This is a genomic window from Blastopirellula marina, assembly GCF_002967715.1.
GTDB classification, from domain to species: Bacteria; Planctomycetota; Planctomycetia; order Pirellulales; family Pirellulaceae; genus Bremerella; species Bremerella marina_B.
Genome location: NZ_PUIA01000068.1, coordinates 57,672 through 115,342, shown reverse-complemented (window position 1 = coordinate 115,342; position 57,671 = coordinate 57,672). Strand labels below are relative to the sequence as shown.

36 protein-coding genes, 1 tRNA gene and 1 pseudogene (2 of these 38 cut by a window edge) are annotated in these 57,671 nt (G+C 53.7%); 23 read left to right on the top strand and 15 right to left on the bottom strand.

Translation table 11 applies throughout. The features are described from left to right. On the top strand, positions 1-143 hold the 3' portion of the coding sequence (locus C5Y96_RS20435; RefSeq protein ID WP_105357208.1) for a YqaE/Pmp3 family membrane protein. The gene continues 46 nt to the left of window position 1, outside the view; 143 of the gene's 189 nt are visible here — the last part of the coding sequence; the start codon falls outside the window, past its left edge; it ends in the stop codon at positions 141-143. A gap of 88 nt (positions 144-231) precedes the next feature. Here the strand turns inward: C5Y96_RS20435 and C5Y96_RS20430 are convergent, their stop codons facing one another. Then, a complete protein-coding gene (locus C5Y96_RS20430) occupies positions 232-2,349 on the bottom strand; it encodes a prenyltransferase/squalene oxidase repeat-containing protein (RefSeq protein ID WP_105357205.1) in 2,118 nt (705 codons plus the stop codon). Positions 2,350-2,643: 294 nt separating this feature from the next. On the opposite strand from C5Y96_RS20430, the gene C5Y96_RS20425 reads away from it, so the two are divergent. Continuing rightward, positions 2,644-2,717 (top strand) — tRNA-Met (locus tag C5Y96_RS20425). A gap of 517 nt (positions 2,718-3,234) precedes the next feature. Here the strand turns inward: C5Y96_RS20425 and C5Y96_RS20420 are convergent. Continuing rightward, entirely contained in the window at positions 3,235-4,122 is an 888-nt protein-coding gene (locus C5Y96_RS20420) for a hypothetical protein (RefSeq protein ID WP_146115750.1), read from the bottom strand. A gap of 66 nt (positions 4,123-4,188) precedes the next feature. Beyond that, the gene (locus C5Y96_RS20415) at positions 4,189-4,716 is read right to left on the bottom strand and encodes a hypothetical protein (protein WP_105357201.1); all 528 of its coding nucleotides are present in this window, start codon (positions 4,714-4,716) and stop codon (positions 4,189-4,191) included. A 322-nt stretch (positions 4,717-5,038) separates the two neighbouring features. On the opposite strand from C5Y96_RS20415, the gene C5Y96_RS20410 reads away from it, so the two are divergent. Beyond that, a complete protein-coding gene (locus tag C5Y96_RS20410; protein WP_105357199.1) occupies positions 5,039-5,596 on the top strand; it encodes an ECF-type sigma factor in 558 nt (185 codons plus the stop codon). Continuing rightward, positions 5,580-7,988 (top strand): serine/threonine protein kinase, encoded by a 2,409-nt coding sequence (locus C5Y96_RS20405; RefSeq protein WP_105357197.1) that lies wholly within the window; start codon positions 5,580-5,582, stop codon positions 7,986-7,988. Before C5Y96_RS20410 ends, C5Y96_RS20405 begins: the two co-directional genes overlap by 17 nt. Before the next feature lie 389 nt (positions 7,989-8,377). Here C5Y96_RS20405 and C5Y96_RS20400 read toward each other — a convergent pair whose 3' ends face one another. Next, positions 8,378-10,678, bottom strand: a complete 2,301-nt coding sequence (locus C5Y96_RS20400; RefSeq protein ID WP_105357195.1) for a peroxiredoxin family protein — start codon at positions 10,676-10,678, stop codon at positions 8,378-8,380. Between the two features lie 725 nt (positions 10,679-11,403). On the opposite strand from C5Y96_RS20400, the gene C5Y96_RS20395 reads away from it, so the two are divergent. The 4 genes from C5Y96_RS20395 (at position 11,404) to C5Y96_RS28020 (ending at position 20,246) form a co-directional block, all read left to right on the top strand. Continuing rightward, entirely contained in the window at positions 11,404-13,083 is a 1,680-nt protein-coding gene (locus tag C5Y96_RS20395) for a hypothetical protein (RefSeq protein ID WP_105357192.1), read from the top strand. Beyond that, positions 13,080-18,920, top strand: a complete 5,841-nt coding sequence (locus C5Y96_RS20390) for a PDZ domain-containing protein (protein ID WP_105357189.1) — start codon at positions 13,080-13,082, stop codon at positions 18,918-18,920. Before C5Y96_RS20395 ends, C5Y96_RS20390 begins: the two co-directional genes overlap by 4 nt. Positions 18,921-19,225: 305 nt before the next feature. Beyond that, complete coding sequence (locus C5Y96_RS20385; protein WP_158261340.1) at positions 19,226-19,915, top strand: LamG-like jellyroll fold domain-containing protein; 690 nt, start codon at positions 19,226-19,228, stop codon at positions 19,913-19,915. A 199-nt stretch (positions 19,916-20,114) separates the two neighbouring features. Then, the gene (locus tag C5Y96_RS28020; protein WP_261341403.1) at positions 20,115-20,246 is read left to right on the top strand and encodes a hypothetical protein; all 132 of its coding nucleotides are present in this window, start codon (positions 20,115-20,117) and stop codon (positions 20,244-20,246) included. Positions 20,247-20,523: 277 nt separating this feature from the next. Here the strand turns inward: C5Y96_RS28020 and C5Y96_RS20375 are convergent, their stop codons facing one another. Continuing rightward, entirely contained in the window at positions 20,524-21,621 is a 1,098-nt protein-coding gene (locus C5Y96_RS20375; protein WP_233199038.1) for a transporter, read from the bottom strand. A gap of 1,378 nt (positions 21,622-22,999) precedes the next feature. Beyond that, positions 23,000-23,878 (bottom strand): twin-arginine translocation signal domain-containing protein, encoded by an 879-nt coding sequence (locus C5Y96_RS20370; RefSeq protein WP_105357181.1) that lies wholly within the window; start codon positions 23,876-23,878, stop codon positions 23,000-23,002. 296 nt (positions 23,879-24,174) lie between these two features. On the opposite strand from C5Y96_RS20370, the gene C5Y96_RS20365 reads away from it, so the two are divergent. From C5Y96_RS20365 to C5Y96_RS28210, 4 genes and pseudogenes are all read left to right on the top strand, one after another. Further along, a complete protein-coding gene (locus C5Y96_RS20365) occupies positions 24,175-25,602 on the top strand; it encodes a c-type cytochrome (RefSeq protein ID WP_158261339.1) in 1,428 nt (475 codons plus the stop codon). Between the two features lie 34 nt (positions 25,603-25,636). Continuing rightward, positions 25,637-27,469, top strand: a complete 1,833-nt coding sequence (locus tag C5Y96_RS20360) for a c-type cytochrome (protein ID WP_105357177.1) — start codon at positions 25,637-25,639, stop codon at positions 27,467-27,469. Positions 27,470-27,553: 84 nt separating this feature from the next. Further along, a complete protein-coding gene (locus tag C5Y96_RS20355; RefSeq protein ID WP_105357174.1) occupies positions 27,554-28,249 on the top strand; it encodes a superoxide dismutase in 696 nt (231 codons plus the stop codon). Between the two features lie 121 nt (positions 28,250-28,370). Continuing rightward, positions 28,371-28,484, top strand: a pseudogene (locus C5Y96_RS28210) (prepilin-type N-terminal cleavage/methylation domain-containing protein); the annotation flags it as partial. Positions 28,485-28,618: 134 nt separating this feature from the next. On the opposite strand, the gene fes reads toward C5Y96_RS28210, so the two are convergent. Continuing rightward, positions 28,619-30,241 (bottom strand): enterochelin esterase, encoded by a 1,623-nt coding sequence (gene fes, locus C5Y96_RS20345; RefSeq protein ID WP_105357172.1) that lies wholly within the window; start codon positions 30,239-30,241, stop codon positions 28,619-28,621. 453 nt (positions 30,242-30,694) lie between these two features. Here fes and C5Y96_RS20340 point away from each other — a divergent pair, with 453 nt between their 5' ends. Then, positions 30,695-31,618, top strand: coding sequence for an alpha/beta hydrolase (locus tag C5Y96_RS20340; protein ID WP_158261338.1), 924 nt, complete (start codon positions 30,695-30,697; stop codon positions 31,616-31,618). Positions 31,619-31,723: 105 nt separating this feature from the next. Here the strand turns inward: C5Y96_RS20340 and C5Y96_RS20335 are convergent, their stop codons facing one another. The 4 genes from C5Y96_RS20335 to C5Y96_RS20320 form a co-directional block, all read right to left on the bottom strand. Then, positions 31,724-32,530 (bottom strand): DUF4198 domain-containing protein, encoded by an 807-nt coding sequence (locus tag C5Y96_RS20335; protein ID WP_105357167.1) that lies wholly within the window; start codon positions 32,528-32,530, stop codon positions 31,724-31,726. Positions 32,531-32,609: 79 nt separating this feature from the next. Further along, positions 32,610-33,140, bottom strand: a complete 531-nt coding sequence (locus C5Y96_RS20330) for a DUF2271 domain-containing protein (RefSeq protein WP_105357165.1) — start codon at positions 33,138-33,140, stop codon at positions 32,610-32,612. A 34-nt stretch (positions 33,141-33,174) separates the two neighbouring features. After that, positions 33,175-33,762 carry a PepSY-associated TM helix domain-containing protein gene (locus C5Y96_RS20325; RefSeq protein ID WP_233199037.1) on the bottom strand — a complete coding sequence of 196 codons (588 nt, stop codon included), beginning with the start codon at positions 33,760-33,762 and terminating at the stop codon, positions 33,175-33,177. 165 nt (positions 33,763-33,927) lie between these two features. Then, positions 33,928-34,953 carry a DUF1559 domain-containing protein gene (locus C5Y96_RS20320; protein WP_105357253.1) on the bottom strand — a complete coding sequence of 342 codons (1,026 nt, stop codon included), beginning with the start codon at positions 34,951-34,953 and terminating at the stop codon, positions 33,928-33,930. A gap of 680 nt (positions 34,954-35,633) precedes the next feature. Between C5Y96_RS20320 and C5Y96_RS20315 the strand changes: the two genes are divergently transcribed. The 7 genes from C5Y96_RS20315 (at position 35,634) to C5Y96_RS20285 (ending at position 50,006) form a co-directional block, all read left to right on the top strand. After that, positions 35,634-36,428, top strand: a complete 795-nt coding sequence (locus tag C5Y96_RS20315; protein ID WP_315850661.1) for an ABC transporter ATP-binding protein — start codon at positions 35,634-35,636, stop codon at positions 36,426-36,428. Next, positions 36,425-39,430 (top strand): FtsX-like permease family protein, encoded by a 3,006-nt coding sequence (locus C5Y96_RS20310; RefSeq protein ID WP_105357163.1) that lies wholly within the window; start codon positions 36,425-36,427, stop codon positions 39,428-39,430. Before C5Y96_RS20315 ends, C5Y96_RS20310 begins: the two co-directional genes overlap by 4 nt. A gap of 112 nt (positions 39,431-39,542) precedes the next feature. Next, on the top strand, positions 39,543-40,346 hold the full coding sequence (locus C5Y96_RS20305; protein WP_233199036.1) for an ABC transporter ATP-binding protein: 804 nt from the start codon (positions 39,543-39,545) through the stop codon (positions 40,344-40,346). Beyond that, on the top strand, positions 40,343-43,126 hold the full coding sequence (locus C5Y96_RS20300) for an ABC transporter permease (protein WP_105357161.1): 2,784 nt from the start codon (positions 40,343-40,345) through the stop codon (positions 43,124-43,126). The genes C5Y96_RS20305 and C5Y96_RS20300 overlap by 4 nt, the downstream gene beginning before the upstream one ends. Positions 43,127-43,158: 32 nt before the next feature. Next, positions 43,159-43,923: an ABC transporter ATP-binding protein gene (locus tag C5Y96_RS20295; RefSeq protein WP_105357159.1), complete on the top strand. Its 765-nt coding sequence runs from the start codon at positions 43,159-43,161 to the stop codon at positions 43,921-43,923. Beyond that, entirely contained in the window at positions 43,923-46,739 is a 2,817-nt protein-coding gene (locus C5Y96_RS20290) for an ABC transporter permease (protein WP_105357157.1), read from the top strand. Before C5Y96_RS20295 ends, C5Y96_RS20290 begins: the two co-directional genes overlap by 1 nt. A gap of 1,035 nt (positions 46,740-47,774) precedes the next feature. Further along, a complete protein-coding gene (locus tag C5Y96_RS20285) occupies positions 47,775-50,006 on the top strand; it encodes a sodium:solute symporter (protein WP_105357155.1) in 2,232 nt (743 codons plus the stop codon). An 81-nt stretch (positions 50,007-50,087) separates the two neighbouring features. Here the strand turns inward: C5Y96_RS20285 and C5Y96_RS20280 are convergent, their stop codons facing one another. The 4 genes from C5Y96_RS20280 to C5Y96_RS20265 are packed head-to-tail and all read right to left on the bottom strand — an operon-like array spanning position 50,088 to position 54,305. Further along, the gene (locus C5Y96_RS20280; RefSeq protein WP_105357153.1) at positions 50,088-51,539 is read right to left on the bottom strand and encodes a sodium:solute symporter family protein; all 1,452 of its coding nucleotides are present in this window, start codon (positions 51,537-51,539) and stop codon (positions 50,088-50,090) included. Next, entirely contained in the window at positions 51,536-51,925 is a 390-nt protein-coding gene (locus C5Y96_RS20275; protein ID WP_105357151.1) for a RidA family protein, read from the bottom strand. The genes C5Y96_RS20280 and C5Y96_RS20275 overlap by 4 nt, the downstream gene beginning before the upstream one ends. A gap of 35 nt (positions 51,926-51,960) precedes the next feature. Further along, positions 51,961-53,406 (bottom strand): N-acyl-D-amino-acid deacylase family protein, encoded by a 1,446-nt coding sequence (locus C5Y96_RS20270; protein ID WP_105357149.1) that lies wholly within the window; start codon positions 53,404-53,406, stop codon positions 51,961-51,963. A 2-nt stretch (positions 53,407-53,408) separates the two neighbouring features. Next, the gene (locus C5Y96_RS20265; protein WP_105357147.1) at positions 53,409-54,305 is read right to left on the bottom strand and encodes a MurR/RpiR family transcriptional regulator; all 897 of its coding nucleotides are present in this window, start codon (positions 54,303-54,305) and stop codon (positions 53,409-53,411) included. A gap of 676 nt (positions 54,306-54,981) precedes the next feature. Here C5Y96_RS20265 and C5Y96_RS20260 point away from each other — a divergent pair. The 3 genes from C5Y96_RS20260 to C5Y96_RS20250 form a co-directional block, all read left to right on the top strand. Next, the gene (locus C5Y96_RS20260) at positions 54,982-55,296 is read left to right on the top strand and encodes a hypothetical protein (RefSeq protein ID WP_146115749.1); all 315 of its coding nucleotides are present in this window, start codon (positions 54,982-54,984) and stop codon (positions 55,294-55,296) included. Then, positions 55,293-56,030, top strand: coding sequence for a family 16 glycoside hydrolase (locus tag C5Y96_RS20255; protein ID WP_199188750.1), 738 nt, complete (start codon positions 55,293-55,295; stop codon positions 56,028-56,030). Before C5Y96_RS20260 ends, C5Y96_RS20255 begins: the two co-directional genes overlap by 4 nt. 361 nt (positions 56,031-56,391) lie before the next feature. Next, positions 56,392-57,671, top strand: the 5' portion of a protein-coding gene (locus C5Y96_RS20250) for a sulfatase (RefSeq protein ID WP_105357144.1). The gene runs 679 nt beyond the window's last position; only the first 1,280 of its 1,959 coding nucleotides appear in the window; it begins with the start codon at positions 56,392-56,394; its stop codon lies off the right edge, out of view.

Here is a 57,671-nt window from a genome sequence, read left to right as displayed (position 1 = left end):
TTCTGTTGGCCATCATTCTTCCACCGGTGGGTGTGTTTTTTGAAGTGGGGCTGGGGCTTCACTTCTGGCTGAACATTTTACTGACGCTGTTTGGTTATATCCCCGGTATCATCCACGCTGTCTGGGTGATCTTACGTAAGTAACCGCACTGAAAGAGCCCCCGGACGCCCATGTTTTCGCGCAGCTGCCCGAGTGAAAGCATGGGCGTTCTTAATTTCTTGCGGTGTAAGATCAGCCGCCGGTGAAGTAATGCTTGCTGTAGATCGGCAGGTGTCGGTAGTAGACTTCCAGCATGTAGGTACACAAGCAGGTCATGAAGAGCCGGCCAGCTTTCACGCCGTTCTCGTCGCGTGCCGGATCCCAGCTTCCTTTCTCGCGACCACGTTTTTCCTGGTTTTCAGGTATGATCTGCCGCATGTCCTTGTTCCAGTTTCGCCAGGCATCTCCTTCCAGGTGATGGGCGACCTGGGTGGCGTAGTACCAGTAGTAAACATCTGGCTCTTCCCACTGGATGGGGTTGTCCAGCAGATAGTCCATTCCTTCGACCAGCCGTGGATCTTCCTGGTTCCAGCCGCGGTACTGTCGGCAAAGGAGACCTTCGGCGGTCATCGTGGGCGTTGGCTTTTCTGCCCGGGAAACGCGGTACTGATAACGGCTACCCAATTCAAACTTTTGCCCGTCCTTCGGTTCCGACGCGACCGTTTCCAAGAACCTATCCACATTCACCAGGGCCTCTTCCGGCACGTCCAGCTTCCCCATCCGGGCACTTTGCAGCGCCATGAGAAACCAACCACTGACCGATAGATCGGACTCAACCCTCTCTGTGTACCGCCAGCCCCCTTCGGGTGCTTGCCACTCGAGACAGTAGTTGATCGCGGATTGGGCCTTGGCCTTCAGTTCGGGATCGCCGGTCATCGCGTACAGTTCGCACAGAGCAATCGTGGCCTGGGCTTGCGTGTAAGGGCGATGCTGATTGATGATTCCGCCTGAATGGACAAAGTTTCCGTCAGCATCAAGCTGCCGGAGCAGGTACTTCCAACCTTTTTCCACGGTGGCGGCATGGGTGCCGGCTCGATCGGTGTGCCCGGCACCTTGGAAAGCGAGCAGGGCCATGGCGGTAGCGGAGACTTTGTTCTCGATGCTCGATCCGTCGGCGTAGTTGCCTTTCAAGCTCCACGAACCGTCTTTCATCTGGTTGCGTTTGAGCCAATCGAGTGCGTCGGCAACGGCCTGTTCGGTGGTGGCGTTACCGCCGTAGGCCTTGAGCAGCACCCGCCGCGTGGCTCCATCGCCGCGCGCTTTCAAGTCGACGCCAGGTGTATCTTGGTTGTCCAACTTGGCCGCCTCGGTGCCGATCAGGTCGACATTCATCAGCGACTTGGGCATGGGCATCTCGTTGGAATCGATCAACGTTTCAAGCGCCCCTGAATTGGCATCGACTTCAAACTCTTCGGTATCAAGGACGAGGATCTCGTGTTCGAGTTGTTCGCCGAGTTGTTCGGAATAGGTGGCCTCGACCGTGTGTACATCCTGGTGATAGGTGGCCACGGTGAAGAGAGCCAGCAAAATGACGATGGCGAAGTGGATGACGAGACTGACCGCCCAGGCTGGGGTCTCGTGAATGGCGAGCCCGCGTATCTTCTCGACCAGCGGCTGGTCCTCGGTCGATTCGGTCTCGACGAGTGACGGAGCTGGCTTAGGCTTCTCAACGACAGGAATTACCGGATGCCAGCGACGCTTCTTGGGATGCGTTTGGGCAGAAGTCGTTTCTTGGGTTGGCTGCGGGGTTTCGCGCTTTGGCTTCGGCTTTTCTGGTGGCTTGGCCGGAGCTTGGTCGTGGACTGGCTGAGTGGTCGCTGAGGCCGCAACTGCTTCCTTCTCGACTGCGGGGGACTTGGGCTTCGGCTTTGCCGCTGGCTTAGGGGCAGGCTGCTGTTCCGCTTTCGCAATGGGCTTCTTTGCCTGGGAAGCAGCCGGCTTGCTGTCGGCCGGTTTGGCTTTCGCTGCTGGCGGAGCCTCGGCGGAAGGCGCAACGGGCTTCGGTTTCGCTTCAGGCTTCGGAGCAGGGGAGGGAGGAGCCTGTGGTGAGGGAGTTTGCGGCGACGGCGCTTCAGGAGAGAGGGGTGCCTTGTTGGTCTTCTTCGCGGCAGGCGTCTTCAGCGGCTGAGCTGTCGGATTGCTGAGCGGAGCGGGAGAAGTGGGAACGACGTTCCAAGCATCAGCGCTCGCTGGGGCAGCACCGAACGAAATCGGAGCCTTTTTGGGGCCTTGGCCGCCTGAACTCTTCTCTTCACCAGGGTTGCCGGTGTCTGGCGAGTTTTTCGGTGAAGTATTGTCGTCTCCGGACACGTAATCGTGAGCTCCGTGTTAAATGCCGCAATCCCTTGCAATGTTAGCGCTTAGGAGAATTTAGGTGCCAATTATCGTCGCGCCAAAGCAATGATATCCCTTTCCCGAATTTAGGACACAGTCGAAGTCGGCGAATATAACGATTGTGCCAGGAATTCCGAGGAAAATTGACGCGAGATTCATCTACCACAGCAAATCGTCCAGAAAAGCACGCAGGCCCCCTGGACAAAGAATGATCGATACCTAAAATTCAACATCTCACAAACGACATGAAACGCCGTTTGTACTCATTGACGCGGGGTGGAGCAGCTAGGTAGCTCGCGAGGCTCATAACCTCGAGGTCGTCGGTTCAAATCCGGCCCCCGCCACTTAAACCCTGGTTTAGCAAATAGAGCTGAACCAGGGTTTTTTCGTGTCTGCTCTGATGCTGGGCTAGAAGTGCTTCGGTTTATCCCATAAACACAGAACGAGTTGCGCAGACGCGTTTTCTATTCCCGATTGTCTCTGTCTAAGTGAGACATAACCCGACCTATCTCAGCTAGAGCCCTCTGACGCTCAATTTGGCGTTTGTCTCACCGATTTTGTAGAGACACCACCGCCGGGTTAATAGGGTGTTGGGTTCGGTAGAGTGAGGCAGACGCGAACTGGTGTCATTAGCGGGATACAAGATGCGATTGTCTGGAAGCGTTTTCTGTCTCTATCCTAGCGCTGGTTGCCAATAAGAAGTTCCAGCGAACTGTCTAAACGCTGTCGAACCTCCGGACGAGGATTGGAAAGCAATTTCCAGGTCATTCACACCCGCCATGTCTCAATCGCCCGACATTAGCTCAGTCAAGCGATTCCTAGCCGAGACGGCATACTCAGCCGATCAATATAGTATCGAGCCTAGTTGTCCAGCTTGAGCTCTTTCATAAGTTCGGTCAATAGACGCGACTTACTACCTTGCAGCAGCCCCTTTTGTGTCTTGGGATGTTTACGCTGCCGATCTGCGGCTTCAAGAAGTACCTCTTTTCCAGTTTTCTTGATTAATTCGTTCAGCTTGGATGTTGCCTCATCGGTTGTCATTCCGTCGCCATCGGTGAGCAGAACGAACAGGGCGTATGATTCAGGCGTCGGATAGAAATCTTCCTGCCGTCCGGCGGCGAGATACTCAGCCCAGTCACGCATGGTTTCGTATTGCTTTGCGAAGTGATCTGTCGCCTCCGCGGCCGCTGCAAGACGTTTGAGGTCGCTCGCTTTCGCGTCCTCTATTCCCTGGTACTTTACGCCTTCACGTATACCCAGATGCTTACGAATGGCCTTTACCCAACGATTGAAAGCTGGCAGGGCCGCGTCAGGAACACCTCCATCCGTAGCATTCATGGTAATCTTTGCGAACACCTTATTGGGATTATTGGGACTGGTGGTGGCTGCCGCATGCAGCAATTGGATGTCCTTTTCGACTAGAACTTCGGCAAATTGCTTTCGCAGTGCATCGTAGTCTGCTTCGCCCGGTTTCGTCTTCCAGAACTTCCTTCGGATTTCCTCGATCTGAGTGAAGTTGACGTCTTCGTTTTGTACGGCGGCAACAATTTGCTGACGTTGAAAGCCACTTCCGGTTCCAATGCGATTGAGTTTCGGATTGAACGTTCTGCCAGGCTTGGGCGAAGGTTCTCTATTTCCACCGCCAAACGATTCCGCCGCACATCCAGCTGCGGTTAGTACCAACATGGTCATTGACAAAACACCAACAATGTACGAGTTGCCTCGCCAAAGCATCTGAGACTTTCTCACGTTAACTTCCCCTTTGAGAAAATTTGTGGAATTCATACACGCATTCAAATTGCGAATCATGAGTAACTAGCGAATGAGATAGACAAAAAGCCAAAGTAGTCCAAGAATCGTGGCTCCAATGGCCATGACTGCGACGGCAAAAAAGGCCATAAACAAAACCGATAGCGTCAGGTGAAGTGAGATGATTGCTGTCCACTTGATCGCCTTGGGGACGAACCATCCCGCGATGGCGAATCCCAACAGGCTAAGGCCGCCAGTAAGATCCAACTGAACCGCCAAAACCAGCATTACGAAGACCCCGGTGAACTTGAAGACTAGCCCGACCCAACCAGGAACCCAGGCAAACCAGTCCTCGAGCAGTTCACAAACGAATTCGGTCCACTCTTCACCGAATTCTCGGGCCGCGTCGAATATCGTTTCACCACTTGCACCAACACTTTTAGCGCTACCGTCAAAGAAAGTCGGCCCAGTGTACGGTTGTCTGCCTTGCCAGTTGTCGTACGTCTGTCCGCCGAGCATGCTCATCGGGCTGGCAACGTTTCTTGAACCATCGATTTGTGCAGTCCAGTAGTCGTGAAGATCGTTTTCGTTCAAAACGCTCCCCTTTTCGTCGAATTCTTGGCCAGTCTGCCCTCATCATGGTTGGCGTGGTTTATTCCGATTTCGTGCAGCCGTAGTGAAGAAAAAGTTTCTGGGGTCAGAGAGACCACGAGCAAACATCGCCAAATTTGGTTAGGAAGAAACCTATCAGTTTGGCAAACAGATCGAGATTGTAGGTTTCGCCTGCGACCGATTAGTTGCACCGCGCGTGCTCTTGGGCGACAATCAGCCATCGGCCAAATCGTGGGGATTCATGGGGAAATTCAACGTGTGGACGATAGGTGCTCGCACGAATACTTGGGTAGGAAAGTCACGAATGAGCGACCCACTGGATCCAGACGAGAAAAGGTGGGATCAGCCTCTGTACGACGAATTGCATCGGCTTGCACAGCGAGCGTTAGCCAAGGAGACGCCTGGACATTCGCTACAACCGACTCTTCTCGTTCACGATGCGTATCTACGTCTGCAAAAGCAGCAGAATCTGAACGAAGACGATCGATCTATGATGCTCGCGGCCGGAGCAAATATTATTCGACGCCTGTTGGTCGACTACGCACGACAACGAAAATCCCAGAAGCGCGGTGGCAAAACGGGACGTGGAATTCCGTTGCACATTTCCGTTGCGGAAGACGCCAATAGGATAGATGTCCTTGAATTGAACGATGCCCTTGAGGCGTTTTCCAAGGTCATGCCACGCGCCGCTGAAGTCGTCGAGTTAAAATTCTTTGGCGGAATGACTGGAGACGAGATTGCCAACAAGTTGGGGATTTCACTTCGCTCAGTCAATAACGATTGGAAATTCGCGAAAGCATGGCTGTACCGTGAGTTAGGTAGCTTTTCCGAGAGTGAAAACGAAGATGACGATCGATCCTAACCTGGAACGACTACAGCAAGCATTTCTGGCCGCGCTGGAGGTACCAGAGGACCAACGCGATGATTGGTTGGAAAGGGAGTGTGGTTCGGACGCGGCGTTACTTCAAAATGTTCGATCCTTGCTGGGCCATGCCAATCCAAACAATGATCTACTCGAGCAATCTCCGGATAAGGCAATTGCGGATTTCACGCTGACCGACCCTGACGCTCCCATTCATCTTTCATTGAGTGAGGGCGACGATGTTTCGGTCGACTGTGAGCACTTCCTATCAAAGCTTTCCGAGGTAGGAATTCTAAGCCAAGCCGAACTAGATTCGGTTTGTGAACATCGACCAGAGCAGTCCGAAATGCCTGATCCGCGTACGCTCGCCGCTCAACTGGTTCAGGAAGGGAAACTGACTCAATACCAGGCAACAGCACTCTTACGCGGCGAACCTGAGTTGCTTATCGACAAATACCTGATTGTTGATTTGATCGACGTCGGTGGTATGGGAATGGTATTCAAGGCCATTCATCGCGGCATGGATCGTGTGGTCGCCGTCAAAATCATTTCGCCCAAGATGTTGGGTTCATCGGACCATGTGAAACGTTTCCGGCGAGAGGTTCGTGTTGCTGCCACGCTGGAGCATCCTAACGTGGTTCGTTCTTACGACGCGGACGAATCGCGTGGTATTAATTTTCTCGTCATGGAGTATGTGCGCGGAAAGAATCTCAGGCAAATCGTCCGGGAGTCTGGGCCCATGTCGCTCGATCAAGCTGTAGACTCGATTCGCCAGGCGGCGGTGGGCTTGGATTATGCTCACCAGCACGGAGTCATTCACCGCGATATTAAGCCGGGCAACCTGTTGCTGAATAACCAGGGCACGCTCAAGATCCTCGATTTGGGCCTGGCACATGTGGATGAGTCGCTGAGGCAATTGGACACCAATGGCGTACAAAGCCGAGACGCATCAGTTATTGAAAGTGAAATAACGTCCGCCGGAATGATTCTAGGTACTGCATCGTTCATGGCACCGGAGCAATCTCTGAATTCGCATCTTGTCGATGCGAGAACTGATATCTATAGCCTCGGATGCACGCTCTTCTACTTGCTCACAGGGGATCCTGTTTATCAAGGCGATACGGTTTTCCAAGTGTTAGTACGGCATCGAGAAAGTGAAATCCCGAGTATCTGTGAGATGCGAGCCGATGTACCAGAGTCGTTGAATACCGTGTTCCAGCGAATGGTCGCGAAAAGTCCGGACGATCGCTTCCAGTCGATGCATGAGGTTGTCGAGGAAATTGATGCTTGCAAAATTGCCCCGCCTAAGCCAGCACCACGACACCAATCCAGGCGCGAAGTGAAGAAGGTCGACGAAAGTGTTGATCCATCGGCAGACAAGAGTTCAGAACCCGAAAGTAGAAGCCAAGCCAGGCTTTACGGCACAGTCTCGGTACTTGCCGGGACGATTGTCGCTGCATTTGTACTTACCTCGCAGTGGTTACCTCTGTGGCAAGGAAAGACCACCGATATAGAACCTTCGTCTGTCAAAACAATATCAGCCGCGGACCTTTTGGCTACGGGTAACTGGTCCTGGCAAGTCCAAGAGAATTTAGGACCAGTGATTAACTCGCGAGAATTTGAAATTGCTGCCGATATGACCAATGACGGATGTACGATCGTATTCACTTCGGGGCGTGAATCTGCCAAACGAGGTAACCGTGATCTCTGGATCGCTACGCGTAACTCCATCGATGAAGAGTGGGAGGAGCCTAGTCGTTTGCCGTCAGAAATAAATTCACCTGACCAGCTAGAAAACGTTCCACGGATAAGTGGCGACGGATTAACTCTGCGATTTCATAGAGGAAGTACCCTCATGATCACGACACGTTCGTCAGCGCACGACCCGTGGTCTGAACCAACTGTTGATCCTCTCGCGACGCTTTTCAACGGCAACTACCAAGTTACTAAGGATGAACTTACTCAGTTTAGTTATGTGTTTTCACACATAGATACGGACCAACAACGGCGTTATCTCCTTAGGTATCGTCGTCGCCCCTCAATCAATGAATCCTTTGATGAATTCACGGACGATCTCTTGCCGGCCACAATGAAGTTGAATGGCCAGATGACTTTAAGCAACGATGGACGGCTTCTTATCTATTCTGCTAACACAACTCCGATGGAGGCGAAACCCGTCTTTCGATTGTTTTTCATTACTCGTAGTGATTGGGGTAGGCCTTGGTCAAGCCCGCAACTCTTGCTTCCCGATTTGCCAAGACCAAGCGCCGCTCCCGCCTTTGTCATGGATGATAAGACTTTGCTACTGGTAAACTCAGACGGTGACGGGCAAGGGGCTGGTGATATTTGGATCGCTCGGCTTAAAAGAAATGACGACGATCGCCAGCGCTGAGCACGTAACCACTTCCATTCGGCAAGTTAGGTCTTCATGTTTCAGCCGTTCGTGAATCTGAATGAGATTCAGAATGAATTCCTGATCGTAAGATAAGCGACTGATGAGGCTTCAGAGTGTGTAGTTTTACACACATTCACTCCGGAGCTTGATTGCGAACGCATGTTGTGATGTGTTCCGGAGTTGAATGCGCGTTCTCGCGAGAGTGTATACCGATTTGCCTCGAAGGTCATCGGTTCGTTCACGTGTACATTCTTAACTCAACTGTCCGAGAGTTTCATCTCATTAGGTAGCCCAGGACGGTTCGTCCGGGGGCACATGCATGGATTGTTCGCTAAGATTCCAGACAAAGGCCCGAGTTCAGCACGGGAAGAGCGAAGAACAGGATGTTAATTCGCCCTTGGATCAGCATCTTGCGATAGAAGTCGTTTCGCTTCCGCCAGCACGAAACCAGGATCCATGAATGGTTGGTAGCTTATGTCCTGCCAACGCACCTTTCCATTGCCGTCAATTAAAAAGGTCCCATGGAGAGGTTGAGCTTCAAAGTCGTCGTAAACCCGAAACGCTTTGAACACATTTAATGGCTCATCAGAAACAAGTGGAATTGGGAGCCCCACTTCATCGTAATTCTCGATCGATTGCTTCAACGTTTTCGGATCGTCGGTACTGATCGCTAGCATGCCGAGACCTGCTTCTTCGAATTCAGTGACCCGCGGCGCAAAGGCTTGCAACTGCTCAGCACAATGAAGACATCCGGAGCCAAGGTAGAAGATGACTACATAGGGCTTCCCCTGAAAATCAGTTGATGCATGCTGTTTACCTTGAACATCGTTTAATGCCCAGTTGGGAGCCTGAGACGGATACCAGCGGAATGGACCTAGGGAATCAAGAGATGGTCGTTCTCCGACGTCATCTGCAACTTGCCATCGAATCCGCCAATCGTCCATAAAGCCGAGTTCTTTAGAAATGGGAGTCAGGCGAGCGAATTGCGGAATATCAAGATCAATCTGGGCGGAGAGCTGTCGCAATTGGTCGAACGCTGACTTGCATTCGACCTCCTTTCCGGACAACCACAAAATCTCGACGAGTGCAGCAAGTGGATAAACTTCGTTCTTGCTGGAGTCCACAATCTTTCGAAGGGCTTTTGTCGCAGCGTCATGATCTCCGGACTGCCATTGAACTTTTGCAAGGTAGACCGAATCGACGTCACTGGCACCTTTGAGAAGTTCATATCCCTTCTGAAAATCCTGATTCGCGATCGCCTCGTGCCCTTTCAGAGCTTTGATGGCTGTTTCGAGATTCTTGGTTTTCGACTGAAGTTCCTTGCGAGCCTTTTCTGCTAATTTCTTGCCTTCTTCCTTATCGGTGTCTTCACTTGGGCTTTCCGTGAGGGAATCTGCCTCGGCCTTTAGCGTTTCCAAGCGGCGCTCGAGCTCCGCGATTTGAGCCTTGCCGGCTTCCGTGTTTCCTGTTTGAAAATACGCCAAGCCGAGATAGCGAAGACGTTTAATTTGTTCACTCTCGTCATCGGTTGGCTCAAGGTAGGTTGAATTTGCCAAGTCGATCAGAACATCCCATTGCTCATAGGTTCGGAGAACTTGAAACAATCGTTGTCTGCCGAAAGTTGTGCTTCCGTTCTTGGCAAGGGTGTTGTAGCGAGGATGGCGTGGAAGTTCGATCATGTTCTTGGCCAAATCAATCGCATCGTGAACCCGTCCAATATGAATCAAGTTACGAATGAGCCACTCGTTGTTATGGGCAAAATTGTGAATCTCATCCGGCATGACCTGATCGTGAATCATGTGGGCATGGTCGACCCTCGCCGAAGCCTCTTGCTGCCAAGCTGCATCGTGATATCGATGTAACCGGGAATAGATGTGCCCAGGCATGTGCCACATGTGAGCGATGCTTGGTGAGGACTGACCACAAAGGGCTGCAGAACCAAGAGCCATCTCAGGTTGCCGCCTGTCCCAGAAATGGATACGGAAGTGATGCGCAGAGTGCATGGGCTCGACTTCAAAGATGTCCTCGAGCAGCGCATTGGCGGCGAAATAACTCGTACTCGACGACTTCGCTTCATACAAGTGCAACGCCAACAGGGCCTTCGCCTCGAGATCATCTGGGTACTTCAGGAGAATGTTCTCGAGCGACTTGGTGTAGGAATCATTTCTCTTCTCCTTTTCTTTGCTGTCGAATTTGACGTAGGCGTTGAGGGCGTCGATATACATCCTTTCGCGCTCATCAGCGTTGTCTTTACGCGCGACCGCTTCTTCTAGGAAGCCTTTCGCACGATCCAAGTTTTTGAGGTTGGCCATCGCGGCTCCCCAGTATGCCATTGCGCAGTCTGGATCAAGTGATGCCGCGTGTCGAAAGGAACGTTCAGCTTCGAGATACCAGAACCCGTAAAACTGACCTAGGCCTTGGTCGAAGAACTTTTGCACCACGGGATCGGCCGTGCTAATCGGAAATTGAACCTGCCCCGTCCCACCCATGAGATAAGCCTTCTGGCGAGGCCCCTCATTGAACACGTCACCGTGGAATGAGTGTCCCTCTAGAATCTTGTCGACTTTGTCCGTTGGCTCGTCACGGTTGTCTTCGGGGACATTCGCTTGCTCCGCGGCCAGGGGACAAGCCAATAGAATGAACAGAAATGGCCATACGGAATCTCGAATGAAGTTAGAACGCAGCATAAATTCCACGGTCACTGAGAACCGGAACGCACATTCATCAAACAATGAAGGTCCGTACCGATCGAGGGGGATTAGAAGGAGGTATTCGGTATAAAGCTTAGCAAACACAGATGCGTTGTTTCAAGCTGCAACAGCCGCAGTTGCTGGGTTCATAGGGTGTTGGGCTTGTTAGAGTGAGGCAGACGCGAACTGGTGCTTAGGTGAAATAGAGTGCCCCCTTTCGGGGGCAGCATGTATCATTGACAGTCGGTCCAGAGCAAGAAACCCAACTGAATCTTGCTATGGAATCTAAAAGCTTGAACCAACTAAAGACCGTCACGTTTCTTTCGGCAGTCGTAGTAGGCCTGCGCAGGGTAACTGGTCGGATTCCAGGCTTGGGCAATTGTAATTGCTGATAAGGAGACATCACCGCCAAACGACGGGTACTATTGACCGGATGTCCCTTGCTTCTTTGATGCTTTCACACGCTCAACTTCAGACCCTTTTGCGTCCGCGGTTCAACGTCTCTCGCATCTTCGATTTGTTGAACCAGATCGCCCGCCGCTTCGTGGTTCCTCAGGTAGGGCATTTCGATTGGATGCCGTGTTTGGCTGGTCTTTAAGTCGGTGTATGGAACCGCTCATTCAAGGTAACGCTCCGCGACGCGCAGGGCAAAAGAAGGCACTCGAGATCCCCTGGAGTAACGTGGATTTAGGAGTATATTGAAGTTAAAGGGGGTGACTATCATGCGTGAAGTCATTCGTCGGATCTTGACAGCTGTTTGCCTTTATGGCGGGATCACCTTGTGCCTGATCCAGGGCGGCGATCTTTACCGCGTTGAGCCCGTCGACTGGCACCATGAGGTCGAATCCAAGCGGCAGCAATCTCGGCAAATTACAGGGATGATGTCCGCCTATCTGGGCAGCGAGGCGGTCGAAGGGGTCGATCTGGCCGAAAACACCCGCGGAACACTCGAGGAATTCATTGCTGATGAAACGGAGGGGAGGCTCATCATCGTGTCCGGTCCCGACTGGGAAGGGCTTTGGAATGATGTGTCAGCGACTGTTTCTGATAACTCTCCTTCCTCTGCCTGGGCTGCTTGCCGTGGTGTCGAACATTGCCGTGAATTTGTTTACCTCAAACGGTCGGCCGGGCCTCTGACTCAGTTGGCTGACAACTGGCCCATCGGATCCGTGCAGAGTTACGTGCGAATCGATCCGGTCGAGACAAGCGCCCAGCCGCATTATCTAAACGTTGTTCAAGTCAGCCCCAGCGACCTCCTCCGCTGTGCCCCTTTGCATATTGCTTACCCCTATCGCACATACGGTGCAGCCACGTTGATATTCGGGCTACTGTTTTACATTGGGTTTCCTCGCCGCCCGCGCCCGGAAGGGACGGCGATGTTTTACGAGGCCCGCGCCGCTGGCTGGCTACCTGACCTGCTAGCCGCCTTCGGTTCGGGAATGTTCTTTGGTCTTCCATTCCTGATCGCCAGCGATACGGGGGGCTCTCCGCTGAAGCTCGACTGGCTGCCAATAACTGTAGTCATGTGGGGCATGGCGGGGCTTTTCGCTTCGATGTTCGTCATTACTACGTGGTACCAGACTCGACGCGTGACATGGGATGAGCACGGTGCATGGATCGAAACGTGGGGCTGCCAGCCGACGTACGTGCCGGCCAACGAGATCGAAACCGTGGGGTCTCACATGCTGCAGGCACCCGCTTGGCTGAGGAATTTGGCATGGGTTATCACGATCTTCAATTGGCGGGCCGGTTCGTCGGCGATCCTGTTGGAACAGTCTGATCCCGGGTTCGCGATTGCCACGAAACAGGGGCAATCCTTCCGTTTTACTGGGGCAGGGCTATATGGGGCGCGGTCTTTTCTGGCTTGGCTTGATACCCACCATGTGCCAGTTGATCCGTCGGCCCGTGAAATCATGCGTACAAACTCCGATTACAAACCGACACGCATAGGTTGGATCATTGCGGTTATCTTCGCCGTGCTGATTGTGGCGCTGGTTGTGCCGTCGCTGTGGAGAACGGCTGTCGAGGCGATGCCGCACGCCGAACCGGAATTCCGCCAAAGCGCGTTCGCCGTGGTCCAGGAAACTTCTTCGCCGGTCGCCGCCGATCCGATCGATGCAAAGCCGGTTGAGAGTCAGGCTACCGCGCTACCGCCAGGTATTCTCGCGGTCGAACCAATCGTCACGCCTGAAATGCTCGCTCAGGAAGGGGCAATCCTGCAAAAGATGGAACAGAAGAGAGAGGAACTGAAGACGCTTCAGTCGGAGATTGGGACAATCACCAATCCGAATGCCGAGGTGATCGAGAAAGTCCAGCAAATCATGCGTGAGATGGAACAGCTTCAAGCGGAATTTGACGATTTGCGCAGAGGTGGACTAACGACGAAAGGAAACCAGCCATGAACCCCCAGCCTGGTGCACGACAAGCGGCAGCAATCGATCGCAGGGAGCCCAACGGGCCCTACGAAATGCATGTTCTAATCGCAACCGACGGGACCCACCGCATTTCACAGGGATTTGCGCTAGTGACCAGTCTGGCCATGCTTCTCTTCTGCGTCGGCTTGGCCCACGGGGAACCACCTCCTGCGTTCCCGGCGCTGACCAACAACTGGTGCGGCAACGCCGAAACTCTAGAGCAAGTGATTGCTCACACGCAACAGGAGGACCAACGGCTGTCGGATGAAATTGATGCGTTGAGCAAGGAACTGGAAGAATTGGGGGGACGCCGACAGGAGCAAACCGAAAAGCTGTGGGGCGAGTATCAGGCCGTCCGCGATGCCTTGCGACGCACACGAACAGGTCAGGGCAACGAAGTCGATCTCGCGAAATACGACCCGCTTCTCATGGAAGTGGCCGCACTGGCTGAGTGGCAAAAGACGCAATTCGAACGATCTCGGGACGTGTGCAACGACATAGCGGAAACCACGCTAGGCAACATTCTGGAAGGGCAATGGTCGAGCCTCATTGCCCAGAACAAGCTCCAGAAAGCCCAACGACAATATCGCGAAATGGTCGACCGGAACCGCCGCGAAAACCATCTCCGCGACCAGGGGCGGATCACCCGGCTCAAGTCGTACGTTCACTCGGCACAGGATCAGGCCAACCACCTGATGTCGAAAGCCGCCGACCTGGATAAAAGCCTGGCGACCTGGAAGGAAAGCCAGAAAAGGCAGCCAGGCGACCCTGGCTACCAGCAATCCACGCAGAACTTCATTGACCATACAACGGTCGAACGAGACAAGGTCACCGGTGAAATGCGGACACTCGTCTCGCATGTTGAAACATGCGAGGAGATCATTGGTCTACTGGAAAGTCACCGCTCCGGGGCAGGTGCTATGAACCCGAACTCAGCTCTCTATTCCGACCTGAGGACTCGGCTGCGGCAACTTCATTCGGCGTTCCTTGACGAGTACGACCCCTTCATGGACCCAGCCCCTGGTTCCGCCGAATGGAAAAAGCGCCGCGACAATCCTCGTTACGCCCAGCAGCAAGACTTCGTCCGTCAGCAGCAGCATGCCCGAGCGGTGGCTGCGGAGGCGATGCTGGGGATGGACCCAGATATCCTGACTGGGTATGACGTGGCGGCCGTCGAACGGGAAACAATCGGCGGGATCGGTAAGGTGGAGCACTACCGTCGCTTGGCCGCAATGTACGACCGGATGGCTACCGACGTCGAACTGGGGGTTAAGAACAACCTCTTGGTCCTAACCGGGGTGTCGCGAGACAAGATCACTGACCTGGAACGCCAACGGCATCGACTCCGCGGCCTTCAGGCAGAGATTAAAGAAGTCCAAGGACGCCTCGGCGTCTATCGCGATATCTGCCGGGAAGCGTGTGAAAACCAAGGCCGATTTGCAAAAGGGAAGCCGTTTCGCTGGGATCGCATCATGGTGAATTCCGCCAGCGGCGCAAAACTAACGCGAGGCAAATTCGAATTCCGCGTGGGAGGGCACCAGATGGTGACCGCGGTGTCGGGTAAATGGGAAGAGAAGATTGACCAGTTCGATCCACCCCACGAGTACGGCACCTTTGAAGTACCGAGTGCGGGAAAACTTCAGGCCCATTTGAAGGTCTCGCCACCAGCCAAGAACGTTTGGAGTCTGTCCAACGCGGACACGCAACTGCTCGTTCAATTTCAGCCGAAGATCGGCGACGACTACGGCCCTGCGATGACGGTTGTTTCGGTGGGGGGACGGATCGGTCGCGAGCCCAAAGCAGAGCACGAAGGGGAAGGGACTTGGCCCTGCCAGGGGAGATTGATCGTCACCTGCGGCGCGGCCGGAGGTAGCGGTCCCCTGACCGGCGGCCAGTTTGACCAGCAGTACAGCGGCAGCGTCGAGATCCTCGAAACGTACGCGACGACTGACCTTGTTCCTCCCTACACGGTCTCGGATGGAGACCGCCTGGTGACCGATCCCCAGGGTCAGATGTGGCTGGCCACGCCCCTCTCGCGAATTTGGGCGGGGCCGAATACGGACTTGACTTTCAAGCTGGCCGCAGACGACCAGGCGCGAAACCGCTGGGACGTTCAAGGCGGAAAAATTCGCGTCACCAGTCGCCACGAGGAAAAGCCTGACCCCACAAAACGCGGTTTCTACGAACCGGGCTTCGATTTTACCCTATCTCTCCGCGGCAAGGAGGAACAACCAGCCGAATCGAAATTCAATTACGTCGTCCACCCTGTTGGGACTGACTTTGAACTGGAACATCGCGGCGAATCGGCCTTGATTCGCGTTTACTCGGGGAGTGTCGAGATTTCCGGATCCGGCCAGCACAAGCTCAGCGCAGGGGAGGAAATTGTCTTACCGGCCGGAGAACCAGTCGCCTTCGACACTTCAATTGATCCGGGACTGCTCTACGCAGGTGTGCCAGCCCTGGAAATTCCCGTGTTCCAAACCGTCGATCAGCCTGACGGAACCTGGAAGGGCCGTTTCGATGGCGAGACTTGGGGGGACGGCTGGCTATGGCAAGACCCGGACCAGGACGTGCAGGTTGAATCGCTGGCGGAAGGTGTAGCTACGATTACGGTTCCCAATGGAAACGAGTTTTGGCAGAACACGTCAACCGCCCCGCGGCTGCTGCATCCCGTGACGGGCGATTTTCAACTGGATGCCGAACTCGAGGTTCACTGCGAGGGATTGAATTTTGCCATCGCCGAGTTCCTGCTCTATTCACCCACCTCACTCCAAGGCTGGCACGCTGAGCAGATGGCATCCGGACCGACAGCCGACTATCGCCTGTTGGGAGGAGGCTGGATGCAGTCGAACAATGACAAGCGGCTTCCATTGTTTGGGCGCACGTTGGATAAGTCAGCGAAGGCCCCGGATAACGGCCGCATATTCATGCGACTGACTCGCGAGGGGAACGTCTGGCAAACCTCATGGAGCGAGGATGGCCGACACTGGAACCTTGCTGGACGCGAGGTGTTCGACACCCATCCCATGGTTTGGGCGGGACTGACGCTGAAGCGGGTTGCCAACGACGGCCTGGTCAACGAGCCGCTGGTCTGCAAACTCCACCGGTTGGAACTTCGCTCGGGCAGTGTACCGGGCGTCTCGCCGTGGCTTCCCGTCGCCTATTCGGGAACCATCGAACCGAAGGAGGACGAGGTGGCCCTTTCGCTCGATGGTTCCGAATTGGGTGAGGCGTTAGCGTACTATCGCCAACCGCTGGTAGGGAACACCGAGGTGGTTGTGTGTTACGACATCGGAACATGGAATCATCAGCCCGGCCAGGCGCGGGCGTTTTCGATCGGTCTCGACGCGATGGACCAGTCGAATCAGGCATACGTCGGCTTTTTCCGTAACGATGGGAAAGTCGGCCCGATGGTCCGTTCCGACTTGATGGTAAACAGGGGATGGAATAATTTTCGCGAACGCGCAGTGGATCCATTTCCCGATCAAGGCTGGCTCCGCCTGATTCGCCGCGGCCCGGCGATCGAGACCAGCTTGTGGCGTGAGGGACAATGGGAACCTGTCGGTAGCTACGAGCAAGCATTTGACCAGCCAGTTTATCTCTATGCCTTTATCGGGAATAACGCGCAGGCAACCGTGTCGACCGAACTTCATGCGACCGTCCGAATCGAGCGGATTTGCGATGGCTTAAGTGCAACCGCCGCCCCAGAATTCGTTCCAGATTCCCCCGATGTCTTCATCGAAACGGAAGAAGCCAAGCCGATTAAGGCACCGCAGGATATTGCCGTGCGTCAGTGGCGATCCCCGTTCCCGATTGGTGGTTTATTCACTGATTCACAGGGTAATGCATACGTATTTTCGGCTACCCGAGACCGGTCCAAACTCGTGCAGGTTGCCCCTTCCGGTCCCAGCTCGCTGGTGCTGGAGGCCCCAGTCCTGGCGGGGCTCAACCGCAAGGCAGGCATGTTCGATCCCAATGGAATGCTGATGGTGTCGGTCGACTTCTGGCCGGAAGGTGGAAATTTGTTCGGGGGTGTCTATCCAGCGTCTGATAACGAAGAGCCGCAACTTTGGAACGAGAAAGTCAACTTCGGCGACATCACGGATCTTTGCTGGATCGAAGAATTTGGCTGGCTGCTAACCGACACAAATCGCCGCAACGTGTTTCGGGTTGCATCTAACAAGGACGAACCGGTCCCGCTGATCCAGGATGGTCCTCCACCGATCGTTCCTATGGAGATGGCATGGGACGCAGAGTCGCAAACGCTGTTTGTACTCGACCAAAAGTCGATGCCTCCCACGGCCGAATTGGGGAGTACTATCCTGGCCATTCGCGAAAGCCGCAGCGAGGTCCTCTTCGAGACGGGAAAGGGAAGGTGGCTTAAGAGCATCGCCTTCAGTTCCGGTGGAACGTTTCCGCGGGGGTTGTACGCGCTCGATTCGGAAGGACACTTTACGGCCATTTTGGGATCGCAAGAGTTGGGCATACTCAGCGGACTTACCCATCTCGAGCGCATTAAATTTGCCCCGACTGGCCAACTTTGGCTGACCGGTGGCCAGGAACAGCCGACAATTGCATACCTGGAGAATCCGCTGGTCGCATTCCGAGAGTCCTCGGAAGATACAATGGGCATCTCCGTTTCTCCCCCAATTACGAATTCTGGAAAGTCGATCGAGTCGAGCCGTTTGGGCCTGACGGTCACCGAGGTCAACTCGCAGATTGCCCGCGACCTGGGTGTCTCCTCGGCCGGAGGAGCGGTCGTAAGCGTCGTTCTGCAAAATGGACCGGCGGAGGTGGCAGGGCTAAAGCCAGGTGACGTGATCTTCCGCATCGATGACGCCCGGGTCACTCAGAGCAGCGACCTGCTGTCCTGGCTGAAAGCCCATCCGGGCGGTAAGGAAGTGCTCGTCAAGTTTCAACGCACTGGTCAACTGATGTCGGCGGTTATTGAACCGAATGCGGTCGGAACCGGGAGCGATTCCTTGCCCCCGTCCGCCCCTGGCATGACTGCACCGAACCCGCCTACTGATGTGCAACCTCCGCAGCAACCCGCACCGCCGATCCCGGTAGGCCCGCCCGCCCCTCGAGCTGTTCCATTGATCGGCTTGCGTGCTACATCTGCTGGAACGCCAGAAGCCCATCGACTGAATGTTGAATCGCCGACCGGGGCGGTGGTCACCGTCGTACATGCAGGAGGACCGGCACAGCGGGCGGGGTTGCGCATCGGGGACCACATCGTTCAGTTTCGTGGAGTCGAGGTATTGACCTACGAAGACTTCGAGGCTTCCTTCTTGAGTTGCCAGCCTGGCGAACGGGTCGAAGTAATCTTCGTCCGCGGCATGCAGCGTCTCCGTGCTACAATCGCCCTGGGACACAACCCACAGGGTGATTCCTTGTACCAAACCTATTCGCACGCCAAAGAAGGCTTCCAGCTGCGGATTCCGATCTCGTGGAAGCCGCCAGTCGTGATGGCCAACGGCGTTGCCACGATTGTGTCGTTTAACGGCAATTACACGTTGCATTGCCTAGCCGACCCACCCTTGCCGGCCGATCGTGTGCCGCTGGACGAATTTATTCGACGCCACCAGATGGTCCATCCAGAAGCCAAGTCAGGCCGCTGGAAAACCGGAGACGCCGAGTTCGCCTTTATTTCGGTTCCGTCGGAAGGCCCCCAACGCTTCCTGCGATACGCAATTGCAGTGAAACGGCAAGGACAGGTTGTTCAATTGGAAGCACACGCACCCATACTTTCCGCCCCCGACCAAGTACCGGTGGCTATCCGCCACGTCGTCGAGTCGCTGGTTTTCGTGGGGAATCGTCCTTGATCGGCCAGGCCAATTGTTTGAACAGAGACGATCAATCAGCCGAGAACGAAGGGGGTAAAGCGTAAGCGGGTGAATTGATGGACTCCTGCACCTTGCCCGCATGAATCTTTAACACATGCGAGCAGATCATCCAGCCTCTTCGCGAAACGGAGGTGCTGGATGATCTGCTCTGGCGTGAATCTTCTTTTAGGCATAAGAAATCTCCCTTCAAATAGGCATGAATTCGGCAGATACTAATTTACCGAATGGACGCGGTTGAAGGGGGCAGGTCATGGACCGCCAGCCCGGCTGAAACGATTCAATCGTTGTTGAATCCCCCCTCCGCTGAGAACGGCGAATATGCGTTGTCATTCGACGGCGTCGATGACTTTGTCCGATTGCCGTTTGGATACCAAGGAGAGCACCCACTCACGATCGAAGTGGATGTCGAGGTGACTGACGAGAGCAGGTCTGGTGCCGTCGTTTCGACGACTCAATATAGTGGGCTGGGAATTACGACTACTCGAGTCGGAAGTGACAAATCGAGATCAGCGGTCTACTCCCTGATCGGAGCTCAAGCACAAACAGCCTCGGCAGGTTATCTGAGGACAGAAGTGACTGAGCTTCCGTTGATACCGTCGGTCGTTCGCCTCACGATGGTTGTTGATAACGATGGCTTTTCGCTGTTCGTCAACGGCAAAAAATCGGGTGAAATAGAGCTTTCTGGTACTTATACATTCAACGATTTAAATTTCGTACTCGGTGCGAGCCCGGTGGATGGCACAGCCATTGATTTTCCATTCCGGGGAATCATTCACCGAGTCCGCTTCTCGGATATTGCCCGGTACGACCAGAACCACACGCCGGCGGAGCTTGTCCCGGATGAACACACGATCGCCCTCTATCGCTTTGATGAAGGCCAAGGCAGTGTCCTGAGCGATTCATCCGGCAACGGACATCACGGCAAGATCGTCGGAGCAAGATGGATGAAGGTCGTCCCAGCGTCAGAGCAGTAGGCGTTCTTTAACCAGGCAAAAGAGCTAACATTCGAGCAGCGACTTCAGGCCAAACTTCTCCAGGGCCGGATACGACGAAGATGTCAGCCCGCTTCGAGCCTTCAAAAAGCTCAAGCCGCTACGGATCAACGGCGGATGCCCAACTGTCGACCTCTCGAATCTCAAGTTCGTCCCGCTCAAGACGATTACCAACTCGGAGGTGATCATTCGACGAAACCCGAAGATCTTGCGAGAGATGCCTTCGGTGAAGACCATAAACGGCGAACTAGCCCAAGCAGATCTCGATGCCGTGGAAGCCGATCCTTGGCCGGTCAAGGCGGTAACCCAATAGATCGGGTCGCGTCGACGGAGTGTGAACTACCAAATGGACGAGGGTGTTGGGTTCGGTAGAGTGAGATAGACGCGAACCGTGTATCAGCTGCATCAGTTCGCCTCGTGTTATCGGTAGCAGTTGCCTACCCAAGGATGGTTCGGCCTGGGTTAAGTCAATTTGATGAATACTTGCTCTCAATTTGAACGGACCTTAACGTTTGATCGTTTGGGCCTCAAAAAAAAGGCGATCTCGATCAACAAAGACCGGGACCGCCTTATGGGAGAGAGTGTGTGCCTTACCAAGCTTTCGACCAACTGGCGAACATCTGGAAGTCGGTTTCCAACTGCACACCGTCCAGGTCCTGATAGACGGGACGAACCAACTCTACATTCAGACGGCTTCCGTCGCAGAACTGGTAGATGCCGCCAATGCCTAGATTGAACCAGAAGCCACCTCGCATGTCGGTGCGGGCTGTACTGATCATGTTGGGATTGAGTTGGGGGTCACCAGGGCCGCCGTAGTTTTCCCGCCAAAGACCCTCGGTGCGGAAACTAAACGACATTTGTTCGCCAACTCGCCTAGCGAACCACCAGTTGAGCTGATATTCGTTTCCGACCGTGTAGTCGCGATAGTTTTCGCCCACGGGAAGGTTCGTTTGTAGCTGGACACCGGTGCTGGCCATGTCCCAATATTTTTTGTAGGTAATGCCTGGGCGGAAGTTGAAGGTTCCACTCCCAAGTTGCATCGGATACGGCATCTGCGTTTCAGCTCCCATGGGACTGGCAGCCGTTGTCGTGCCGTGAATGTTGCCGGTAGGGGCACTCATGCCGAAATTGAAAATCCAGTCGGTGCTTTCCGTGTCATAAAGCAAAAAGAGCGCGCCAAATCGAAGATCCGAGAAGCCCTCGTTGTAGGTGGTGAAGGTCGTCCCGTTACGCCGCATATGGTCCATGGTCAATTCCATCCACATCGGCATCAGGTACAGTGTCACGTTATCGGTTGCCCCGTACATGACGTGGAGCATTTGCATATTCATGTCCATACGGGTCGGTGTGGCCATAAAGGGGATGCCGGTCACGTCGAGAGCGGCCACATCGCTGACCTGTTGGGTCCCATAGCGATTGCCATCCATGAACATTTTCTGGAACTTGTACTCGATCATGACCTCGCCCTGATGGTGGACGTGATCTCCCATCAGGCCCGCTGGGGCATGGCTATCGGGGCGGCCTTCTTTCAATGAATGCCCCTGAGCATCGCAGCAGCATGCGGCAAATGGCTCCATCGGTGAGTAAAGCTGTTCACCGGAATCAGCGGCGATCGGATGAGCGGTGGCTAGAGCAGGCACCAGGCACAGAGCAATCGTTGCCAGGTACCGAGAAGTTAATTGTCGCATTATGGGAGAGTCCTTTCCTGAATGATCCGTTGCAGGCCCACCTCGCTGGGGTCAGAGTGAGGAATAAAGCCGTTTTGCCGTCAACCGTTTGGCTCTGTCGCGGATATCCTTGCCGCGAGAACCACTTTTAGCCACTTCTTCGGCAAATTGCCTTTGATGCCCATATTTACAAGATCGGGTGTGGGTCATGTCGGCCTTGAGTCTGACGGTCGGCTTCTGCCGGATTTCAACGTAATAGATACAGCCAAATCAACAAGTATATGCGCATGAAAATATAATGACATATATACTTGAGATGTAAGTATATGAATTGTGTTGTAAGGCGGCTCATGGTGGCACGCTCACAATGAAATGACATAGAGTCACTTTGTGGAGAGTGAGCCTCACCATTTCACGCGAACGTGCCACCACGAGCCGCGCGATATCCCAGAGATTGCGCGGCCGGAAAGGCAAGGCGCATACCTCGGGCGCTCTTCTGATTGAAGGAGAAGCGACTGATCGTTAGGCAGTCGCCATGCGGAGCTTGGGTGGGGGGATTGGAGGAGAGTCGTCAATGGAACTCATTGACGGGACCACAATAGAGGCGAATCCACCCTTGGCAGGACCGTTTTTGTTCGTTTCTTCGCCTAAAATGCACCAAGGGATACCACCCAGAAAGTAGCTCTTACCGCTGTGACAGCGGAAAAGAGGCGAAGAAATAGCTACGTGCTCCTTGCTGGGGGGTGGCTCTGCCACGGTCTTTTCAGGAGCTGGTCGGTGCCCACAGAACTCATCGTTGAGAACGGTACTCCGCGTAAGATTCTTGCGACGCACCTTGGCAAGACTCGATTGGGCTCCGCAATCTGGCTCATGCAGTAAACCCTTCTGTTGCTTAGCGTTATGGCCAGTACTTCGATGGGTTGCTGGAACTTCTACACCATGTGCGTGAGCCCAGGCAATTCGCTGTCCATGTGAAAAACAGCGACAATTGCTCCAGCACTGCGATGCGGAGCAACACCCGCACGCATGATCCTGGCAGATAAAAGGAACTGAGAGATCCTTGAAGAATTTCGGCGATACGAGATAGGGAAGAGGAATCGACGAAAGCGCAATCCCCAATATGACACAATAGCTTACAAGCTTTTGTGCCAGCTGGATCAGGCGAATTTTACGCTGCCGATTCGACATAAAGTGTCATTCTGCCAGGACAAGCAGTGACGTCCCAAAGTCTCTCGGCTCACTCTCCACATTTGAAATTTACGGCATTACTGCCGTCGAAACAACACTCTAAGTTGCTGTTAATTCACAATTTATGGAAAAGTGAGGCCTTGTTTCTAAGTTCTCAAGAGAGCATCGCAACTCAGTAGCTGAAAACTGGAGGTGCAATAAACTCAATCTCTCAAGCGGTTTGCGTCTTGATTTTGATTTCCCCGAGATCCGTCACCGCAGCTCCTTCCACATTTACGAGTGATCCGTATCGTCCTTCTCGTCCACCGTGAAACCCTAATGTCTCGTGCCATACGATCAGGCGACAGGGGCCGGACGGGACCATCTTAAACTCAAATTCCCCTTCCGCATTGGTGACGGCGAAATAGGGATTATCGAACACGCGTAGTGACATTCGCTCCCAAGGGTGGGGTGGGCAGCTGATTTTGATCGCAGCTCGTTCGGCAACCAGGCCAGCGACCGGAATTTCAGTTCCGGGAGGCATCGCAACGTTCTTACTGGGATTGCTAAAGCCTTGTAGGTTAAAGACATGAGCCACTGGCCCCTGGTTCCGCATGAGGATGCTTTGACCTTCACGGATCGCCACAGCGTGCGGGACGTAGCCGGTTGGCTCCTGATCGATCGGGACTACCTTTTCCTGGCTATTTAATGCAGCAAGTGACTCGTGCGGCGATAGACTTCCCTTCTTATCTTCCGGGATGAGCCAAACGTAAACCCATCGGACTGCATGTGTTTTAGGATCGACGACCCAGTCCTCGTTGAGGATCGGCCCCATCGATCGAAACCATTTCAGGTCTTCTCCGTTCAGGGGGGCGGCTGAGAGATCGACTTCCTTTCGTTCCGGCACTTCTCCGTCCAGAAGTATGCGACCCTTTATTCCGCCAAACCCCTTGTCTGCATTCGCTTTATCGCCAGCGATGGCTTCTACCGGCCCTTGAAAAGCGGTTGCTCCTGTAACGACCGTCCAGCCGGTCAGGGCGGTAATTTCTTTCAGGAAACGTCGACGACTTTCTTCATCTCGGTACTGCTGATCCGTCCAATTCTGTCGCATAGGAAAACTCGCTCCTTGGCTATTGCAGGATGCCACAAAAAGGTGGGCAGAAATGGTCGATGTGGCTCTTTCTGTACCATTTCCATTGAGAGTTGATTAGCAATAGTCCGCAAAACAATGTCGCATGTCAATAAGTAGTGCTTGCAATTCGCATTATATGTGCGTCAAAATGTCGCATGTATATTCTTGCATTATTAGATACGATGTGGGTGTAGTTTGCTGGACGTAGCCGGTGGAGCGGGCGGTCCGGGTTGCCTTGAATCAAAATTTGCCGAGGTTTTGCGATGGATTTCCCGATGTTTCACCTCGACGGGATGGGGAATCGCATGCTGATCGCTTTGATCGCGATTGTGCACGTGGCGATTAATCACCCATTAGCCGTTGGGATTTACCCCCTGCTGACCCTTTTGGAATGGTTGGGGGTACGCACTGGGGACCATAAATGGGACCAATTGGCCAAGCGGATGACTTTTGTCGTCTTCGTCATCACTACGTCATTGGGAGCACTTACTGGCGTTGGTATTTGGCTGTCAACTTCACTCGTGTCGCCGTTCGCTATCGGGAGCCTGCTGCGAGTTTTTTTCTGGGCTTGGTTCGCCGAGTGGTTGGTCTTTATCACTGAAGTTGTCTTGATTCTGGCGTACTACTTGACCTGGGATCGATGGACCGAGGGTAGGGCCAAGCGTCTGCACCTATGTCTAGGGATCGCAGTCTCGATTTTCTCGTGGCTGACGATGAGTATCATTGTGGCGGTTCTTGGGTTCATGATGGATTCAGGGGCCTGGAAAGAGGACTCGCTGTTCTGGTCGGCTGTGCTGAATCCGATATACCTGCCCCAGCTTGCTTTCCGTACGACGTTTGCTATGGCGACGGCGGGACTTTTTGCTGGCTTCTTATTGGGCATTTGGTTTCGGAAAGACTCCGAATTTCGCAATCGGGCGATGCGTTTGATTTCGTGTTGGACCTTAGCCTGGTTGCCGCTGCTTGGTTTAGCATCGTGGTGGTATCTGCGGGTGGTGCCCGAAGCGATGTCAGGCTTGATCCCCATAGGCCTGATGACTCAACAATTCACCCAATGGCAAGACTCTTTCCTCTGGATTGCTGTCGGAGTACTTGGATTTATCGCTCTTTCCGCCCTGGCGGGGGCTTTAATTCCACAACGGATGCCGCGTTTTGTTCTGATTGTTCCGTTTCTATTTGGGTTGGCGCTGCTTGGACACTTCGAGCGGGTACGCGAATTCATCCGTAAGCCATACGTCATCGCCGACTACATGTATTCGAACGGGATTCTTGTCGACGAAGTCGCGTTCTACCAGAAGAACGGCTTGCTGCCTTACGCGGCGTATGCCCATGTCCACGAAGTGACACCAGAAAACAAATCATTGGCTGGGCGAGACGTGTTTGTGATTACCTGTTCCAGGTGCCACACGACCGATGGGTTCAACGGAATCATTCCCAAGCTCGAAAAGCTTTATGGAAATGAGCCCTGGGATGCGGAGCAAATGAAGACGTTTCTAAGCGGGATGCACCTGTCACACCCCTATATGCCGCCATTTCCAGGCAATGCGGCCGAGGCGGATGCCTTGGTCACCTACTTGAAAGAGTTGCAGGATCATCCCTCTGCGCTGGAAGGGGTTCAGGTTGCGGGGATTCCTCCCAGCACGAATTCCTCTGGCTCGCATCCTGAGTCGACCACGAAGGAAACGGTTTCTCGTATCGACTAGTCCAATCTCCCACCTCACATGAACGCCTTGTGCCATGAATATTTTGACTTTGATCGCTCAAATGCCCACGCCGCGTGACCTGCCTCTTCCTTTGCCAATTGACGAATTGACGCTGCGAGCACTGCTCGTTCCACTGTTCCTGCTGCATATCTTGTTTGTGAATTTGATGGTGGGAGGAACCATTCTGGCCGTCGTCTACGAAGTCCTTGGCTACTCGAAAAGGGAGCCAAAGTTCGATCGTCTGGCAGAACAGATTGCCGTATCGGTAACGGTCAACAAAAGTTTGGCTGTCGTACTCGGCGTTGGTCCGCTGTTGATGATCAATTTGCTCTACACGTTGACGTTTTACTCGTCTAACTCGTTGACCGGACACGCATGGATCTTAATTGTTCCCTTGGTAACTGCGGCCTTTTTGTTGACCTATGTCCATAAGTACACCTGGGAGAAGTGGCACGCCGGAGGTCTGAAGCTTCTGCATATGGGGGTCGGCATCTGTTCCATGGTGCTGTTCCTTTCGACCCCTTTCATCTTCTTGGCCAATATCAACTTGATGCAGTATCCCGATCGCTGGTACGACGTGCAGGGATTCTTCTCGTCGCTGACGATTGGCAACGGGAATGTCTTCTTCCGGTACCTTCACTTTCTGGCCGCGTCTGTCGCGGTGACAGCTTTGTTTCTGTGCATCTGGCTAACCTTCGGGAAACAGGCAGACGAGCGGTTGCCGAAAGGATTTACGGTGCCGACAACGCGGCGTCATTTTTACCGCCTGACCTATTACATCACGATGGCGCAATTCTTGGTTGGTCCGGTTCTTTTGTTGATACTTCCGCATGTGGGAATGAACGCTTATGTGGTCGTACCGATTCTGATCGGAGCCTGTCTGGGAATTGGTTTGCTCTGGTTATTGAAGCTTGAGATCCATGCTGATGATGCCCGAATCGGGCGACTATGGGCCCCCATTTTCCTCGTCTTTACGGTCGTTGCCCTTTCTATGGGCATTGGTCGGCAGATGTATCGAGACGTCGCGTTGAAGGACTTCAACGACGCAGTACGCAAACGCACGGTGGCATTCCGTGAAGAAGTCGCAGGGTTCAATGCCGTTCTTGCCAGCACCGGGGGACATGAGATGAATGGAGAGCAGTTGTACAAGATGGTCTGCTCTTCCTGTCATCAGGTCGAGTTGGAGAAGACGGCACCGTCCATTCAAGAGATTTATCGGCTCCATAAAGATCATCCCGAGAAAATTGTCCAATGGGCAATGCACCCTGGAAAAAAACGTCAGCAGTTCGGTCAAATGCCCTCGATGGCCCACATTGGCGAAGAGAAGCTCGCACTTGTTGCCAACTACATGCTGGAGTTGGGCAGCGGTGAAAAAGAATTCGTTGTGGATGAATCGCAATGGATACGGAATCTACCGCGGGAAGAAGCGTTTGCCCGTACGATGGAACTCCCTGGAGTACCTCAGGAGGGAGAGCTGCTTTTCACCACTCAAACCTGTGTGTCGTGCCACGTCTCTCAAAATGGCAAGCCTACGGTCGGGCCAGACTTGAAGGGAGTCGGGAAGCGTTTGTCTCGGGAACGGATTGTCGAGTCTATTCTCGATCCCTCGGCAGAAATCGCGAAAGGCTATGAGACATGGTCGGTGCTGACTTGGGAAGGGATTGTCCACACGGGCCTGATCACAGAGCAAAACGAGGCAGAGGGGACGATCACAATTCGTCTTGCCGATGGCAAAGAGGTGGAACTCATCGAGGACGACCTGGACGCCAAGTCTCAGCAGTCGCAATCGCAGATGCCAAATGGCGTCGTCGACAACATTACGCCTGAACAATTGACCGATCTTGTGGCTTACGTCATGCAGTTGTGATGAGAGTTAAGGAACGCGATAATCAGGGGGGCGATTACCCCTTTTTTCATTTTCTAAGCAAAACCGAGTCTTTGGAGTCTTCCAATGAGTGTTGATCGCAGAGAGTTCTTGAAGGTTACAGCGGCTGCTGGAACCTTGGCGGCAACAGGTTCCTTCTCACGCCAGGTATTGGCTGCCGAGGCAACCCTTCCGTCGTTGCCTTATCCGGTGGATGCTCTGGAGCCTTACATTGATGCCCGAACCATGGAAATTCACCATGACAAGCATCACCAGGGATATGTCAACAATCTGAACAAAGCCTTGGCCGATTTTCCAGAACTTCAGAAGAAGCCGGTGGCGACCCTGTTGGCGAAACTGAATGAGGTGCCTGAATCGATTCGTACGGCTGTCCGTAATAACGGAGGCGGACACCTGAACCATTCGCTCTTCTGGCAAATGATGGCTCCAGGCGGTGGAAAACAGAATAAGGGAAAGGTGGGAGAAGCAATCAGCTCAACGTTTGGTAGTTTTGAGAATTTTCAGAAAGAGTTTGCCGCCAAGGCCGGTGGACAATTCGGAAGCGGTTGGGCTTGGCTTGTTATCAACGACGGGAAGCTGGAAGTTACTTCGACTGCAAACCAAGATACGCCTGTGTCTCAAGGAATGAAACCACTTTTGGGAATCGACGTTTGGGAGCATGCCTACTACCTGAAGTACCAAAATATGCGGGCAAGCTATGTGGAAGCCTGGTGGAACGTCGTGAATTGGAAGTTTGTGAATGAACGATTTGCGACGGCATAAACCGAACACTCGGTTGCTGCCGTCGAATAGGTGGCGACATTCCTACCGAAGTCAACAATCAAGCTCTCTTGCGTACTACCATGAATAACCGTCTTCACGAGTTCAATGTTCGCAAGCGTGTTTTACGCTTGTCGAGTTGCTGGTCGTTATTGCGATCATCGGCATTTTGATTGCCCTGTTGTTGCCAGCCGTTCAACAGGCCCGAGGGGCTGCACGGAGGATGCAGTGTACCAATATCGGTACTTCCCCAGGCGGGGTAGAACCAATGTTCACTGAGGCAGACATTCAGGGAGCGACCGATTGGCGCGGAGATCGCGGATTTCCCTGGATCTGGGGTCAAGCAAGTGCCGTTGGAATGAAGTTTACCGTTTAGTCCATTTCGCGTGCGGCCAGGAGATCTATGACTCCGTTGGGGAACGCGAATCGCCAGTAGAGATAGCCATGGCCACTGTCGTATTCACGATAGGTGACGTTGTATCTCTTTGCCTGAAGCACATCGCGCAGATGCCTTGTTGTGTCAAGAATTCCGGGCATGCTCCCACGTCCTACTTCCATGGTTCCCGTTTCCAGATGGAACCTGAGCGGTTGTCGATCCGCTTGCACATATTGGCGAGTTAGCCATTCTGGTTCATCAGTATTCGGGGTCGGTGACCACCAGAATGAACCTGACTGACTGTAGACGTTGCCGAAGATCTCTGGATGCTGCATGCCGACGTAGGCAGCGGCGAGCCCGCCATAGCTGGCACCCGCAACGACCGTTCGAGGGGCTGTGGCATAGATTCCACTTTCGCGAGCCCATGGCATCAATTCCGTGGCGAGAAACTTCGCAAACTTGGGATTGCAGGGAAGCTCTTTCGACCGACTTTCGTTACTCGGGTTCGTGATAAGTAGCGCTGCGGTTGGCGGGATCTTTTTCGCATCAATCAAGTTATCTAGAACCGTAGCAACGTCGGCTTGTTCTAGATACTTGTCTCCGTCGAACAGTACGATGAGACAATTGCTTTCCGCTCCCGGCTGATAATCGTGGGGGCGGTAGAGCACGATCTGGCGTTGGTTGCCAAGAATGGTACTTGCGAATTCGCAATGCTCGATCGTTCCGGCCGGAACTTCCGGATTTTTAACAAGCCACGGCTGGTCTGGGGCATTGGGTAGTTCTACGAGCGATTCGCCGGCAAACTTGTCGACGGCTGAAACGGGGAGATACTTCGGGTTTAAAGGATCGCGCTGAGCAGTCGCCAAAATCGCTCGTCGCCGCTGCCACGCCGAGGCATCCAACTCTGGGACATCAGGAGCCATACGATAGATCACACGAGCCGTGTCTGGCACGCGGTAACTGCGGTACCAAACATCCGAGCCAGCCAGGTGGAACATTTCGTCATGATCGTTCGAGGGAGCTCCGAATAACCGAACATTGTTTTTGGCACCGCGCCAGAGGAATGTGAGCAGAAGTTCCCCTTTGGCAAGAGGAGGTGTGACACCGTCTGACTCGATCAAGGGAGTTCCTTGGGTAGCGACTTCATCCCAGAACTGTTTCGTGTTGTCACCACTGGCCAAGGTCGTTTGCAGTTGCCTGAGCCGGGGACTAGCTAGAGTTTCGGCGGGGGGCTTCTGATCGGCGCGAGCGACAACGCGTGTCAGGGTTACCGTGGCCTCTGAGTTTGGCGGATTTGTCAATTCAAATTGAAACGATCCTTGTTCGTTGAGGACAAACATGAAGGACATGTTTCCACTGCCACTAGCCAGTTGTCGAACGTGGCGATGTTGAGAGTCAGTCAAGGTTAGCGTGACGTCATCCCCAGAGACTTCGCCACAGACGTAGTCTCCGGTGCTTAGCGACAGCTTCACGCGATGACGGCCTGCATCACGGAAGGTGACTTGGTTTTTATCACGGCCATTGAGATAGTCGCTGGCTTCTTCGGCAAATGAAGAAGCACACGTCAACAGAAGGATCGTCAGGGTTACAAAAATGTGACTGGTAGAATAGCTGGTCATCGAAAATGGAATTCCAAGGTACGGCGAAAGAACTTACAAAACGGAAGTGTTCGAAGAATTGATGTACGGGGTACGGAAATTGCCAGTGTTATGTCGTCTGGTGAGGAAATGGAAATTGATCGTTTTCTTCTCGCTTTGTGTGCTTAGTTGTTTTCGGTGTCGCTCAAAACGACAGCTAAGTCGCCTCGGATGACACGCGTCTTCCTTGCGCGACTGTTACAACGGGGCTACTCGGAGGTCACTGTCTTTAGGGGGACGTTGGTTGACATCATCGAACGTGATAACACCGGCTACCGCAAAGTATGCTCCTTGTGTTGCCTGGCAATCTAAGATACTGTCAGTCGAAATTGTGACACTGAGTAAACGTGTTTTCTGGGACCATTTCGATCCATGAGTTCTGTATTGATTTCGAGGTTGTTGACTGGTGTTGTTTTCGTGATGGGGCTTCCGTCAATGGGTACCGTATTAGGTCAACAGACGCAGCCTGCTGGCCCTTTGCAAGCATCGGTAGAGGGATATCGGATCCCAAACACAGAAGTCTTCGACCTGAAATCAAAGGATGGACGAGACTACCGTATTTTTGTCGCGAAGCCAGATGGGGATCCACCACCACCTGGATATCCAGTTCTTTATGTGCTTGATGCAAACGCTTACTTCTCCTTGGCGGCAAGTTTGAATCGACTTCGCTCACGCGATCCGAAAACGCGGGCACTCGTTGTTGGTATTGGTTATCCCATCGATGGCACATTCGATATGAAGCGTCGTACATTCGACCTGACTACCAAAGCTTCGCCTGAGAAGTTGCCACCTTCGCGTGGTGGAGAAGGTTGGCCTGAATCAGGCGGTGCGGATCATTTTCTAAACTTCATTCTGGGCGAACTTAAACCGCTGATCGCCGAGAAGTATTCGGCCAACTCCGCACGCCAGGCAATCGTAGGCCATTCTTTCGGCGGACTATTCGTAATGCATACGTTTTTCACTAAGCCTGATGCGTTTCAAGCCTACGTTGCTATTAGCCCGAGTGGATGGTGGAACGATTACGCGCTGCTCGCTGAAGAAAAGACCTTTGCCAAAAATATTGATAAGATGAAGTCTCCCGTTGAACTTTTGATCGAAGTCGGTCAATTGGAATTGGCTGGCAATGCAGGGCCAACAGCATCATTGGCTCCGACACCCGCCAGTAGGGAGTTTGGCTCAACAACAGAATTCGCAAATCGTCTCATGCAACTCGATTCAAAGGCGTTGACAGTGAAGTACCAGGAATTCGAGGGCAAAGACCATGGTTCGGTTGTGCCGCCCGCCATGATCGAGGCTTTCCAGTTTGCGTTTCCCCCGTCGCATCGCTCTGCCCCTGCAGTGCCACCTGTCAGCCGCTAAGACAGCAATGGTCGCTGATTAGCAGGTTCATCAAGTTCGATTCGTCCATGCAAGTGGCCTGATGCCAGGAAATCATCAGGCCACATGTTTGCCATTGCTCCGATGTTACTGTGGCAACACTTCGAAGGTGGCCGCGTAGCTCAGGCGTCGGTTCTGAGCCTGCGGGATCTGGGTATTGCTATCTTGGGTCGAAGTTTCGAGCCAATACATACCTGGTTCCTTCCACTCAACCGTGAATTCTCCCTGAGCGTTGGTCGTTAGGTGAACCTCTTCCTGGGCATCCCGGTAGCGAGTTCCTCCTTGGATCACTTCGACCGTCAGGCCGGCCATGGGCTTTCCATCGACCAGAAAACGGAAGGTACCTTTTTCTCCGGAATACAGGTCGTTGGGGTGCGTTACGGGAACTAGTTCAATTCCCTTGCCAGTCGATTTGAAAGCCTTTTCGGTTGGTGCGCCGTTGGTGACGAACGTCTCTACGCGTCCGACGCTTTCAGAGACCTGGAGATTCTTGGCATCGGCAGGAACCTGCTTGGCAAAAGTTTCCGGGGTTCCTCGCCAACGGCGACGCTCGCCGTTTTCCTCCCAGCTACCAAACAATCCGTGATTATTAATGGCAATCCGATAGGTTCCTTCCTGCTTGAGCGGAACATCAAAAACACTGCGATAGCGCAACGTGGCTTGGTTCTCCGGTTCCACGGTCGATCTGTCCGGTGCGGTAATCACCAGGTTATTCAACTGGAGCGGAAAGTGATTGAAGTAGAACAAGTCATTGGAAACCGCGGCATCGACGGTAACCAGCGGTTCGGTACCAGAAAGGACAGTTTGCGAAGGGAGCAGCCAGACCTTGTGAGCAAATGCCGAAAGCGGAAGGCAAACCAAGATCGCGATCGCTGGAAAGAAAGAACGAAGCATAGGAATCTCCAGTGAGGGAAAGTAATCGAGACATCGATGTTGAAATGACAAAACGCTCTTCGAGCTATTCACCGCCGGGTTATGGTTGGATCGTCAAGCTAACCTTGCCGAGCTCTTCCTTACCCCGCACTTCATCTTGGAAAGGCTTCTCGGCCGGCCAATTGAAAGGAATCTCAAGCAATTCTCGCCCTCCAACTTCGCGAGCGGCCTCGACAATGAGCGTGTACTTTCCAGGCTTCAATTTGGAAAGCTGCTTGTCTGATTTGGAAAACTCCAAGTCGTGCGTACCAGCTGGTCGAGTTGCTCCGCTGACGCCGTCGACCGGAAGATCAAGGCTTCGGCCTGTTCTTCGCCACCACTGACGAAGATCAGGCAACCATTTTGTGCCGACTTCATCACCAGGTGAATCCATCTGGTACCAGACGGCCAGGTTTGCGGCGACCTTGCGATTCTCGTCTTGAATCCACACCGCGACGTAGGGACGGTGATACTCTGATACTTTCAGTCTTGGGATCTCGACGCTTACCATCATCTCAGCCGCGTAAACCGGTTGTAGGACAAGGAGTGACAGACTTAGTACGAAGAGGATAAGAGGCCGTTTGCTCAGCATAGGTGGTAACTCCTGAGGGAGGTTTCAGAGCTTGTTAATGGATTAGCAGCATCGCTAATAGCAAGGGTATGATCAGGCCGAGCGTCACCAGCGGCCAGGTCATCCGACGATGACGAGCATGGAAGTACAGCAAGAACAATCCAGTAATGCAAAAAACGAGCGTGGCGATCGCAAACACATCGATGAACCACTTCCAAGTCACACCGGTGTTACGTCCCTTGTGCAAGTCGTTGAAGTAAGAAATCCATCCTCGATTGGTATGTTCGTACTCGACGAAGCCACTTGTTCGATCAATCGCCAGCCAGGCATCCGAGCCGGGGCCCTGCATCGACAAGTAGATTTCTTCCTCGGACCATTCCGCCGGTCGTGAACCAATTGATCTTTTGAACTGCTTGCCTAACCACTGCGAAAGCTGGGCAGGCAGGGGATCATCGCCGGCGATAGGCATGCTCTTGAGCGATTTAACCAGGTTCTCGGGAAGTTCCGCTGAAAGGTTCGTAATTTCGGGTTCAACGGTGATCTCGGTCGGATGATTGAGCGTGATGCCAGTGATCGTAAACAGCAGCATCCCAACGAGACATATCGCCGAACTAATCCAGTGCCACTGGATCATTTGACGCATCCAGAATGCTCGGCGCTTCTTCTGTTGGCTCGTTTGTTGAGTAGGTGTGGGTTTTTCTGAATGCATTGTCTTGGCCCAGGGGGCAATTGATTCTACCGTGCCGCCTGGGCGCATTGGACCTCGATTATGGCAAGATGCTTTGCGATTCAGTCGAGCGTCCGGTGACTACAAACCGGAAACAACTTCTCCCCCGTCGCGCGACCAGAGGGCATGCCAGGTGTCGATGTTGATCGTGTCGGGGATGAATCGCACACTACCGTCGGCCAGGCAGACGTTTACCCCGCCGGTATGAAAGCTACGTGCCGCATTCGCCTTGGCAGAACCACCGGTCGGGTCTGGGGCCGAGTTATTCGGGGAAAGCAATCCGCACAGAAGCGGTCCGGAAGGATCGCAGCCCCGTAGCCAACTGAAGAAACGTCGGCCTTGCCAACCGGTAATATTACTCGACACCGAGTCGATGCCGCCAGCGTTGGCCGACTGCCCATAGCTGAGAATATCAGTATCAATCGAAGCACGGTAAAGGCGTGGGTCTTGAAGCGGGGTTGCGCTAGCGGGGTCGTCACCGGGACCAATCGGCGACTCGGACCAAAGAACAGTATTGGTCGTGCCGTCGGTAATCGAGGCAAATTTCACTTTCGCATCCACCCAGCACAAGCCATTGTTTGCGGCGAACGATGGGTGAAACACGTTTTTGTCGCTCGCGTAATCTAGGCCGTTGCCGGCGTTGATGCCATAGTTGGCACCAGCCACTTCGATCGTGTCACTTCCGGAGGTGGTTAGGTGGACGGCTTCTCCCGGAGCGCTGGGGCAGAGAAGCGTGTCGACTGGATACTTCACGATATTGTGAACCTCGACCGGAAGACCAAACCGCGGATGGCCCAGGTAGAAACTGAAGTCAATTAGGTCTTGGAGATTTTCTTGTTCGATGTAAGGAAGGATCTTCGCCAACGGTGAATAGTCATTTGGATAACCGCGAGGATCAGAGAATCCAGCGTTTGGAAACACCTGGGCATACGTATCGGCGTAGTTGTGTGTCGCCAATCCGAGCTGTTTCAGATTATTGGTGCATGACATTCGCCGGGCTGCTTCGCGTGCCTGCTGCACTGCTGGTAACAGCAAGGCGATAAGAATGCCAATGATGGCAATGACTACAAGCAACTCAACCAACGTAAATCCCGCGCCGCGTCTCATCTTTTTGTCCTCCCGAACAGTTCGCATGAAGCAACTGTTTCCGAAAATTACATGAAGTAACTAAATGGACGTGGCGGGAGGTCGGACTGACCGGAACCTGGCTAGTCTCAATAAGTGAAGTGTGTGTAATTGATATGTTGTATCAATAGTGAGAATGATACTGCTTTTCAAATTTACCGCAACAACCCTGATAGGTGGTTTTTATCGGCTGCCTATAGTTGTCTTATTTGAGATGACTGACGGTCACCAAGTGGGATCAATTCCTCAGAAGCAATTGCTGTTCCCGATGATTGGACGACTTTGACTGTGTTATAATCCTTGTAAAAATTAGATTATTAGCGGATCGCTACGCACCAGGGCAAAGTGTGATGTGTCTGTTTGGACGACACGCGTGTCGACTTTTGCGACTTAGTGTAGCAAGTGTATTGAGAATTATTGTGTAAAGAACATTGGTTGTTGGAATTACTTTGTTAATTAGCTAACGGCTATCTTGCAAAACGCAAAGTGAGCCGATATGGTTGCATCTATATCGATAGTGATTCTCACAGCAATGCCCAAGCCACCTCTTCTAGCTTGGCTCAGCCACTGAGCGATTGTTTCGGATGGTCTGTTCTTCTTACTGACCGTTCGCTTCCCGCTACGCACAGATCGCACCTCGGTCCCGTTGGAACATTAGGTGTTTGGCAAACGTAATTTGGGTGAATGACATGGATACAGATGGGGTTATTCCACTTTCTGCTCGGAATCTGACGAAGCTCTTTCATCAGGGAGATCACGTTGTCGAGGCCCTCAAGAATGTCAGCCTGGAAATTCAGCGAGGTTCATTTGTGGCCGTGATGGGGCCAAGCGGTTCTGGAAAGAGCACGCTCATGCATCTGATGGCTGGACTGACACGCTGTGACGAAGGGGAGATTCTGGTTGATGGACAAGACATTTCCCAGATGAACGATGGCAGGTTGACGCACTTTCGCCGCGAAAAGATCGGACTTGTGTTTCAGTCGTTCAACTTGATCCCAACGCTTACTGCCGAAGACAACATCACGCTCCCACTCTTTGCGAGTGGACGTACAGGCGATGTAAAGGAGTCGCTGGATAAGCTTCTCGATCGATTAGGAATTGCAGCTCGGCGGAAGCATCGTCCCGATGCTCTCAGTGGTGGGGAGCAGCAACGCGTTGCCATCGCGCGGGCTTTAATCACCGATCCAGCAATCGTACTCGCAGACGAACCCACTGGTAGTCTCGATACGACGACAGGGAAGGGGATTTGTCAGATACTCAGCGAACTGTGTACGGAACAACAAAGGACCATCGTTGTCGTTACGCATGAGCCGGCGGTCGCCATCTGGGCGAAACGTGTCATCGTGTTGAAGGACGGTCACATGATTGATGACTTCGAGACGGCTCAGTTTCCCGACGCGCTTTCGTTGGCGACACACTATCAAAATGCCCTGGATGCATCGGAGGCAGCCGTATGAACGTGGTGCTGAAAATAGTCGGATCTTACATCCGACAATATCCGGGGCGGCTGATTCTGACTTCATTGGCCATGATTGCCTCGGCCTGCATGGTAGTCTGGGTTGTCAGTGGGTACGACGCACTGGTCGCCCAGTTTGATGAGTTTTCCGACGAATACATGGGACAGTACCACTTTTATGTCGTCCCTCCAGTATCGGATCTGCGTCCCGGAAGCCCACCTTCGGGTGAAGACTCAGTACCGCAAGACATCATTGCCGTACTTCAAGCCGATCCATCGGTGGCGTCAGTCGATCTGGGTGTTCAAGCTCACGTTGAAATCCTTCCCTTCGAGACTTCCGGCGCTTCAGTGGGCCTGAAAGATTCACCACGCGGGCAGCGTGGACCTCAGGGGAGCGAGGCTGATCGCGGTGACAGGTCGGGGCGTGGAGGCCCGGGTGGTGGACGTGGAGGACAGCCCGGTGGTGGATCTGGTGCCGGACGCGGGGGACGACCCGGTGGTGCCGCTTCGGGAGGATCGCGAGGGACAGGCGGATCGAGCGGACTAGGGAGAGGCGGCCCGTTGTTTCGGTACATTTCTCTGATTGGTACGACGGCAGACTCGCCTCCCTACCCAATGACCGATGGTTCGTGGATTGATACAGGCAAAATCGAATTCGGTGACACGATCGACGCGGTGATCAGTCGTGGATCAGCGGAGGCGTTCGGAGTCTCGGTCGGGGACGAGTTTGTGATCAAATTCGAAACCAACACACAGCGACTAAAACTAGTGGGCATTGTCGATCAAGTGCGTTCGCTGCCTTCAGTGGGAAGAGGTTCGCCTGCTCCATCAAGAGGACCGGCGACGACGGCCCTTTACATTCCCATGTTGGCCATGGGCAAAGTGACCGGACAGGAACCTCGAATTGACTATGCCGCAGTTGCCATGAAAGAGATGTCGGCAGGCCCGGCATTTGAAAGCAAGTGGACGCGCGAACTGGCCAGTATGGGGAGCAAGGCCGAACTTCAATCGGCCACTGATATCGAGCAAGATCTCTCGGCAGGGCGGTCGGTTGCCAGCATGCGTGGCCAAGCCTATTCCGCGACGGGCATTTCCATGTTGGCTTCACTGTTCATTATCTTCACCACACTTAGTATGGGCGTTCACGAACGCACTCGGCAGTTTGCCGTCCTCCGCGCGATCGCGCTAACAAAGGGACAGGTAGCGGCGATCATATCGGTCGAAAGTATCGTTTTAGGGTTGATCGGCTGGTTGGGCGGTTTAGCGGCAGGCTGGCTATTGCTGCAAGTGGTAGCGTGGTCGCAGCCCGATTTTCTGCGAAACGGAGCGACGCTTGGCTCTTGGTCGATCATGCTCTCGGGAATCTGTGCGTTTGGCGGTGCCATCGTCGCCGCCGTTATCCCAGCGTGGCGAGCAACGCGTGTCAGCCCTCTGGATGCCATGGCCCCTCAACCGATCTCGCCAGGAACACGTTACATCGTGCCAGCGGTAGTTGTCGGCTTGACCTTGATCTTTGTGAATCCGCTGCTCGTCTTTTATGTGCCGATGTCGGATGAATCACGCTATGGAATCTACGCAGCGCTGGGATGTTCCACGATGGCTGTCGGCTTCTTGCTTTTAACACCGCTGGCCATCTCCATTACCGAACGGTATTTGGCTGCTCCACTAGCATGGCTCTTCCGGCTTGATTCGCGCTTACTAGAGTCACAGCTGAGTAGCAATTTCTGGAGGACCTTGGGAACTTCCGTTGCTCTCACGCTTGGCTTGGGCTTATTCATTGCGACTCAGGTTTGGGGCTATTCGATGTTGGGACCATTTGTTCCTGGTGAATGGGCTCCTGATACACTGGTCAACTTTACCACCGGCGGACTCCCAGATTCGGAATGGGAAGCAGTTGCCCATGCGACAGGTGTCAAGCCGCAACGCTGTCTACCCCTCGCAGTCGAGCAGCCGAAACTAGTTGGGGACATCACAGGCAGCGAGGAACGATCTTCGGTTGCACGGCAGGACAACATCGTTTTGATTGGTATCGATCCCGAGCGAGGGATCGGCGCTGACGATCCATTGTTGCATCTCGACTTTGTCGACGGAGACCGTGTCTCGGCGGCGAAACGGATGAAAGAAACAAATGCATGTGTGGTTCCAGATCACTTTGCCAAAGCATCTGGGCTGAAAATTGGCGACTCTTTCGAGTTAATCCCACCATACTCACCTGACAAGACGGTGAGGTATGAGATCGCCGGGGTCGTCCATTTGCAAGGTTGGCATTGGATGACGAAATTCTCGGGACTGCGCCGCCAAAGTGGTCGTTCGGCGGCGATGGTCTTTGCAGACTTCGACGATGTTCGTCGCGACTTTAACTTGCCGGAAACGAACTTCTTCTGGATGGATACCGAGCCTGGCGTCGACTACGCCAAATTGGGTAGCGTCATGCAGACGATTGGCGATCGATACGAGGGAGAACGTCAACCCGTCAATGGTCAGGGAACCTGGGAGTTCGCCGCACGAAATTTCGGTTCGACAGTTCGTATTACGACGGTCGATGACGTTCGGGAAAGGATCCAAGGCCGAGCTGCTGGGATGATCTGGGGAATGGGACAGCTCCCGCTGGTTACCCTCGCCGTATCAGCGATCGGAGTCCTCAATACGATTTTGGCATCGGTCCGAACTCGCCAATGGGACATGGGCGTAATGCGTTCACTGGGTCTCACACGCTGGGGTTTGGTCCGTATGATTTTGGCGGAAGGAATTCTGATCGGACTCGTTGCCTGCGTGTTGAGTGCCGGTTTCGGCGTGATGGCTGGCTGGTGTGGCGTTGGAATTTCGCAATACGTGAGTTTCTTCGGCGGGATGGCACCGACGTTGATTCTTCCGTGGAACCAGCTTCTGTTTGGCTGTGGTATCACGTTGCTTCTTTGCCTTGCCGCGGCACTTTGGCCAGCGATCTCTGCCGGGCGACAGGAGCCGCTTCGCCTGCTTCAGGCTGGACGTACCGTTGCATGATACTTTGCCAGAGCAGAACAAAATCGAGGTTGCTCGGTCCATTGGTCCAGGAATTGACGCCTGCTTGAACACAGAATGCATGGACTGTCATGCTCATGAGGAAGAACCAAAAATGTCGAGCAATATCGCTCCCGATATGCCCAACGAACAATCCACTCCCTTGCAATCGGTCGACTTGGTAAAGACGTTTCGCCAAGGGGTGAATCTCGTGCAGGCGCTCAATAGCGTTTCTCTGTCGATTCAACCGGGCGAATTTGCGGCGATAATGGGGCCCAGTGGATGTGGCAAGAGCACATTGCTTCATGTGATGGCGGGGCTCACACGCCCCGATTCTGGTTCCGTGAACGTGGAAGGAGAAGACCTTTCTGTCATGCCGGACGGAAGGCTGACCGATTTTCGGCGTAGACGAATCGGGTTGGTCTTCCAGCAGTTTAATTTGGTCGCCGCGCTCTCGGCACTGGAAAACGTAATGCTTCCCCTGATGGCTGAAGGAGGCCGAGCTTCCGCGAATGCGCAAGAAAGGGCCAAGCATTTGCTCGATCGGTTGGGGCTCGGTGGCAGGATTGGCCATCGGCCCGATGCGATGAGTGGTGGTGAGCAGCAACGTGTGGCAATTGCCCGGGCACTGGTCACCGATCCTGCCATCATTCTCGCCGACGAGCCAACCGGAAGTCTCGATTCCGGCAATGGCAATGCGATTTGCTCACTGCTCAAAGAGCTGAATCAAGAGGAAGGTCGAAGTATCGTGATGGTAACGCACGAACCTGCGGTTGCGGCTTGGGCTGGTCGCGTCGTTGTTATGAAGGATGGCTCCGTATGTTCAGATTGGAATACCGACCAGTTCCCTGATGCCCAGTCACTGGCGATTCGCTATCAGGAAACCATCTCCAGTCAGCCTGCGTTAGGTGCCGTATGAACCTGACATGGAAACTATTCATCGCCCACGCACGTCAGCAAAAGATTCGCTTTCTCTTGACTGCCATGGCGATGATCGCGGCTATTGGTGTCGTTCTATGGGTTGTCTCGGCGTATGAGGCCATCGCTTCGCGGTTCGATGAGCAGACTGAGGGCTTCGTCGGGAGTTACACCGCGTTCGTTGTGCCCTCCGATGTAGACCAGTGGATCTCTCCAGAGATGATTACAGCCGTCGCAAACCATCCGGCGGTGGAATCGGCCAACCCGGTTACTCAGTTCAAGATGATGTTCCGCCGCGCCGAACCTTTGCCCGATGCCGACGGTCCTCCGCAACGGTTTTGGCCAAGTGTTGTCGGTACCAACGCCAAGGGCTCACGCTATCCGCTGCTGGATGGACGCTGGCTCGATCCGGGTGTTGAGACTGAAGCAGTTGTTAGCAGCGGCGTAGCGGAATCGCTCAAACTGCGACCTGGCGACGCGATTCAATTTCGCACAAAAAGCCAGGAGGTCATCAAGCTGACGGTTGTCGGCGTCGTTCAACAGCCTGCGGCCGAAGTTGAATTCGCCATGACACGGACGAAGGGAGGTGCCCCAGGTGGTGTTAATCGAGGGCCTGCGTCCGTGGCGGCGTATGTTCCTCGAAGTATCATTCCTACGCTGACTGGTACGGCAGATGGCACGAACTTGCTGGAAGTGAAATTGCGGCCATCCCAGACTGCTGATGTATTAGTGGAAACGCTCGCCTCGGCCGACCCTGCCTTGGAATTACTTCGCACCGAAGACATCCGCGCGAAGATATCATCTGGATTTGAAGCGGAAGGGGCTCGTAAGCAGGCCTATTTTGTGACGGCGTTATCCATTCTGGCGTCCGCGTTTATCATCTTCACCACCCTCAGCATGGGCGTGAACGAACGCGCAAGACAGTTGGCTATACTTCGCGCGGTGGGGCTTCGGCGATCGCAGGTAGCCTGGTTGGTTTTGGTCGAGGCGTTAGTCTTGGCCATTTTCGGATGGGTTGGTGGCCTCGCAGGTGGTTGGGTTTTGTTGCAAGTCCTCGCTAACGCCACGCCCCAACTGTTTCCCAACGGGGTCCAACTCGGAACGGCGAGCATCCTGCTGACAGGGCTGTGTTCATTTCTCGGATCGCTGTTAGCCTCGCTCTTCCCGATCTGGAAAGCAACTCGTATTAGTCCACTCGAAGCGATGGCTCCTACGCAAGACCGTCCGAAAAATTCGCGATGGTATGCTCTGGCCGCAGTTGTCAGCTTGTTGCTTATCGCCGTGAATCCGCTGCTTGTTTATGGTGTCTCGATGCCTGAACAGCTTCGATTTGCTTTGATTATGCTGATGGGGGCACCGGCCACTGTCCTTGGTTTTGCACTACTGTCCCCATTAGTGATCCTGGGGGTTGAAAGGCTATTGAGTCCGCTGATCGCCGCGATCTTGCGACTTCAGTCAGGACTCGTCAAAAGCCAGTTGAGTACCAACATGTGGCGGACGACAGGCATTGCCGCCTCGCTCATGCTGGGGCTGGGGCTTTATACGGCAACCCAGGTATGGGGCCATTCCATGCTGGGAGGCTTCGTGCCGGGACACTGGACGCCGGATACCATTGTCAAGTTTGCCAACGGACTGCCAATCGAACAATTCGATCAAATTCGTGAGGTGCAGGGAATTGATTCTGAGCGTTGCCTAAAAATCGCCGTCGAGCAGACGAAACTTGTTGGAGATCCGCTCAATGCGGCCGAGCGAGATTCCGCGGTGCGACAAGATAACATTTCCCTGATTGGGCTCGACTGCGAGAAGGCATTTACCGGCAGCGATCCTCTATTTCAGTTGACGTTCGTCCAAGGGAATCGAGAGGAAGCCCTCACGAAGCTGAAGCAAGGGCGCTGCTGTTTGGTGCCAGATACCTTCGATCGCCTGGCTGGCCTGAAGGTAGGCGATCAAATTACGATGATTCCCCCGAACCGACCAAAAGTGCCTGTCGAATATACCATCGCGGGAATTGTGTCGATGCCGGGTTCCAACTGGATTACCAAGACGAGCGGTATTCGTCGCCATTTCGTTCGGACGGCTGGCATTGTGCTCGCTCCCGAAACGGAAGTTCGGGACGATTTTGCATTGCCCATGCTGGAATATCTGTGGCTGGACCCGGAGTCGGGCACGAAGAGTGAGCAGCTTCAGCAAGACCTTGAAGCGTTTGTCGCCGCTATGCCTGCCGACGAATCTGCAGGTAGGCGGCCCGCAGGAAAGGGGCCTGGGCGAATCTCCAGTCTATTCGGTCGCGACGGTTTGCAGGTAACGTCCCTTGAGGACGTTCGCAGTAGTATGCGTCGCCGGGGTGGTGCGGCGGTTAGAGCAATGGGGTGGCTTCCGTTGGTCACGCTGCTGGTCGTTTCACTAGGTGTCGTGAATACGATGGCCGCGTCCGTCCGCGCACGGCGTTGGGAGTTTGGCATACTGCGAGCTGTTGGTTTGCGGCGATTCGGTTTGGTCAAGCTTGTCATTTCCGAGTCAATTATGATCGGCCTCGTGGCTAGTGGGCTCAGTCTGGCATTCGGTATCTTGACCGGTTGGACCTGCCTGGGACTCGTCAGCTATGTCAGCAATCAATGGTTTGAAGGGGTGAGTACGCCATTGGTCGTGCCGTGGTCCTCACTTGTCTTTGGTTACGTTCTCACTTTCGTGCTTTGCTTCCTGGCGGCACTTTGGCCAGCGATCTCTTCAGGCAGGGCAGAACCGCTGTCTCTATTGCAGGCCGGTCGAGCATCCACATAGAACCACATCAAGCTACTTCGAAAGTTGACTCCATGAATTCCTCTACTCAGACATCTCCCCCCTTGGTGGTTGAGGGAGTTTGTAAACAATTCCGACGAAGCCAATCGGTGATAACCGCGCTGAACGAAGTCGACCTGACAGCGGAAGCGGGCGAGTTCATTGTCATCATGGGAGCTTCCGGGTCGGGCAAGAGCACCTTACTGCACGCAATCGCCGGCTTGACCGATGTGGACGAAGGGAAAGTTCTGGTCAACGGACAGGATCTTTCTCAGCTGAGCGATGTTCAACTGACTAGGTTTCGAGGCAAGGAAATCGGGCTGGTCTTTCAGGCGTTCAACTTGATTTCCAGCCTGACTGCCGAAGACAACATTCGATTGCCAGCCCCATCCAGCAATGATCTGTCCAAACGCGTCGATCAGGTACTCGGGCGGCTGAACCTCCAAGATCGCCGTCTGCATAAGCCGGGAGCACTTTCAGGCGGAGAACAACAACGCGTCGCGATCGCCCGGGCATTGATCTGTGATCCGGCGATTCTTCTGGCGGACGAGCCGACGGGAAGTCTAGACTTCGATGCTGGGCAGCAAATATGCCAATTGCTGCACGAGCTATCGCGAGAGCAGGGACGCACCATCGTCGCGGTTACACATGAACCAAACGTTGCCATGTGGGCGGATCGCGTGGTTGTGATGCGGGACGGAAAGAATATTGCCGAATTTACTCCAGACGGGTCTCGTGATCCGCAAGAGGTGGCCATGCAGTATCAAGGGCTGTTACGCCGCCCCATGGAGACCGTGTAATGAGCAAGGTCTTTCAACTTGCCTGGTCGTTTCTTTGGGAGTCTCCCGTTCGCGTCGCCCTGACCATTACTGCCACGGCAGCAGCAACCTGTCTGGTGATTTGGGTTGCCAGTGGCTATGACGCGTTAGAAAAGACGTTCGACGACTATGCCAATCTTGCTATGGGACGTTATGCGTTGGCTGTTGCTCCCATTGAACAAAAGGAAGAGAAGTTCGTTCCTGCGATCGTATTGGACGATCTTCGGTACGACCCGGTTGTGTCGAATGCAGATCCGATGTGGGCAGTCCGGGCTGAGGTAATTCCACCGAAGCCGGCCACTCGACCAGCACGCGCTAGCGGTAATCGCGGAAATGACGGCCCTCCTAGTGGGTTTGGCGGAGGCCCGAGCATGAGACGCCCTGGTAGCCTGCCGGGCACATTGCTGATGATCACCGATGCCCCCGAAGCCCCGTTCGAGATGCTACGAGGCGAATGGTTGTCGACAGATGAATCGGATGTTGCGAAAGTTGTTGTGAGAGCGGAGACGGCCGAGCGATTTGGGATCGATGTTGGTGACAGTCTGATCTTGAAGCAGAACGATCAAGATCATCAGCTGCAGGTGATTGGTATTCTGGATGCCCCGAAACTTCGAGGTGCCGGGGATTCTGCCTTACCAATTCTCGCGCCAAGCAAGGGGGAGATCTTCCTAACCACTTCGACAGGGGAACGGCTTCTCGGAGAAACTGCAAGAATCAGCCTGATTGCCGTCTCTCTGAAGGAAGATGCCGATATCAACTCGTTCCGTTTTGGATGGGCACCAAAGCTTTCCTCCTATGCGACGCCTGTCCAGTTTCAGCAAGCGTTCGAGGTGGAAGAAGCACTCGATCAAAGTTCCTCGGCTGCCAACGTGCGTCTTCAGTCGTACGCCGCGACAGGGGTCTCAATGTTGGTCGCTTTTCTGGTAGTGCTTTGCACGTTGAGCATGGGAGTCAACGAGCGTATCCGACAATACGCTATTCTGAGATCACTTTCGTTCACCCGCGGTCAGATTGCTCAATTGATTACGCTGGAAGGTTTGTTTCTGGGGGGGATCGGCTTCTTGGCGGGGCTGGCTGCAAGCTATCTCGCCCTGTTTGTCATAGGCATGGTTTCTTCGCGAATGCTGGACCATGGCGTTACGCTGGGGCGGCATAGTTTGCTGTTGGGCATGGCGGCAACGCTGGGGGGCGCGTTTATCGCGTCTTTCATCCCTGCCTATGGAGCAACCCGAGTGAAGCCAATCGATGCGATGTCTCCCAGGGTCGAAGAGACGGGAGACGACAAGTCGTTTTCTCGGGTCGGGTTCCTTGTCGGGCTCTTCCTGATTGCCGTAAACCCGATTTTGACATTCTTTGTTCCGCCACCTTTCGAGGCAGGGATTCCGGTTCTGATGACCATCGGTTTTGCCGCCATGACCATCGGCTTTATTCTGATTTCTCCGGCAATTGTGGCGGGAGTAGACAGGTGGTTGAGTCCTGTCCTGGCTCTGGTATTGGGAATTGATCCGAAGCTGCTGGCTTGCCAGATAACCAGCCATTTATGGCGAACCATCGGGGCTTCGATCTCGTTGGCTGTCGGCGTTGGGCTGTTTATTGGGATTCAGGTTTGGGGCTTTACGATGCTGGAAGGGTTCATTCCCGGCCTGTGGGCTCCGAATGCCCTCGTGCAGTTCAATTCGGGCGGTCTTGCGCGCTCGGAATCGATGGCAGTCGTAGATATTCCGGGTATCAATCCAGAGCGAAGTTTTCCAATCGTCGTCGAGCAACCTCGGATGCAGGAAGACCTGACCAACAGTGCCGAGCGGGCTTCGATCATACGTCAGGACAATATTGTCATTGTTGGTATTGATGCCACGCGAGCATTTTCGGGGAGCGATCCATTTCTGAATTTCGAGTGGGTCGAAGGTACGCCTGAGGAAGCCGTTGAAAAGCTGGTCACTGGGCGGGGTTGCATCGTCCCGGATCATTTTCTACGAGAAACAGACCTGAAACTAGGCGATACATTTGCTTTAGTTCCACCAGAGAACGCGGAGAAAGTCGTCGCTTATGAAGTCGCGGGTGCGGTCAAACTACCGGGATGGCATTGGCAGACTAAGTTGACAGGTTTCCGGACACGAACGCATCGAGCGGCCGCGCTCGTTTTCGCCAACTTCGAACCTGTCTCTCAAGACTTTGATCTTCCCCAGGCATCTCATGTTTGGTTTGACTTCACTTCGCGGGATGTCGACCCTGAACAAGTTCAGACGCAGGTCAGTGAGCTTTATGCGAATATTCTTCAGACGAAGAAAGATGGCTCGTTGCCAGCTGAAGAAGCTGATATCCGTGTAATCCCAGTCAATCAAATCAGGGAAAGAACACGAGGAGCTGCCCAACGTTGGATCTGGCTTGTCAGTCAGGTCCCACTGATTGCGTCCCTGATTGCCAGCATTGGGGTTCTCAATGTATTTCTGGCATCGGTTCGCGCCCGTCGTTGGGAATTTGGTGTGCTCAGAGGCATTGGAATAACCAGTTCAACGATTGTCCGTGCTGTCTTAGCCGAAGGCCTTTTGATTGGAATTGTGGCTGGTGTGCTGAGTGTTGGCTTTGGCGTAATGTGCGGGTGGTGTGGATGCGGCATCGCCCAGTACATGAGTTTCTTTGGAGGTATGCAACCCGATCTTGTGATCCCTTGGGACGCCATTTTCATGGGACTTGTTGGATTGATACTCCTGGCAACGCTCAGCGCCGCTTGGCCAGCGTATTCGATCGGAAAGACGCGTCCGCTCGTGTTACTGCAGGAAGGACGCAGTACCTTTTAAAGGGCGGGGGATGTACTCTTTGCGCGATCAAGTGGTAGGTCGGCGACGCAACGTCCCGGTCTAAGTGGTTTTTTCAACACGCACAGGAGAGCGAGTCCTGTAACAAACGTCTAGAGCGGAATGACGGATCGTGCTGAGCCCTGAATAGAATTCGTACTTCTGATGAGCAAGTGGACTGAGCCGGATTCTGGGGAATTCGAAAGACCAACTCTTGACGGCATCGTTGTAGAGCGAACGCACTAGATTATTCGATATCAAGGGCGGAAATTAAGGAATATCTAATCTCTGTCTGTAGAACTGAGAATGGCTCTTGGTCGAGAACCTGCCGCATTTTAGTGTTTATAGGTAGGCATATTTGATGGAATCAGGTCAATCTCGATATTGGTTTTGGAAATCTTATGCTCTGTTGAACGGCCAACCACGTAAATCTCTCCCGGCTAACGCCGCAGGGCGTAGGTTAGGACTTTCAGGGCGGCTTCGGTCATCAGGGCCTTTGGCTCTCTTGCTGACTGACAGGGTGGAACCAACCGTTCGTTTCAGGCCGCTCATGAACGATTCCACTTTCTAGCGTTTCGTATAGCCTGAGTTCTTTATGTTTTCCTCTGTCATCAGCGGACGATATTCACCGCCGAGCGTTCCGTCTCGACAGTGCGTGACCGGCGGGACAATTGATCGACAACTAGTTGCGTCAAGCCGAGTCATTCTCGAGCGTTGACAAACAAAAACCGACCAGCCTTTTCTAGCGTGATGTTTTGTATGCCTTTGGTCGATTCAGTACGAAGCCCATCGAATTCATTCCGGCATCTACAGCGAGTGTGCTCGGTGGCAACGATCACCTTGCCCGAAAACTTCTACTTGTTTGTGACATCCCCCATACGATATCGTGGGGGCATCTCGTCCGTATTCCTAAGTTCGCAGGCAAACAATTGGGTCTGCCTGAACTCGCCGAAATCCCGAATCTCCCTCCCAGCCTGCCTAAGACGCCTTCGTACCTGATTGACCAGGTGCAAACAACGAATTCAAGGAAACCGTAGCATGACGTGGCCTGACTATGTGGTGTTGTTGGGGTACTTCGTCGTGATGATCGTAATTGGCATCATCTCGTCGAAAAGCATCAAAGGTCAAGAAGACTACTTCATGGGGGGGCGCGGCTTTGGCAAGATCCTGCAGACGTTCGCTGCATTTGGTGCCGGCACAGGCTCCAGCGACCCGGTCAACACAGGACGCACCACGTTTACCTCGGGCCTGAGTGGCATGTGGAGCGTGATGTACTGGCTGTTTGTGACTCCCTTCTATTGGATCACAAGCGTCTGGTATCGGCGAATGCGTCACCTGACGCTGGGTGATTGGTTCGTGGAGCGATATGAATCGAAAGCTTTGGGAGCAGCCTATTGTGCATTTGGACTTCTGTTCTTCATGGTTTACGGGTCGATGTTGTTTTCCGCCATCGGCAAGGTGGCAGCTCCACTAGCGAATATCAATGCCATTGCGATCGGCGAAACGGCGATTCCCATCGAGTACTTTCTGGTCCCAATCATCGGGGTCGTTGTGCTGGCTTACGGGATTTTGGGCGGTTTGCGGGCAGCTTATTATACGGATCTGATTCAGGGTATCTGCATCATCCTCCTCTCGATCATGCTGATCCCGTTTGGCCTGAATGCCTTGGTCGAGCAGTACGGCGATCCCAGTAGCGATAGCATGTTGGCTGGTTTTCGCATTCTGCACGAGCAACTCCCCAAAGAGCACTTCGAACTGGTCGGGTCTTCTTCGATGAGCGAGTTTCCCTGGTACCGAGTCGTTGCCATCGTGCTGATCAACTTGATGGGGATCGTCGTGCAGCCGCACTTTATCGCGACAGGGGGCGGATCAGCCAAGAGCGAATGGGATGCCCGCGTAGGGCTTGTCGTGGGCAATTTTCTCAAACGCTTTTGCACCGTGGGATGGATGCTTACCGCATTGATTGCGTTAGCACTCTTTGCGGGGCACCCTGAACTGGCAGGCGACCCCGACAAGACCTGGGGCATCGCTTCGCGAGAACTGCTTTCCCCTGGCCTAACCGGCTTGATGGTTGCCTGCCTTTTGGCAGCTTTGATGAGCAGTGTCGACGCTTACATGATCGTCGGTTCGGGGTTGGTTGTACGAAATGTGTATGCCGCCTATATCAACGAGAACGCTACGGAAAATGAATGTGTTCGCGCGGGCCGAATCACCGGTAGCGTCATCGTAGCGGGTGCCGTGCTGATCTCGTTGCTAATGATGGACGTATTCGAGCAACTGCAGTTGACGTGGGTGCTTGCGGTGCTGTTTGCCGCCCCATTCTGGATCGGCATGTACTGGCGTCGAGCGACAACTTCGGCTGCCTGGATCACTGTGGCTTACTGCGCTATTGTGTTCTTCATAGCCCCTAACGTGTTGCCGTTTGTACCGGGAGTACGTACGGCGGCCCACTACACCATCACCAATGACTTCGTAGAGACAACAACCACACGAGCAGCGGCACCATCTGATATCGCCCGCCGCAACCTAGATATCGAATTGTGGCGCGACCAACTGGAGCAAGCACAACAGCAGTTGGCGACGGCCAAGGAGGACGGGGATGCTTCAAGGATTGCCCGACTAGAACAGCAGGTCACTCTACTGGAGACAACGGGCCCCAAATTGCTATCCGTTGGCGATCAACTCACCGAGGTAACGCGAACAGGAGGGCAGCCCATTTTTTGGAGCGGTGACGTCTCGCCGATTGACGAGAAGGGTAATCCCATTGAAGGCATTCAGCTAATCGTAGTTAAGGAGCAACAACTGGATGAGAATTCGACGCAGAAGGTGATGCGTTACCCAGAGGACATCACGCTTCGCGCCTCCGGCAATTTCAAACTCGACCTACTGCTCTTTCAACTGGTTGGCGTCGAACTCCGGTCGAAGAGCAATGCCGCCATCGATACGTTGGGTTTACTGCCGAAGATGGCAGCGCCGATGCTAGTCATGATTCTGTTTAGCCTTTTCACCAGGCGGAACTCCAAGGAGGCGCTCGATCGCTACTATGCCAAAATGAATACGCCAGTCGATCCCGATCCTCAGCGAGACCACTCGAACCTCCAGGCGGCGATGGAAGACCCCGAGTCCATTGAACGTCACAAGATATTTCCCGGCAGCGAACTGGAATTCTACTGGCCGTCGAAATTAGACGTTGTAGGTTTCATTATCTGCGTCGCGGTTTGCTGTGGGATCATCGCGATTGCTGCATGGGTGGCTGGTATTGGCGGATAAGTTGGCACTGAGGTAACAACTCAGGAAACGCAGCGTATTCGTCCTCGTGCAGCGGAACGAACATTGCCAACATCGCTCGCATCACACTTCGTCATGCATTTCCATCTTGCGCCGCTCGGTGGCAAGGGTTGTTAGTGCTTCGGCATCGGTCACCGTATTCACAGGCGTGATCAGACTTACCAGAAAGCCTGCGACGCTGGCACAGATCAACGAAGGAATAATGGGACCTCCCCAGTAGGCTTCCAGGGAAGGGGTGAATTTGAAGAGCACGGTGCAAATGCCTCCTCCGAGAATCGCCGCGATTCCACCTTGCCATGTGGCTCGTTGCCAATACTTTCCCATCAGCGTACAGACGACCAGGCCGCTCATGATAAAAGAGATCATGTCTTTGATGTATCGAATGATGTCTTGGGCCGGCAAGGTAATCGCGAAAGCAGCGATCATGATGGCGACCAGACCCCACCGAGAATTTCGCACCATTTGACGATTATCCGGCATCTTGCCCATGAACATTTCGTAGACATCGCGAAAGAGAATCGCCACCGCGGCGATCGCGTCGGAACTCGCCGAGGACATCGTGGCACTTAGGCCCGCGATGAGGACCACCATGCCAACCGCTGCCGGCATTAGGTCGTTGGCCATATACAGAAACGCGTGGTCATGGTTTTCCAGTTGAGGGTTCAGTTGATTGACGCAAATTCCGATCAGGGCCGGAAGGAAACAAAACATTAAGTAAAGAAAACCACTCAGATAGAAGCTTTTCTTGACCGTGACAGGACTATCAGCTGAATAGATACGCTGACGATAGGAAGGAGTTCCCAAGATACCAACCATAATGGCAACGGCCAGCGAAACGGATGGCAATAGCTGCGCGCCATTGAGAAACTCGAAGCTGCCGTTTTCTAGGTTACTGACTTCCGCAGGCCCACCTATTTGATAAACGGCAAACAAAGCCATGAGGATAAAGCCCGCAAACAAGACTATCGCCTGAATCGTATCGGTCCAGACGACCGCCACATACCCGCCGATGACAACATACGTTCCAAAGCCGAACGCAAGAATGGCTTTGGCCACCACGGGATCAATCTTGCCCACGTACTCAAGATAGTAGCTACCTCCCAGGATATGGGCTCCTAGCCAACCAATCGAGGCCAACAACATCGATATGGCTACCAGTCCCTTGATCCAACGATTGGCTCCGTAATAGAACGAAATCTCCTCGGACATCGTCATGAAGTTGTAGCTGCGTACGCCTGCAAACAGCTTGGCTAAGAGCAACATTCCCAGTCCTCCGCCGACGCCAAACATAGCGCCGCGCCAGCCGTGGGAATATCCTTGCCCCACAGCCCCAATACTTGATCCGGTTCCGACCATGGTGGCAACGGTCGACCCCAAAACAAGCAAAAGGGGAATCGAACGATTCCCCAGTAAAAAGTCTTCCCCTGAAGTCTGCCAGCGTGAAATCCAGATGCTCAGCCCAATCATAGTCAGAACATAAAGCAGGAAAACAACAAGAAACAGGGCAGGGCTCATGATGATTTCCGGTAGCAGATGCAGTCAATTTCGACTTTGCAGTCGACCATCATCGAAGCTTGAACACACGCACGAGCTGGAGCATGCTCGCCACCGAAGTATTCGGCATAAACCTTATTGAAGGACCAGAAATCGCGAGGATCGTCCAGCCACACACCACAACGCACGATATCTTCCTTGCCATAGCCTGCTTCACTGACAATGGCGAGCATGTTCTCGATCGCCTTATGAGCTTGAGGAATAATACCTCCGTCGATAATCTCACCATTGTTCATGGCAACCTGGCCTGAAACATACAACCAGCCGTCTGCTTCTACCGCTCGGGCAAAGGGAAGTGATTGACCTCCCGCGCCGGCCTTTTGGGTGCCATATCGAGTAATGCTCATGATTTATTCCTTTAGTTTCTGTAGGTTCAAGTAGTTTATGAAGAAAGCCCGACGAATCGTCCGGCACGTTCTTCCGACAAATGTCCCTGGTGAAATGTGATCGCCCCATTCACCAGCACGTAGTCGATCCCTGAAGACTTCTGAATTGGCGATTCAAAAGTGGCCACGTCGCGAATCTCATCGGGATCAAATACAACCAGATCGGCAAAGTAGCCAGATTTGAGTAATCCTCGTTCACGTAGATGGAATACCGATGCCGGCAGTCCGGTCATCTTGTGAATCGCTATGTGCAGAGGAAAGAGTCCTTCTTCGCGACAATATTTGCCAAGTACGCGGGGAAACGTACCAAAGAGTCGTGGGTGGGGATGAGGATCGCACGGCAATCCGTCTGATCCAATCATCACTTTACCATGTCGAAGGATGGTCCGCATATCTTGCTCGTCGATCGAAAAGTAGACGGCACCAGCGGGCATAAGCCTCTGGGCAGCTTCCCGCTGCGTGACTCCCCATTCGTGGGCGATCTGAGCCAAAAGCTTCGGTGCCTGCTCGGGATGAGGCACGGAGCGCGTAATCAGAATATCGACCTGTTCGTCGACCTGCTTCAGGTCAAGATTGCTGGAGCCTGCCGAGTAGGGATAGCAGTCCATATAGACGCGGTCGTGATAATGGCTAGATTCGATCGCGGCCAACACTTCGCCGCTTCTGCCCCAATTCTTTGGGCCGGCGCACTTCAGGTGGGAAATGACTATCGGCAACTTGGCTTCCGATCCAATGGTAATGGACTCTTCAATGGCCTGAATGATCCCATCGAATTCGTCACGCATGTGCGTCGTGTAGATGCCGCCGAATCTAGCAGCGACACAGGCCAACTGTGTCACTTCGTCTGTTGTTGCCGAAAAGGCATTCGCATAGGCCAGGCCAGTACTCAGACCGATAGCGCCCTCGGCCATCGCCTGCTCCAACTCATTTTGCATGGCGATCGTTTCGCGGGTAGTCGCCGAGCGTGATAGCTCCCCAACATGCTTAACCCGCAATGACGTATGTCCAGCTAATGCAGCAATATTCACCGCTGGCTGCGATGCCTCAACCGCTTCGACGTAATTGCGAAACGACTCAAAAACAAAATCGTTCTCTGGCCCGAGAAGATTCAAGGGCTCGGGCGGTGCCTGAGTCAACCGAAGGGGTGCGGCACTTATCCCACAATTGCCCACAACTACCGTGGTAACGCCCTGACTAATCTTCGGAAAGCAGTCAGGCTTCGCCAGGACGGCAATGTCATCGTGCGTGTGGGTATCAATAAACCCAGGGGATAAAACCTTTCCCGTCACATTGATCGTCAACTTCGAAGCGGCATTCTTAAGATCTCCGACTGCCACAATCCGATCCTTCACGATTCCAACATCGCCTGCGAACGGTGTTGCGCCGGACCCATCGATAATCATCCCACCCGTGAGCAACAGATCAAAAGCAGCGTGATTCATGGTCAATCACCTACCGGAAATCGCTTGTCGGCACCACGATGATCGTCCAGGTTGTACTTGATGCGACGGATCAGCTCACGACTGACTTCCGTGCGCATGTTGGCCAAACTCAAAGCAATCGCGTCGACAACGGCGAGAAGTGCATAGCGGGAAGCGGTGGGACGAAAAATGCCTTCCGGCTCATTGATGTGAACGTTCAATTGAAGGTCACTCTCTTTAGCAAGTGAAGAATCCCCCCTTGTGATGCTTACTAACGTCGCCCCGTATTGCTTGGCAACGAGTGCGTTTTCATTGATCTCCGGGATTTCGCCCGTTGTGGAAACAATCAGTACCACGTCGTTCTCGTTAAGAGTGGATGCGACCATGCGCTGCATCGTGGTATCGTGAAAAACACGCACATCAACGCCGAGGCGAAACAGGCGATATTCCACATCGGCAGAAGCAACCGTACCTCCACCACCACCGCCAAACACGACTAAACGCCTGCATTTGTTAATTATGCAGGCAACCGATTCGACCGTTTCGGCACACGTTTGATCCCTGACGACTTTGACGGCTTGCAGGATACCTTGGGCGACCTGTCCCATGGCCGTATCGTCTGACGGATCTCGGTAGCCTTCAATAAAGCGTTCGCCAATGGCAAAACTGCTCACCAAGGCGCTCTTTAGTTCTCGAACGTCTTTACATCCCACTCGTTTAGCAAATCGCGAAATGGAGGCTTGGCTGACGCCTGCCCGCTCAGCGATTTCATGGATACTGGCTCTGCCAGCAAACTCGAGATCAACGAGGATCAATTGCGCAACCTTGCGTTCGGAGTCCCTCAAATCATGAAGCACGGATTTTATTTTGGAGACGATATCGAGTGGGCGTTTAATGACCTTCGCTCCCGTTCTTGTCAAATTGCCGGCCCACTACCAGGCTGGTCCGCAGCATGGCACCCTATCTGCTGGTGGAATATGAGGGAGCTTCTGGATAACAAGAGATCTGATGTTCCGCCGCAGCGATGTCTTTTAGTTTCGTTGCTCAAATATTGCCCCCTGGCTGAGAGGCGAACACGATATGGTATAAAGTACCATGCTATTGTCAGGCGTGATTATTAGAGAGATATTGTGTGAAGTCAATCTTTGGTAGAAAGTAACTCACGGCCGTGCAGCAAGAGAGTTTGCGCGCATTCTCATTAAGCTGCTCGCCGACTCGATGATTTCGGCGAGGGCTTCTAACTGGATTCAGGTCTCAAGGTTTCTCGTTCGTGACCTGCAGACCAAAACCTGAGCCATACCCAAATCGAACTCTCATAACAGTGGGCCGCAACCTTTTTCCGTACCAGCTTAAGTGAGAAAATCCAGGATCTTCATCTGGCCAGGCTGCCCTGGGATCAGCTTCTCGTTCTCCGGATGATTGGAAACGTCATCTGCGCCAAGTAAAATCGGTGTCTAAGGATCTATTTGTGTTAAGGTCTCACCGATGTTGTACGGTCGGGAATCGAACAGTGTCCTGTTTCTGTGGGTGGTGCTCATTGCCCCTCTCTTGATTCAAGCGGACGATCGGGAAGCCTTGGACGGAAAGACGCAGCCCGTGATCGACGAGGTCCGCCAAGGTGACGCCCGCGAACTGGCGGGCAGGTTCGAAGGCCCCGTCGAGTTCCTGCTCATCGATAGAGGCTACACCAACGATCACCCATGTTTTCAGGCGAGCGAAATGAAGCTTGTTCCCGGCGTAGTTGTTGTGGCGGACAACGTGGGCTTGGGGGCGTTCGGAATGGAAAACTATTTGCCCCACGTGTGGGCCGAGTACCAGAGCAAAAGCGAGTGGTTCGACATCGATCTGCCCTGGGGCATTCAAGACCCGGTGGAAATCACCATCATTCAATCAAAAGGCGGCAACAAATGATAAAGCGTGGCACTCAGCTGTTTTTGACTTGCTTGTTAATAGGTACCGGTCTTCTGATGCTTGCTTCTGGCAAGTGTCAGGGCGAGGAAGCCGGAACTAGAATTCTGGAAGACGACTTCAACCGGGACGAATCCACACCAGGCAAGGAGGACATCGGCCAGGGCTGGACCAGCAATAGTGCCTGGCGCGCCAAAGGTCACAAGCAAGTTGACCTGGTCGACGGCGCGATGCACGTCACAAGGCATCCAGAGGCCGATCATGGGGTTGCGATCTTTCATGACGTGGCGTTTCAGGATGGAGCGGTTGAGATGAGGTTCAAGCTGGGACCTGGCGATGATTTGGGTTTGGACTTCGTAGATCGTGAGGAGAAGTCCGTTCACGCTGGCCACCTTTGCATGGCGCGGGTTACCTTGAAGGGACTCACGATCATGGACTCGAAGATGGGGCACATGAATTTAAAAAATCGCGAGCGCCGACTGGCAGGCGAGATGTCTCCCGAACTGACCAAACTGATTCAGAGCAAACGGACGAATTTTCCACTCAGTCTTGAAGCCGACAAATGGTACACTCTGCGTGTGGTCGTGGAAGGCGATGTAATGCGAGTGAGTATGGACGGCGAGCCCGTGGGTAAGTTCCAGTCCGAGGGAATCGCTCATCCAACCAAACGAATGATCACGCTGGCGGTCAACAAGTCCGCTTGGGTAGATGACGTTAAAGTCTGGAAGCGGAAGTGATTGCCATTAGATGTGCGGGGCTGTCCATTCTTTTGGCACAGTGACACCGACATACGCGGCGGACTCGCCTCCTATCCATTCGTTCGTCTATGCAGATGACTGAGGTTGGGAAACTTGGCTTGCCACGTCCATCGACACACCAAGAGCCTGAAAGAAAGTGGCTTCAGCCAGATCTCTCCCGCGCGTTTGCACGCTGGACACAAATTCGGACGATGTGCTGACGTTGGGCGAGTACCGAAAAGGCCTGACAAGCAAAGACGAATGTGGAAACTCGGTTCAAGAACTTTTAACAGAACAGTGACGGTAGGCTGGCTCGCCACAAGTATCTCGGTTCCGACTCCGAAGCTAAGGGACACATCCCATGAAATATTTACTGCCTTTTCTCGCATTGCTTATTCCACTCACTGCGATTTCCGCCGAAGAACGAGTTGCTTCCAAGCCCAATATCGTGCTCTTTCTGGTGGACGACATGGGCTGGATGGATAGCACGCCCTACGGTTCGCAATACTATGAGACTCCCCACATGCAAGGACTGGCACTGCAGTCTATGCGATTTACGGATGCTTATGCGCTACCACTCTGCTCACCAACGCGAGCCTCGATTCTCAGTGGTCAATACTCTGCGAGACACGGCGTGACGTCCGCTTCTGGACATCAGCCTGCAGCCCCGCAAAATGCTTCCCCGTATCCCGAAAACGCCCCAGCAAACAGAAGGCTCATCTACGCCAACAGCCAGAACTACCTCGATCTCGATCTGCCCACACTTGCCGAAGTGTTGCAGCAGGCCGGCTATCGCACGGGGCACTTCGGCAAATGGCATCTGGGTTTGAGTCAGGAACACTGGCCGGATAAGCATGGCTTCGATATCGCCTTTCATGCTCAACCGAGTCCCGGCCCGCCAAGCTACTTCTCGCCCTACGGAGTTCACAAAGATGGCAGGCCTTCCGGACGGTATCATGTGGGGACGATCACAGATGGTCCCGACGGCGAGTACATTACCGATCGTCTAACCGACGAAGCGATTAAGTTTGTCGAGGCAAACAAGGATCGGCCATTCTTCCTTAACTTCTGGCACTATGGCGTTCACGGTCCCTGGGGGCACAAGGAAGAGTACACCGCGGAGTTTGCGAAGAAGACCGATCCCCGCGGACTGCAACGCAATCCAATCATGGCGTCTATGCTCAAGAGCGTGGACGAGAGTCTCGGGCGGTTAATAAATCGTCTGGATGAACTGGGCTTGGCGGACAATACGCTATTCATCTTCTATTCGGACAACGGCGGCAACGTTCACAGCCGCGCCTACGACGATAGCAAGATCGCGAATGTGAAAGAAGGCCATCCGCAGTTCGAAGCGATTCAGGATTGGCGAAAATGGGCCGGGGGCGAACCGCCGACGAACAACGCTCCACTACGAGAAGGAAAAGGACGCATCTACGAGGGAGGCCAACGAGTTCCATTGATGGTTCGCTGGCCAGGCCGAATCAAACCGGGCACCACCAGTGATGCAATCATGGGTCCAATCGACCTGTATCCAACGATTCTGGATGCAGTCGGTTTAGAGAAACCGCAGAATCACATCATCGACGGGGAATCCTTACTGCCGGTTCTCAAACAAACCGGCAACTTGAAGCGTGAAGCCTA

Coding starts and splice junctions, on each gene's coding strand:
- C5Y96_RS20410 (WP_105357199.1), top strand. CDS start 5,039: ATGAGCGACCCACTGGATCCAGACGAGAAAAGGTGGGATCAGCCTCTG.
- C5Y96_RS20405 (WP_105357197.1), top strand. CDS start 5,580: ATGACGATCGATCCTAACCTGGAACGACTACAGCAAGCATTTCTGGCC.
- C5Y96_RS20400 (WP_105357195.1), bottom strand. CDS start 10,678: ATGCTGCGTTCTAACTTCATTCGAGATTCCGTATGGCCATTTCTGTTC.
- C5Y96_RS20395 (WP_105357192.1), top strand. CDS start 11,404: ATGCGTGAAGTCATTCGTCGGATCTTGACAGCTGTTTGCCTTTATGGC.
- C5Y96_RS20390 (WP_105357189.1), top strand. CDS start 13,080: ATGAACCCCCAGCCTGGTGCACGACAAGCGGCAGCAATCGATCGCAGG.
- C5Y96_RS20375 (WP_233199038.1), bottom strand. CDS start 21,621: ATGCGACAATTAACTTCTCGGTACCTGGCAACGATTGCTCTGTGCCTG.
- C5Y96_RS20370 (WP_105357181.1), bottom strand. CDS start 23,878: ATGCGACAGAATTGGACGGATCAGCAGTACCGAGATGAAGAAAGTCGT.
- C5Y96_RS20365 (WP_158261339.1), top strand. CDS start 24,175: ATGTTTCACCTCGACGGGATGGGGAATCGCATGCTGATCGCTTTGATC.
- C5Y96_RS20360 (WP_105357177.1), top strand. CDS start 25,637: ATGAATATTTTGACTTTGATCGCTCAAATGCCCACGCCGCGTGACCTG.
- C5Y96_RS20355 (WP_105357174.1), top strand. CDS start 27,554: ATGAGTGTTGATCGCAGAGAGTTCTTGAAGGTTACAGCGGCTGCTGGA.
- fes (WP_105357172.1), bottom strand. CDS start 30,241: ATGACCAGCTATTCTACCAGTCACATTTTTGTAACCCTGACGATCCTT.
- C5Y96_RS20340 (WP_158261338.1), top strand. CDS start 30,695: ATGGGTACCGTATTAGGTCAACAGACGCAGCCTGCTGGCCCTTTGCAA.
- C5Y96_RS20335 (WP_105357167.1), bottom strand. CDS start 32,530: ATGCTTCGTTCTTTCTTTCCAGCGATCGCGATCTTGGTTTGCCTTCCG.
- C5Y96_RS20330 (WP_105357165.1), bottom strand. CDS start 33,140: ATGCTGAGCAAACGGCCTCTTATCCTCTTCGTACTAAGTCTGTCACTC.
- C5Y96_RS20325 (WP_233199037.1), bottom strand. CDS start 33,762: ATGCGTCAAATGATCCAGTGGCACTGGATTAGTTCGGCGATATGTCTC.
- C5Y96_RS20320 (WP_105357253.1), bottom strand. CDS start 34,953: ATGAGACGCGGCGCGGGATTTACGTTGGTTGAGTTGCTTGTAGTCATT.
- C5Y96_RS20310 (WP_105357163.1), top strand. CDS start 36,425: ATGAACGTGGTGCTGAAAATAGTCGGATCTTACATCCGACAATATCCG.
- C5Y96_RS20305 (WP_233199036.1), top strand. CDS start 39,543: ATGTCGAGCAATATCGCTCCCGATATGCCCAACGAACAATCCACTCCC.
- C5Y96_RS20300 (WP_105357161.1), top strand. CDS start 40,343: ATGAACCTGACATGGAAACTATTCATCGCCCACGCACGTCAGCAAAAG.
- C5Y96_RS20295 (WP_105357159.1), top strand. CDS start 43,159: ATGAATTCCTCTACTCAGACATCTCCCCCCTTGGTGGTTGAGGGAGTT.
- C5Y96_RS20290 (WP_105357157.1), top strand. CDS start 43,923: ATGAGCAAGGTCTTTCAACTTGCCTGGTCGTTTCTTTGGGAGTCTCCC.
- C5Y96_RS20285 (WP_105357155.1), top strand. CDS start 47,775: ATGACGTGGCCTGACTATGTGGTGTTGTTGGGGTACTTCGTCGTGATG.
- C5Y96_RS20280 (WP_105357153.1), bottom strand. CDS start 51,539: ATGAGCCCTGCCCTGTTTCTTGTTGTTTTCCTGCTTTATGTTCTGACT.
- C5Y96_RS20275 (WP_105357151.1), bottom strand. CDS start 51,925: ATGAGCATTACTCGATATGGCACCCAAAAGGCCGGCGCGGGAGGTCAA.
- C5Y96_RS20270 (WP_105357149.1), bottom strand. CDS start 53,406: ATGAATCACGCTGCTTTTGATCTGTTGCTCACGGGTGGGATGATTATC.
- C5Y96_RS20255 (WP_199188750.1), top strand. CDS start 55,293: ATGATAAAGCGTGGCACTCAGCTGTTTTTGACTTGCTTGTTAATAGGT.